Consider the following 56782-nt stretch of genomic DNA (forward strand, 5'->3'; position numbering starts at 1 on the left):
AAGCTCGCCTCAAGATGAGGTCTCCCACCACCTTGTGTGGGTAAGGCCCCCTAGAGATGATGGGGTTGATAGGCCGGAAGTGGAAGCGCAGTAATGTGTGGAGCTGACCGGTACTAATAGGCCGAGGACTTGACCATATTATGCTCGCGTTCACTATGTGATCTCAGAGACAGCAACCGTGTGGTTGTGTGTTTCGTGGGGTTACGGCGGTTATGGCGGTAGGGAAACACCCGGTTACATTCCGAACCCGGAAGTTAAGCCTGCCAGCGCCGATGGTACTGCACCGGGGACGGTGTGGGAGAGTAGGACGCCGCCGGACAATCTTTGGTATGTGGGAGGGTCATCCTTTGTGGGTGGCCCTTCCGCATTTCCGGGGGGTGTTTCCTTCTTCCGGCTTCCGGGGTTCCCGTGGTGGGTGTTTCGCCGGCGGGTGTGTTTGTTTTCCCCCGCGCCTGGTTGCGGGTGTGGTGGGTGGCGTGTGGAGGGGTGGTGCCCCGGTCATGGTTGGCCGGGGCTTTCGCATGTCCAGGGCCCGTTCTTTCGGGGGCCTGTCTAGGGGGCCGTTCCTTCCGGGGGCACCGTGTAGTAGTGCTTTGTTAGGTGATCAGGGTGGTCGTTGAGAGCAGGTGGGGCAGCGGCCGGTCCAGGTGGCCAGGAGCACCTGGAGTTCTTTGAGGATCGTGTAGAGGGTCAGGCTGCGGCTTTTGGGTCGTGTAAGCGCAGTTCGGTACAGAACAGGTGGGCGGCGGTGACCAGGGTGACGTGGCGGTGCCAGCCGATCCAGGAGCGGCCTTCGAAGTGGTCCAGGCCCAGGCCGGTTTTCAGCTCGCGGTAGTCGTGCTCGATCCGCCAGCGGATCTTTGCCAGGGCGACCAGCGTGGCGGGCGGGGTGTCGGCGGACAGGTTGGTCAGCCAGTACTTGATCGGCTCGGTCTCACCGGCAGGCCATTGCGCGATCAGGACACTGACCGGCAGCGATCCGTCGGCTGCGGGGCGGGGCCTGCGTCCGGCGACGCGAACGGGCAGGATGACGAACTGGGAGGCCATGGCTCCTTTGGAGCCGGTGCGCCAGGTCACCGTCAGTGCTGCCTGCCGCCCGGCGGCCAGCACGTGCTCGCGCAGACTGATCGGCCGGGTGGGGTAGCGGTGCGGGCGGGGCGGGCGGCCGCGGCCCGAATAGGTGGCCGGGTCGGGTTCGTCGGTGGCGTGGTGGGCGGTGACGGCGCCTTTGACCTGCACCACGTAGTGCAGGCCGCGTTCGGCAAGGGCCGCGCGCAGGTGAGCGTTGTCGCCGTAGGCGGCATCGGCCACCACCAGCGGGGGCGCAAGGCCCCATGCGGCCAGCTCATCGAGCATCTCCACGGCGAGCTGCCATTTGGGGCGGTGGCCCTGGTCGGCGGGGATGGCGCAGCGGGTGCGGCGCGCGGTGATCTGTTCGGCGGCGACTTCATCAGGGGCCTGCTCGACGTCCCAGGAGGGTGGCAGGAACAGGCGCCAGTTCAGGGGGCAGGAGGCGGCGTCGGTGACGGCGTGGACGCTGACGCCGATCTGGCAGTTGCCGACCTTGCCCAGGGTGCCGGAGTGCTGCCGGGCCACCCCGGGTGAGGCGATCCCGTCCTTGGGGAAGCCGGTGTCGTCGATCACCCACGCCTCAGGGGCGATGGTGTCGATCGCCCGGGTGGCCAAGTGCCGGCGCACTTGGGTGAGGTCCCAGGTGGAGGAGGTGAGGAACTGCTGCAGTCTTTGGTGGTCGATGCCCAGGCGTTCGGCCATCGGCTGCATCGACTTGCGGCGGCCGTCCAGCAGCAGGCCCCGCAGGTAGGTCAGCGCTTTGGCCCGCTGATCCCGGCGGGTCAAAGGAGCGAACATCTCAGCGGCGAAGGACTCCAGTTGCCGGCGGACATGCGCGAGGTGCTCGGGGGTCACGCCCGCATCCCACCACTACCTACAGAAACCGACCAGACACAACAGGCTGACCTAACAAAGCACTAGTAGGGGGTGCTGTGGGACGCGGGGAGGGGGTGTCCCCCCGCCTCCGTGGGTGGCATGGGCTGGTGTGGGGTTGCCTGGTCGGCTCGTCGTGTGGGCTGGCTCGTGTCATGGGGTGATGCTGTCGGCGGCGCGAGCGGTGGTGCGGGAGGAGCGGAGCGGGCGGGAGGGAGGACCGCAGCGAAGGCCCAGCGGAGCGGGCTTCGCGAGGACCGGAGCTTCCGGCCGGCGCAGTGACGTCCCAACCTCCGACCCCACCCCACCTACCGCGCCCCCAACCCCCAACCTCATCCGGCCGCCGACCCGACCGACCCCGACCGGCGGCTCAACCGCAACAACCCCGACCCGACCGATTCCCAACGCCCATCACCACGAGAGCGGACCCCGCCCTGCTACGCCTGCTCATGACACCTGCACGACGTACCACCTCATGAAGGGGTGGCCATGAGTTCCCGTACGCTGAGGGTCGTGGAATATCGAGCCGTCGAGCAAGCGATCATGGCACGGGGAGTGGAGTGGGATTTCAGCCCCACTCTTGATCGGATCACCGCACTGATGGAGATCCTCGGCGACCCCCAGAATTCGTACAAGGTCGTTCATGTCGCGGGCACCAACGGGAAGACGAGCACCGCGCGCATGGTCGAGGCGCTGCTGCGCGAGCGTAACCTGCGGGTGGGCCGCTACACGAGCCCTCATCTGCACTCGATGCGTGAGCGCATCTCGATCGACGGCGAGCCCCTGTCGGAGGAGCGGTTCGCCGAGGTGTACCAGGACGTCGCGCCCTACCTCGAGATGATCGACGCCAGGGTGGGCAAGCTGAGTTTCTTCGAGGTGCTGACGGCGATGGCGTTCGCCGCGTTCGCGGACGCTCCCGTGGACGTCGCCGTGGTCGAGACCGGTATGGGCGGCACCTGGGACGCGACGAACGTGGCCGACGGGACGGTCGCCGTCATCACGCCCGTCTCGCTGGATCACACGGACTACCTCGGCCCGGACATCGCGACGATCGCCGGAGAGAAGGCCGGCATCATCAAGCCGAAGGCGACGACGGTGCTGGCGCAGCAGGCGCTGCCTGCCGCCGAGGTGCTGATGCGGCGGGCGGCCGAGGTCGGTGCGGTGGTCGCCCGCGAGGGGTTGGAGTTCGGCGTGCTGCATCGCGAGCTCGCGATGGGCGGTCAGATGCTCCAGCTCAGGGGCTTGAAAGGCGTGTACGAGGACGTGTTCCTGCCCTTGTACGGCGCGCACCAGGCGGGCAACGCCGCAGGCGCCCTGGCCGCGGTGGAGGCGCTGACGGCCGGCGACGACCCGCTGGGCGATGAGGTCGTACGGCAGGCCTTCGCGCAGGTGAGCAGCCCCGGCCGGCTGGAGATGGTGCGGCGGGGCCCGACCGTCCTGGTCGACGCGGCGCACAACCCGGCGGGCATGGAGGCCACGGTCGAGGCCCTGACCGAGGCGTTCGGGTTCACCCGGCTCGTCGCCGTGGTGGCCGTGATGGCGGACAAGGACGTGGACACGATTTTGGACCTGCTGGAACCGGTGGTCGAGGAGATCGTGGTCACCCGCAACTCCTCTCCTCGCTCGCTCAGCCCGGACGATCTCGCGACGCGTGCGGAGGCCGTGTTCGGCGAGGGGCGTGTCCACATCGAGGACCGGCTCGACGACGCCATCGACAGGGGCATCGCGCTGGCCGACCAGGGCGACGAGATCGGCTCGGGCGTCCTCATCACCGGTTCGGTCGTGACCGCGGGCGAGGCGCGCATCCTCCTCAAGGCCGCCAAATGAGCAGCGCCGTGTTCGAGGTGACCCCCGGCATGCGCCGGCTCTGTGCGACCGTCCTCGGGATGCAGGCGATCGTCGTCGCGCTCATCATCCCGGTGGCGATCACCATCAACGGCGTGTCCACTCCGATCGCGCTGACGGTCGGGCTCGGTCTGGCCGTCCTGTGCGTGGTGGTCGCCGGCATGCTGAAACGCCCGTACGCCTATATCGCAGGCACTGTGCTGGAAGTCCTGACAATCGCCACAGGATTCCTGGTCCCGGTCATGTTCTTCCTCGGGGTGATCTTTGCCGCCCTGTGGATAACGGCCATCTTCGTCGCTCGCCGTGTCGAGGGGACGACGAAGCGCTAAAGTCGGCAAGCATGGCCGTCCCTCCCGTACCGCAGGCTCGGGCCGCCGTGCCGGTCCGAGCCGTGCGCGTCCCTCTGCTGGTCGACGTCGTCATCGGGCTGCTCACCCTGGTGGCCCTTCCTCTCGCGCTCGTCGCCATCCCGAACACGATCTCCGTTGTGGCGGCGCTGCTGCCGCCCGGCGTGTCGCAGGTCGACATGATCCGCGCGCACGGCCTGGCGCTGCCCGCCATGCTGGTGACCGTGCCGCTCGCCGCGGTCGCGGTACGCAGGTTCCGCGCGGCGCCGATCCTCGTGGCGGGGCTCACGCTGCTCGCGCTCGCCGACGTCGCGGGGGGCTACACCGACACCGTCGCGCTCGTCGGCGTGCTGCGCGTGCTCCACGGGATCGGCGCGGGCATGCTCGTTCCGGCGACTCTGGTCGCGGTCGCCGAGCGTCCCCGGCACCGGGTGCTGCTGCCGATCTGGGCGGGCGCGCTCGCCGCCTCGTTGCTGTCGGCCCAGGCTCTCGCCCTGTGGGCGATCCGGGACGTGTCCTCCTGGCAGGTCACCCTTCAGCCGTACCCGCTGCTCACCGGGGTGGCGCTGGCCCTCGCCGCGGCATACCTGGTGCTCTGGATGATCTCCGGCGACGGCGTCTCGCGGGCCGAGGGGGAGATCCTGCCCGCGGGCCGGCCGACGTCGGTGGAGCGCGGGCGGCTCGCGCTCGCCATCGTGCCCGCCGCGGCCATCGCGGTGCTGGGCGTCGGGATCACCTTCGACTGGCCGCCGCGCCTGGTCGTCGTCGCCGCGGCCGTCGTGGTGGTGGCGATGCTGGCCCTCGCGGCACTCGGCACGTTCGAGGGGCCCGGCGGCCGTACGCTCGCCTTCGTCAACGTCGCGGTGGGCCTGGTGGTGTTGCCGACCGCGGCGCAGATGACCTACATCGAGCTCGGCGGCCCGCTGGGCGGTCCCGGCCTCAAGGGTCTGTGGGTGCCGTTCCTGGTGGCCGCGGCGACCGCCCTCGTGGGCGCCGTCCTCGCGGGCCGGGCGCCCGAGGCGTTCGCGGCTCGGATGACGGTCCTCGGTCTCGCGGCCGTCGTCGTGGGGCTGGCCGCGATCAGGCTGCTGGTCCCGGCGCCGTCGGGCACGCCACTGGTGGTGCCGTTCGTCCTGCTGGCCGCGGGGTCGGCGGTGGCGCTGGTCGGCGCGTTCCGCACGGCGGGTCTCGGGTCGGCGATGCTGGGCCTGTCGCTGTGCTTCCCGGCCGTGCTCGCGGGCTTCCTGCTCGGCACCGGCATCCAGGTGAACCGGCTGCGCGACGCCGCGGAGACCGCGCAGGGTGACGGAAACGCCCTGGTCAACGGGTTTATCGACGCGCTGCACATGTGGGCGCTTGTCGGTGGGTTCGTCGTGGTCGGAGTGATCGTGCTCGCCTCCGTCCTGGCCCGGCGGGCCGCCGCCGCGTCGGCGGATGGTGACGTGGTGATCCCGTTGCCGACCCCGTCTCCGGAGGAGGACGACGACGTCTCCGGGAACGCCGGCCCCGCGCACTGACACGGCACACGCAGGAAGACCCGCCGTCCGCACGCGGCCACGCCCGAGATGCTCCGCCGCTCCGCCCCAGACCCGCCGGAACCGGACCCGCCGGGACCGGCCTCGTCCGATCGGAGCGGCGTTCCCGGACCGGTAAGCTGCCGTTGCGTCGGAGCTTCCGAGCCGGAGCTCCCCAGACGCTTGACGGGTGGGCCCGCGATCCGCCGGGTCACCGTGTTTGGCGAGTCAAACGACTTTAGGAGAAGAGACCGTGTCCGAGCGTACGCTTGTCCTGATCAAGCCCGACGGGGTCCGTCGCGGCCTCATCGGGGACGTCATCGGCCGCATCGAGCGCAAGGGCCTCAAGATCGTGGCGATGGACCTGCGCACGCTCGACGCCGAGACGGCAAAGGCCCACTACGCCGAGCACTCCGAGCGTCCGTTCTTCGGCGAGCTGGTGGAGTTCATCACCGGCGGCCCGCTGGTCGCGATGGTGCTCGAGGGTCCGCGGGCCGTCGAGGCGTTCCGCGCGCTGGCCGGCCTGACCGATCCGGTGAAGTCCGCGCCCGGCACCATCCGCGGCGACCACGCCCTGGAGATCGGCGAGAACGTCGTGCACGGCTCCGATTCTCCGGAGTCCGCGGCCCGGGAAATCAAGATTTTCTTTCCCGACCGTTTCTAGTCCTTGCCACACGAGAGGCCCCGGTTTAAACCGGGGCCTCTCGTGTTTTTCCAGGTGGTGACCGAGCTTAGGCAGGGGGACATCGGTTTTTCCGGGGGCTTGAGAGCTCGATGTGCCCAGTGATGAGCACATGCCGTTACGATTCGAATGCGATGCGTCATCCCGCACTCCCGCTGAACCCGGTAACCGCTAACCACCTGAAGGAAGGCTTCCTTCCGCATGGGCAGCAAGCTGACATTCCTGGGCCGTGACATGGCTGTCGACCTTGGCACGGCGAACACTCTCGTCTACGTCCGAGGGCGCGGCATCGTCCTGAACGAGCCGTCCGTCGTCGCCATCAACGTCACGACAGGCAAGATCGTGGCAGTTGGGATAGAAGCGAAGCGGATGATCGGGCGGACGCCCGGAAACATCGTCGCGATTCGTCCCCTGAGGGACGGTGTCATCGCGGATTTCGATGTGACCGAGCGAATGCTGCGGTACTTCATCCAGAAGATCCACAAACGGCGGCATTTCGTGCGGCCGCGCATCATCGTGGCCGTGCCGAGTGGCATCACCGCGGTGGAGCAACGCGCCGTGAAGGAAGCCGGCTACCAGGCCGGGGCCCGCCGTGTGTACATCATCGAGGAACCGATGGCGGCCGCGATCGGAGCGGGCCTGCCGGTCCACGAGCCGACCGGGAACATGGTCGTCGACATCGGCGGCGGCACCACCGAGGTGGCCATCATCTCGATGGGCGGCATCGTGACCAGCCAGTCGATCCGCGTCGGGGGCGACGAACTCGACCAGGCGGTCATCGCCTTCGCCAAGAAGGAGTACTCGCTGATGCTGGGCGAGCGCACGGCGGAGGAGGTCAAGATCGCCGTCGGGTCCGCCTGCGTCACGGGCGAGGACTTCCACGCCGAGGTGCGCGGCCGCGACCTGGTCAGCGGCCTGCCGAAGACGGTCGTCATCAGCGCCGAGGAGATCCGCCGGTCGATCGCCGAGCCGGTCAACGCGATCGTCGACGCGGTGAAGTCGACGCTGGACAAGTGCCCGCCGGAGCTCTCCGGCGACCTGATGGACCGGGGAATCGCCGTGACCGGCGGCGGCGCCCTGCTGCGCGGCATGGTCGACCGGTTGCGTGAGGAGACCGGCATGCCGGTCCACCTGGCCGAGAACGCGCTCGACTCGGTCGCGCTCGGCTCCGGGCGATGCGTGGAGGACTTTGAAGCCCTCCAGCAGGTGCTCGTGCCGGAGCCCCGCAACTAAGGAGCGTCATGAGAGACACCCGCCGCGCCCGTCTCATGCTCGGACTCCTCCTCGCCGTGGCGCTGATCCTCATCACGGTGGATCGCCGGGCCGGGAACGACCACGTCCTCGGCCCGGTGCGCGACTTCGCGGGCGCCGTGTTCGGGAAGGCCGAGCGCGTCGGCGCCGCCGTCACCAGGCCGATCACCGGATTCGTCGGCATGCTGCGCGACGCGCCCTCCGCGCGGCGCGCCATCGCCGACCTGCGCAAGGAGAACGCGCGGCTGCGGGACGAGGTGTCGGCGCAGCGGCTCGACACGGCGCGGGCCGACAAGCTGGACCGCATGCTCGGGCTGGCGGGGCTCGGCCGCTACCGCATCGTGCCGGCCCAGGTCGTCGCGCGGCGTACGGTGGCCGGTTTCGAGGACACTGTCGAGATCGACGCCGGCACCGGTGACGGCATCCGGCCCGACATGACGGTGCTCAGCGATGCCGGGCTGGTCGGCCGCGTCGTCCAGGCGGGCCCGGCCGGCTCGACGGTGGCCCTGCTGACCGACCCGGCCCTGTCGGCCGGGGCCAGGCTGGAGGGCGGCAACGAGCTCGGCGTCGTGAGCGGCCTCGGCGAGGCGGGCGGCGGCGGCAACCTCATCAGGTTCCGCCTGCTCGACTCCACCGTGCCGATCGGCGTGGGCCGCCGGATCGTCTCGTTCGGTTCCCAGCAGAGCAAGCCGTACGTGCCGGGGGTGCCGATCGGCGTGGTCGAGCGGGTGGACAACACGCCGGGCGAGGTGACCAGGACGGCCTACGCGCGGCCCTTCGCCGACTTCTCCGCGCTGGACGTCGTCGGCGTGGTGGTCGCGACGCCGAAGCGTGATCCGCGTGACGCGGTGCTGCCGCCGAAGCCGCCGCCGCCGAAGCCGCCGCGTGAGGACAAGCGGCATGGCGACGACAGCCGCGGGCAGGGGCGCGCCTCGCTGGAGGCCGAGTGGGGGCTCGGCGACGGGGGCCGCGGGGCGGGCGACGAGTCGCGGGCCACGGCCGAACGGCAGATGCCCGAGGCCGCGCGGGAGCGGCGCGGCCGGCACGGCACGCAGGCCGTGGACGGGGAGCAGCGCGCCCAAGAGCGGTACGCCCAGGAACAGCAGGGGCACGAGCAGCAAGGACACGAACAGCAGGGGCACGAGCCGCCCGCCGCGCACGAACCGCCCGCCGCCGCCGAGCCGCGCGACGCGCCCCGGCAGCACGATGGCCGCGGTGAGAGGGACTGACCCATGGCCCGCAACATCCTCGCCGCGCTGCTGCTCTTCGTCGCTCTGGTGCTTCAGGCCAGCGTGGTCAACCGGCTGCTGTTCTCCTGGGCGCCCGACCTGGTGCTGTTGACGGTGGCCGCACTCGCGACCAGGCGCGGGGCCGTGCCGGGTGCGGTGATCGGCTTCTGCGGCGGGCTCGCCTACGACCTGCTGCCTCCCTCCAACCACACGCTGGGCCAGTACGCGCTGGTGCTGTGCGCCCTCGGCTACGCGGCCGGGCGGTTGGGAGACCGGGTGCCGCTGCTCGCGGTGGCGGTGTGCGGCGTGGTCGCGCCCGGCATGCTGGCGGGTCTGGGCGCGTTGATCGGCGCGCCGGGGGTCACCTGGGCGGTGCTCGCGACAGCATGGCCCCGGGCCGCGGTCTGCAATCTCGTGGCCGCTCCGCTGGTGCTCTGGGCGGTCAAGGTCACGCACGGCGGCCATCGCAGGCGCGCAGGCGGTGGCGAGCTCGTGCCGAGCTGGAGACGGGGGACGGCATGACACGTTTGCGCGGACGCCTGATCGTCCTTCAGGTAATGGTCATCGCCATGATCGTGGTGCTTGTCGTCCGGCTGTGGCAGGTCCAGGTGGTGCAGGGGTCGCGGTTCGTCACGGTCGCGACGGAGACGCGCACCCGCGAGGTGCGGGTGCCCGCCCTGCGCGGGGCGATCCTCGACGCCTCCGGCCGCCCGCTCGTGCGCAACCGTACGACGCTGGTGGTCTCCGTGGACCGTGGCCGGCTGGAGCGGATGCCGGACGGCGGCGACGCTGTCCTGCGGCGGCTGTCCGCCGTGCTGAAGGTGCCGCTGTCGAAGCTGAAGCAGGAGATCCGGGCGTGCGGCCCCGGGATCAGCCGCCCGTGCTGGCCCGGCTCGCCGTACACGCCGATCCCGGTCGCCGACAACGTCAACCCCCGGGCGGCGCTGCAGATCCTGGAACGCCAGGAGGACTTCCCCGGCGTCACGGCCGACATCCAGGCGATGCGCGACTATCCCAACGGCAAGGACGCCGCACAGCTCCTCGGCTACCTGCAGCCGGTGACCCAGAGCGAGCTGGAAAAGCGCGAGGGTCTCAAGGCCAACTACTCGGGCGTCGACCTCACCGGCCGCGACGGGCTCGAGCGCACCTATGACTCCGCCCTGCGCGGCACGCCCGGACTGCGCAACGTCCAGGTCGACCGCATGGGCAAGGTCATCACGGTCAACCAGCAGTCCGACCCGGTCCCCGGCGACATCCTGGTGACCAGCATCGACGCCAAGGTGCAGCGCATCGTCGAGAAGTCCCTGGACCAGGCCATGCAGGAGGTGCCCAGCTCGGACGGCGCCGCCGGTGTGGTGCTCGACATCAAGACCGGCCGGGTGATCGCGATGGCCAGCCGGCCGACGTACGACCCCAAGGTCTGGACGGGCGGCATCGCGGAGAAGGACTACCGGCGGCTGCTGTCGGACAAGTCGGGCAAGCCGTTGGTGTCGCGGGCGATCGCCGGCGAGTACGCGCCGGGTTCGACCTTCAAGATCAGCTCCGTGTCGGCGATGATCGCCGACGGCGAGCCCCTGCACGGCACCTACCAGTGCCCGGGTTCCTACAACGTCGAGGGCCGGTCGTACCCGAACGCGGGCGGCATGAGCCTGGGCGCGATCTCGCTGCACGAGGCGCTGGTCAAGTCGTGCGACACCGTGTTCTACAAGGCGGGGTACGAGGAGTGGCTGCGCGACGGCGGCAAGACGCCCAAGGCCAAGGTCAAGGAGCCGATGCCGAATATGGCCAAGGCCTACGGCTTCGGCAAGCGCACCGGCATCGACCTGCCCGGCGAGTCCGCCGGCCGCATCCCGACCCGCGCGTGGAAGCTCGACCTGTACAACACCACGAAGTCGGAGATGTGCAAGCGGGCCAAGATCGGCTATCCGGAGATGAAGGACCAGAGCCGGGCCGCGTTCGCCAAGCGGCTGGCCAACGAGAACTGCCTGGAGGGCATGATCTTCCACGCCTACGAGGCGGTCAACCTCTCGATCGGCCAGGGCGACGTCCTGGTCACCCCTCTTCAGCTCGCGCGGGCGTACGCGGCGCTGCTGGGCGACGGCAACGTGCGCAGCCCGCGTGTCGGCTGGGCGCTGATGCGTCCGGACGGCACCCTTAAGCAGGAGATCCCGGTCCCGGTCGTGGCGCACCTGCCGGTCAACGACGAGACCCGCACCTACATCCGCAAGGCGCTCAGCGAGGTGCCCTCGGACGGCACGGCCGCGGCGGTGTTCCGCGGGTTCCCGTTGAACATCGTCAAGATCGGCGGCAAGACCGGTACGGCGGAGGTCTACGGCAAGGAGGACACGTCGTGGTTCGCGTCCTTCGCGCCTGCGGACAATCCGCGGCTGGTCACCGTGGTCATGGTGGCGCAGGGCGGCTTCGGCGCCTCGACCGCCGCGCCCGCGGTGCGGCGCATCTGGGAGGGGATCTACGGCCTCGGCAAGGGGGACGACGGCAAGCCGCTCAAGCCGGCGCTTCCGGACGGCAAACCGGTGACGCGGCTGCCGGCCATCAGCCGCGAAACGCAGTGAGGCGGATCTGCCATGACTGAAGCCATCGGGGTACGGCGGAGGTCGCTCGCGAGCCGCGTCGTCGGCCGGGGATCGGTCGTCTGGCGGATGGACTGGCTGCTGTTCGGCGCGGTGGTCGCGCTCAGCGCGGTCGGCACGCTGCTGGTCTGGTCGGCCACCCGGACGTGGTCGTCGATCGAGCCGACGGGCATGGCCAAGAAGCACGTGCTCAACCTGCTCATCGGCCTGGCCCTCTACAGCGCGGTCGCGGTGAGCGACTACCGCTGGCTGCGCACGTACGCGCCGGTCCTGTACGGCATCGCCGTCGTCGGGCTGATCCTGGTCATCAGTCCGATGGGTTCGACGATCAACGGCCACCACTCGTGGATCCTGCTCGGAGGGGGCTTCGCCCTGCAGCCCGCCGAGCTGATGAAGCCGGCGCTGGTGGTGATACTGGCGCGGCTGCTGGCCCCGACGTCCGAGAAGGGGAAGATCAAGGACCGGCCGAGGGCCTCCGGTCTCGCGCTGTCCCTGGCGGCGGCGGGCGCGGCGGCGGCGCTGGTCATGCTGCAGCCCGACCTCGGCACCACGATGGTGCTGATGGCGACGACCGGCGCGATCATCGTCTTCGCCGGGATACGCAAGCGCTGGGTGCTGGCCGGGGTGCTGCTCGCGGCTCTCGCGGGGCTGGCGGTGTGGTCGCTGGGGCTGCTCAAGCCCTACCAGGTGGCGCGCTTCACCGCGCTCATCGACCCGTCGAGCGACCCGCGCGGCGTGGGCTACAACAGCACGCAGGCGCTGGTGGCGATCGGGTCCGGCGAGGTCTTCGGCAAGGGCCTGTTCCACGGAGGCCAGACCACGGGACGCTTCGTGCCCGAGCAGCACACCGACTTCATCTTCACCGTCGCGGGCGAGGAACTCGGCTTCGTCGGGTCGGTCACCGTGGTCGCCCTGCTCGGCGTGGTGCTGCTGCGCGGCGTGCGGATCGCCCGGATGTGCGGCGACCGGTTCAGCGCGCTCGTCTCCGCCGGCATCGTCGCGTGGCTGGCCTTCCAGACCCTCGTCAACGTCGGCATGACGATCGGCATCATGCCGATCACCGGCGTGCCGCTGCCGTTCGTCTCCTACGGCGGCACGGCGACGTTCGCGAACATGACGGCGGTGGCCATCTTGCAGGCCATCCATCTCAGGTCGCGGCCCATGTGACCCGCGCCGTCCGCATGAGAGCCGTCCGCAGGGTGGCGGACCCCGGCTCTCACTGGTGCCCGAACCACGCGGCGAACATCATGAGAACGGAACAGGTTCGGGGGCTGAACGGACCATTACGGAGGAACGGTGACTCCGGACGACGAGACGCGGGAACGTCAGCGCGCCCTTGACCTGCTGCGCACGGCATTCCCCGACTACCGGATCGTGTACAGCGCCGGGAGGTGGGCCGCCGCGGCCGCGGGAGACCCGCCCACGGTGTGGTTCGCCGAGACGCCGGCGAGCCTGTGCGGCCAGCTCTTCACGGCCCAGCTGCGCAGCGGCGGCACCATCACTCCTCTTCACTCGGTGGAGAGGGACTCGCAGTGCGCGAGGTGACCGGTTCGTGACACGTACGGCGTTAGCGTGCGGGTGTCACCACTGGGAGAGCCGATGACGACACCCTCACGCGGCGGGGACCGATCCGCCATCCAGATCGCCGGCGGCATTCGCGAGCGCACCCTCGCCGCGCTCGGGGGGCCGCCGACGACCGCGGTCCTCCATCAGATCGCCGACGAGATCCACCTGTGCTGCCCGCGGCTGACCCGCTTCAAGTGCCTGCGCCTGGCGTACGGGTGGACGGTGGAGGAGGCGATCGAGCGCTTCCACGCGATGTGCGACCGCGAGCAGGTCAAGCGCAGGGGACTGAGCGAGCGGTCCTGGCGGGAGTGGGAGGCCGGGGCGCGGCCCGACCGCGACTACACCGACCTGCTGTGCCGCCTGCTCGAGACGGGCCCGGTGCAGCTCGGGTTCGCCAAGGACTACACGCCGCCGGAGATGCGGCCCCCCGACGTCTGGCGGCGGCGTACCGCGCCCGACCTGATCAGCGCCGCCGCGCGGGAGGCGAGCGAGCACGCCGAGCGGGTGGAGACGAGCGAGATCGGCGACAGCACGCTGGAACGGCTGCGCACGCAGGTGATCTGGCTGTCCCGCCGGTACGTCTGGGAGGCGCCGCTGCCGCTGTTCGTGGAGATGCGGGCGCTGCAGGAGCAGACCCGCCGGGCGCTGGAGCGACGCGTCCACCCGGCCCAGGCCGGTGAACTGTTCTTCCTGGCCGGGACGCTGTGCGGGCTGATGGCCAACGCGAGCATGGACATGGGCCGCCGGGTACCCGCCGACACCCTCGCCCGCGCGGCGTGGACGTACGGCAGGATCTCCGGCCACCGGTCGCTCATGGGCTGGGCGCGTGGCATGCAGGCGTCGGTCGCGCTGTGGGACCGGCGGTACGAGGACGCGGTGGGATACGCCGAGGACGGCCTCACCACCCTGCACCGGGGCCAGGGCGCCGCGCGGCTGCACCTGCTGCGGGCGCGGGCGGGCGCGATGCTCGGCCGGACCCGCGAGGCGGAGGACGACCTGCTCAAGGCGGCGGACGCCCGCGAGGCGGGCACCGGGGACGAGCTGCACGACGGGTTCGCCGGGGAGTTCGCCTTCCGGCCCGCCAAGCACGCCTACTACGCGGCGGTCACGCACCTGCACCTCGGACAGGCGGGCCGGGCGATCGAGCAGGCCCGCACCGCGCTCGGCCTGTACGCGCGGGAGGACCGCCAGAACCGGTCGTATGGCTGCGAGGCGATGGCCGGGGCGCACCTGGCCGTCGCCCTCCTGCTGGAGGACGACCCCGGTGCGGCAGAGCGGGCCCTGACGCCGCTGCTGGACCTGCCGCCGGAGCGCAGGATCGACAGCCTGGCAGAGACCCTGCAATCCACGGTGCTGACCTGCACGCCGATGGTGCGGGGAGAGCTCGCCGGGCGGCTGGAGGCGTTCTGCGCGACCGGGCTGCCCCAGTCGGCCGCCCGGGCGCTGCCCGAGGCTCCGTCCGAGGCGCTGGGAGGCGAGGGGGATCCGCGATGAGCGTCTCCACCGTCGCCGGCACCCCGCCCGCGCTCACGGAGGCGTGCCGTCAGGCGGGGCTGAGCGCCGACGGCGCACGGTTGCTGCGCAGTTTCGCCAACGTGGTGTACCACCTGCCGGGCGAGGGGGTCGTCGTCCGCCTGGCGGAGGCCGGCACGCCCGGCAAGTACGACAGACTGGCCACCTCGCTCAAGGTCACGCGCTGGCTGCACGAGCAGGGCTTCCCCGTCACGCTGCCGCTCGACGTGCGCCAGCCGCTGGCCGTCCAGGGCTGCCTGGCGACCTTCTGGCACTACGAGGACGGCGCGGACGACGGCGACCCGGTCCCGCTCGGCCTGCTGCTGCGGTGGCTGCACTCCCTGCCGCCGGTCCCGTTCGCGCTGCCGACCTACGATCCCTTCGGCCGCGTACGGCGGGCCGTGCGGGCGAGCCTCGTCTTGGACGGCGAGGAGCGGGAGTGGCTGCTGGACCGGTGCGCGGCGCTGGAGGAGGCCTGCTACGAGCGCGTCGAGTTCGCCCTGCCGTACGGGCTGGTCCACGGCGACGCGCACCGGGGCAACCTGATCCGCACCGCGGACCGGATCCTGCTGTGCGACTGGGATTCGGCCAGCGCCGGGCCGCGCGAGGTCGACCTGGTGCCCACCCTGCAGGGTGCCCGGTTCGGCCTGTCCGACGCCCAGCGCGACGGCTTCGCCCGCGCGTACGGGTGCGACGTCAGGGACTGGCCGGGCTATCCGGTGCTGCGTGACATCCGGGAGCTCCAGACGCTGACGGCCGTGCTGCGCCTCGGGCACCGCGACGACCGCGCGCACGCGGAGCTGCGCCATCGCCTGGCCTCGCTGCGCGCGGGCGACGACCGGATCTGGCACCCCTTCTGAGGACGGAAGATCCGCAGGGGCCACTCGCCGGAGCCGATACCCTGGAGGCATGTCTGTCGAGTCGTTGTTTCCCCGCCTGGAGCCGCTGCTGCCCAAGGTGCAGAAGCCGATCCAGTATGTCGGGGGCGAGCTGAACTCGACGGTCAAGGACTGGGACGAGGCGACCGTCCGGTGGGCCCTGATGTATCCGGACGCCTACGAGGTCGGTCTGCCCAACCAGGGGGTGCAGATCCTCTACGAGATCCTCAACGAGCTGCCCGAGACGCTGGCGGAGCGCACCTACGCGGTGTGGCCCGACCTCGAGGCGCTCATGCGGTCCGAGGGTGTCCCGCAGTTCACCGTGGACGGGCACCGGCCGGTTCGCGCGTTCGACGTCCTCGGGGTGTCGTTCGCCACCGAACTCGGCTACACCAACCTCCTCACCGCGCTCGACCTGGCGGGGATCCCGCTGGAGGCGGCGGACCGCACCGACGAGGACCCGATCGTGCTGGCGGGCGGTCACGCCGCGTTCAACCCGGAGCCCATCGCCGACTTCCTCGACGCCGCCGTGCTCGGCGACGGCGAGCAGATCGCGATCGCGATCTCCGAGGTGCTGCGCGAGTGGAAGGCCGAGGGCTCGCCCGGCGGCCGCGACGAGCTGCTGATGCGCCTCGCCTCCACCGGCGGGGTGTACGTCCCGAAGTTCTATGACGTCGAGTACCACCCGGACGGCCGCATCATGCGCGTCGTCCCCAACCGCGACGGCGTGCCGACGCGCGTTTTCAAGCACACGGTCATGGACCTCGACGAGTGGCCGTACCCGAAGAAACCGCTGGTCCCGCTCGCCGAGACCGTGCACGAGCGGTTCAGTGTCGAGATCTTCCGGGGCTGCACCCGGGGCTGCCGTTTCTGCCAGGCGGGGATGATCACCCGTCCGGTGCGGGAGCGGTCGATCACCACGATCGGCGACATGGTCGAGGCGGGGATCAAGGAGTCCGGCTTCAGCGAGGTCGGGCTGCTGTCGCTGTCCAGCGCGGACCACTCCGAGATCGCCGACGTCACCAGGGGTCTCGCCGACCGTTACGAGGGCAGCCAGGTCGGCCTGTCCCTGCCCTCCACCCGGGTCGACGCGTTCAACATCGACCTGGCGAACGAGCTGTCCCGCAACGGCCGCCGTTCCGGGCTCACGTTCGCGCCTGAGGGCGGGTCCGAGCGGATGCGCAAGGTGATCAACAAGATGGTCACCGAGGAGGACCTCATCCGCACGGTCACCACCGCCTACTCCAACGGCTGGCGGCAGGTGAAGCTCTACTTCATGTGCGGGCTCCCGACGGAGGAGGACGTGGACGTCCTCGGCATCGCCGACCTGGCCAAGAAGGTCATCAAGGCCGGCCGCGAGGCGACCGGCTCACGTGACATCCGCTGCACGGTCTCCATCGGCGGGTTCGTGCCCAAGCCGCACACGCCGTTCCAGTGGGCCGCCCAGGGTGACCACGAGACGGTGGACCGCCGGCTGCGCGCGCTGCGCGACGCCCTGCGCTCCGACAAGGAGTACGGCAGGGCCATCGGCTACCGCTACCACGACGGCAAGCCGTCGATCGTGGAGGGGCTGCTGTCGCGGGGCGACCGCCGGGTGGGCCGGGTCATCCGGGCCGTCTGGGAGGACGGCGGCCGGTTCGACGGCTGGAGCGAGCACTTCTCGTTCGAGCGGTGGATGGCCGCGGCCGAGCGCGCCCTCGCCGACGTGCCGGTCGACGTGGACTGGTACACGACGCGCGAGCGAGACGAGCACGAGGTGCTTCCCTGGGATCACCTCGACGCCGGTCTCGACCGCGAGTGGCTGTGGCAGGACTGGCAGGACGCGGTCAACAACGTCGAGGTCGAGGACTGCCGCTGGACGCCCTGCTACGACTGCGGCGTCTGCCCCACGATGGGGACGGAGATCCAGATCGGCCCCACGGGCAGAAAACTGCTGCCACTCACCGTGATCTGACGCTCACGGCCTATCCTGAAAGACGATCGACCGAAAGCGGAAGGACGACGGAACTCTGAAACCCGTTCCCGACGGGCCCGCGCCCGAACCCACCGTGCAGCGCCTCCGCGTGCGCTACGCCAAGCGGGGCCGCCTGCGTTTCACCAGTCACCGCGACATCTCCCGCGCCGTCGAAAGGGCGGTGCGGCGAGCCGGCATCCCGGTTGCCTACAGCGCCGGCTTCAGCCCGCACCCGAAGATCTCCTATGCCGGCGCCGCCCCCACCGGAGTGGCGAGCGAGGCCGAGTACCTCGAGATCGGGGTGAACCGGCCGTGCGACCCACGGCAGGTTCGCGACGACCTCGACGCCTCGCTGCCGCCGGGGCTGGACGTGCTCGACGTGGTGGAGGCGCGGGACGGGAACCTCGCCGATCGGCTGGAGGGCTCGGTGTGGGAGCTGCGGCTCCCCGGGGCCGATCCGGGCGAGGCGGAGCGGGCGGTGAAGGAGTTCCTCTCGGCCGACCTGGTGGAGGTCGAACGCCTGACCAAGAAGGGAATGCGGCGGTTCGACGCCCGCCAGGCGGTGCGTTCGCTGGCCGTCGTGGGGGAGCCGGGAATTACGGCAGGTCAGGAGACCGTTCAACCGTGTGTCATACTTCGTATGGTTGTTCGGCACGAAACACCTGCCGTCCGGCCCGATGACGTGCTCATGGGTCTGCGTCTCGTGGCAGGCTTCGCGCCGCCGTCACCCGCTGCGGTGACCAGGCTGGCGCAGGGGCCGCTCGACGCGATGACCGGTGAGCCCGCCGACCCGTTCGCCTTCGACCGGGCAGGCGGAGACCGATAAGACTTGCCGCCGAGGCGCCGACAGGAAGCCCGGCGGACCGCGAGAGACGAGAGCCTTCGCGCGGCGCGGCAACGTGCCCGGAGGCTGACGGGAGAGCGCCCGCATGCTCGACAACGAGCCCACTGACGGGGCTGTGAGCCTTGACGGTGACACGACAACAGAAGAACGCGGCCAGGCCGGGGGAGACGCGGTTTCCTCCGGTCCGTCAGGCGTGTCCACGACCCGGCGCCGCCGGTCGGCGAGCCGCCCGGCCGGGCCGCCGCCCGAGCCCGACGACCTGCCGCCACCGGTGACCACCGTGGCGGCGGCAGCGATGCCGAAGGCCGCGGAAACCACGGAACCGGAGGCCGCGCAGACCACGGCGGCCGAGCCCGGCGAGGCCCCCGCGCAGGAGGAGCCGGTCGCGAAGGAACGGCCCAAGCGGGCCACCCGCCGCCGCACCAAGGCCGCCGAGGAGCCGGTCGCCGAGGAGCCGCCGGCACCGGCCGTCGCGGAGACGGCGCCGTCCGCCACGGAGACCGCATCGGACGCCGCGTCGGCCGTCACGGTGACGGCACCGGCCGCGCAGGACGAGCCGGCCGCGCCCACCCGGCGTCGCCGGAGCCGCAAGCGGACCGACGAGACCGAGCCGTCCCAGCAGCCGGAGCAGGCGGAAACGGTGCAGGCCGAGGAGCCGTCGCGGGACGTGCGGGCCGAGGAGCCCGCCGCGCCGAGGCGCCGCCGCCGGGCCCGTGCGGAAGAGCCGGAGCCGGAACGATCCAGGGCGATGAGCGCCGCTGAGGCGGAGGTCGACGCCGCGCTGCGGCTCAACCTGCCCGACGAGGAGCCGCTGGACGACGAGCCGCTCGACATCGAGGACGTCGACATGGAAGACGTCGACGCCGATGAGGACGGCGGGCGGCCGGACGTGGTGGCCGACCCCTTCGGCCTGTCCGCGCAGCAGCCGTCCGTGCCCTCGGTGACCTTCCAGGCGCCGTCGGCGCTGTTCCAGCCGCTCTTCCAGGCCCCCGACCCGTTCGCGGTGCCGGTGCAGAGGGCCGCGTCGCCCGCGCCCGCACCCGTGGCCGAGCCGGTGGAGGACGAGGAGGCGGAGTCCGAGGAGCCGGAGGAGACCGCCGAGTCCGGCGAGGACGAGTCCGAGGGCGGCGCCCGCAGGCGGCGCCGCCGCAGGGGCGGACGCGGACGCGGTGCCCGCACCAGGGACGGCGAGGACGGCGAGGAGCAGGAAGGCGAGGGCGAGGAGCCGCAGGCCGCGTCGGCCGAGGAGGACGACCGCGAGCAGGCGGAGGACGACTCCGAGGGCCAGGCCGGCACCCGGCGCCGTCGCCGTCGCCGCCGCAGGGGCACGGAGGAGGCCGATCTGGCCCCCGACGACCCGCCGAACACCGTCGTCCGCATCCGGGCGCCCCGCGCGACCAGGTCCACCTCCGTTGACGAGGTCCAGGGCGTACGGGGATCGACCCGGCTGGAGGCCAAGAAGCAGCGCCGCCGTGAGGGCCGCGAGCTGGGCCGGCGCCGTCCCCCGATCATCACCGAGTCGGAGTTCCTGGCCCGGCGCGAGTCGGTCGAGCGACTCATGGTCGTGCGCCGCCAGGGCGGCCGCACCCAGATCGCGGTGCTCGAGGACGGCGTCCTCGTCGAGCACTACGTCGACCGGGAGTCCAGCCAGTCGTACGTCGGCAACGTCTACCTCGGCAAGGTCCAGAACGTGCTGCCCTCGATGGAGGCGGCGTTCGTGGACATCGGCAAGGGCCGCAACGCCGTGCTGTACGCCGGCGAGGTGAACTTCGACACCGCTGGGCTGGAGGGCCAGCCCAAGCGGATCGAGGCGGCGCTGAAGTCCGGGCAGTCGGTGCTCGTCCAGGTCACCAAGGACCCGATCGGCCACAAGGGCGCCCGGCTGACCTCGCAGATCAGCCTCCCCGGCCGCTACCTGGTCTACGTGCCGGACGGCTCGATGACCGGGATCAGCCGCAAGCTGCCCGACAAGGAACGGGCCCGGCTCAAGCAGATCCTGCGCAAGGTCATGCCGGAGAACGCGGGCGTCATCGTGCGCACCGCCGCGGAGGGCGCCTCGGAGGAGGAGCTCAGCCGCGACGTCGCCCGGCTGTCGGCCCAGTGGGAGAACATCCAGCGCAAGGCCAAGTCGGCCAGCCCGCCGGAGTTGCTGTCCGGCGAGCCCGACCTGACCGTCAGGGTGGTCCGCGACGTCTTCAACGAGGACTTCAGCTCCCTGGTCGTCGAGGGCGACGAGGCGTGGACGACGGTGGACGAGTACGTCCGCTACGTCGCCCCGCACCTCGCCGAGCGGCTGTCGAAGTGGGAGGAGGAGACCGACGCGTTCTCCGCCTACCGCATCGACGAGCAGATCGCCAAGGCGATGGAGCGCAAGGTGTGGCTGCCGTCCGGCGGTTCGCTGGTGATCGACAGGACCGAGGCGATGACGGTCGTCGACGTCAACACCGGCAAGTTCACCGGGCAGGGCGGCAACCTCGAGGAGACCGTCACCCGCAACAACCTGGAGGCGGCCGAGGAGATCGTCCGCCAGCTCAGGCTGCGGGACATCGGCGGCATCATCGTGATCGACTTCATCGACATGGTTTTGGAGAGCAATCGCGACCTGGTGCTCCGGCGGCTGCTGGAGTGCCTGGCGCGGGACCGGACCAAGCACCAGGTGGCGGAGGTCACCTCGCTGGGTCTGGTGCAGATGACGCGCAAGCGGGTCGGCCAGGGCCTGCTGGAGGCGTTCTCCACGCCGTGCGACTGCTGCCACGGGCGCGGGATCATCGTGTCGACCGAACCGGTCGAGGCGAAGCCCGAGCCGCGCGGCACGCAGGGCAAGATGGCCATCGAGAAGGCGGTGGCCGAGAAGGTGGCGGCGAGCGAAGGCTCCGTCGCCGCGGCGGCGGGCTCGGTGCGTGAGAGCGTCACCGACGCCATCGACGCCGATTCCACCGACTCAGACGGGGGCGACGGCTCCGCCTCGTCTTCCCGGGGACGGCGACGTTCCCGCAGGAAGACGGCGGAGTAACGACTTCGTCACCCGGCGGTCCGCTCGGTTCGACCTGGGTGCCGGATATCCGGTACCCTGGTCAACCGGTGCGCCTGGTGTCGGCGTGCCTGGCTTCGCGCGCCTGCCCGGATCGCCGGTCGTGTTATCGACAGCAGCTGGATGCGGGGCGCGGCATCTCAGCATTTAGCCAGTAGAAGGGTTCCGCGGTGTACGCGATCGTTCGTTGCGGCGGCAGGCAGCAGAAGGTCTCCGTCGGGGACGTCCTCGAGGTGGACAAGGTCGCCGGAGAGGTTGGCTCCTCGGTGTCGCTGCCGGCGGTGCTCGTCGTCAACGACGGCGATGTCACCACCGACGCCGCCACGCTTTCCCGGTTCCAGGTGACCGCCGAGATCCTCGGCGAGACGAAGGGGCCGAAGATCCGGATTCTGAAGTACAAGAACAAGACCGGATACAAGAAGCGCCAGGGTCACCGCCAGCGGTACACCCAGGTCAAGGTCACCGGCATCAACCCCGGACAGTAGTTTCCCGGGGGACGACCCCCGCTTACCCCCGAAAGGGAGTGAATCATGGCACACAAGAAGGGCGCCTCGTCCACCCGGAACGGCCGTGACTCGAACGCTCAGCGCCTTGGTGTGAAGCGTTTCGGCGGTCAGCTGGTGAACGCGGGCGAGATCATCGTCCGTCAGCGCGGCACGCACTTCCACCCCGGCGACAACGTCGGCCGTGGTGGTGACGACACGCTGTTCGCCCTGGCCACCGGCCGGGTGCAGTTCGGCACCAAGCGCGGTCGCCGCGCGGTGAGCATCGTCCCGGCCGCGGAGTAGATCCGCCCCGGACACCAACAAGCAGCGCGATGAGGCGGATCGAGCATTCGGTCCGCCTCATTCGTTTTTTCATACGGCAGTAAGGGGGAGCGGCTGATGGCCGACTTCGTGGACCACGTCGTCCTGCACATCAAGGCGGGTGACGGGGGCAACGGCTGCGCCTCCATCCACCGGGAGAAGTTCAAGCCGCTCGGCGGGCCCGACGGCGGCAACGGCGGACGCGGCGGCGACGTCATCCTGGAGGTGGATCCCAACACCTCCACCCTGCTGGAGTACCACCACCGGCCGCACCGCCGCGGGGGCAACGGCAAGCAGGGCATGGGCTCCAACCGGGACGGCGCCAACGGCGAGGACGTCGTCCTGCCGGTGCCCAACGGCACGGTCGTGAAGGACGCCGGGACCGGCGAGGTGCTGGTCGACCTGGTCGGCGCCGGCACCCGCTACGTCGCCGCGCAGGGCGGCTTCGGCGGCCTCGGCAACGCCGCGCTGGCCAACGCCAAGCGCAAGGCCCCGGGGTTCGCGCTGCTGGGCGAGCCGGGTGACGAGGCCGAGATCGTGCTCGAACTCAAGACCGTCGCCGACGTGGCGCTGGTCGGGTTCCCCAACGCGGGCAAGTCGTCGCTGATCGCATCGCTCTCCGCGGCCCGCCCCAAGATCGCCGACTATCCTTTCACGACGCTCATCCCCAACCTCGGCGTGGTGACGGCGGGCGAGACGGTCTTCACGGTCGCCGACGTGCCGGGGCTCATCCCGGGGGCGTCCGAGGGCCGGGGCCTCGGTCACGAGTTCCTGCGGCACGTCGAGCGCTGCTCGACGATCGTGCACGTGCTCGACTGCGCGACGATCGAGCCGGGGCGCGACCCGGTCACCGACTTCGAGGTGATCGAGGCCGAGCTCGCGGCGTACGGCTCGCTGCAGGACCGGCCGCGGCTCGTCGCGCTCAACAAGGTGGACGTCCCCGATGGCCGGGACCTGGCCGACATCGTCACGCCCATGCTGGAGGAGCGCGGACTGCGGGTCTTCGAGATCTCCGCGGCCAGCCACGAGGGCCTGCGGCCCCTGGCGTACGCGATGGCGGAGATGGTGGCCGCGGCCCGGGCCCAGGCCCCGGTGGAGGAGCCCACCCGGCTGGTCATCCGGCCCAGGCAGCTCGGCGAGACCGGGTTCGCCGTACGCAGGATCGACGAGAACCGCTTCCAGGTGACCGGCGAGAAGCCCGAGCGGTGGATCCGCCAGACCGACTTCTCCAACGACGAGGCCGTCGGCTACCTGGCCGACCGGCTCGAACGGCTCGGCGTCGAGGAGCAGCTGATCAAGGCCGGCGCGACGGCCGGCGCCGAAGTGATCATCGGTCCGATGGAGGGCGGCTACGTCTTCGACTGGCAGCCGTCGCAGGGCACGGAGGCGACCATGGGACCGCGGGGCAGCGACGCGAGGCTCGGCTGACCGGCGGGCCGGAGTGGGAGACGGCGTGACAGGCAGGGAACGGATCCGCGAGGCCGCGCGGCTGGTGGTCAAGGTCGGGTCGTCGTCGCTGACGACGCCCCGGGGCACGATCGACGTCGACCGGGTGGACGCGCTGGTCGACGTGCTGGCGGCCCGGCGCACGGCCGGCACGCAGATCGTGCTCGTGTCGTCCGGCGCGATCGCCGCCGGGCTCGGGCCGTTAGGACTGCGCGCCCGGCCCAAGGACCTGGCCACCCAGCAGGCGGCCGCCTCGGTCGGGCAGGGCGTGCTGGTCGCCCGCTACACCTCGTCCTTCGCCAGGTACGGCCTGCGCGTGGGGCAGGTGCTGCTGACGGCCGACGACATGATGCGCCGCATCCACCACCGCAACGCCCAGCGGGCGCTGGCCCGGCTGCTGGAGCTCGGCATCGTGCCCGTCGTGAACGAGAACGACACCGTGGCCACCGACGAGATCCGGTTCGGGGACAACGACCGGCTCGCCGCACTGGTGGCCCACCTCACCCACGCCGACGGGCTGGTGCTGCTGTCGGACGTCGACGCGTTGTACGACGGCGACCCGCGCAAGGACGGCGCCCAGCGGATCGCCGAGGTCCGGGGGCCCGAGGACCTGGAGGGCGTCGAGCTGGGCACCTCAGGCCGGGTCGGCACCGGTGGCATGATCACCAAGGTGGAGGCGGCCCGCATCGCCACCGGGGCGGGCGTCCCTGTCGTGCTCACGGCGGCGGCGCACGCGGCGCAGGCGCTCGCAGGTGCCGACATCGGCACCTGCTTCCACCCGGGCGGCCGGCACCCCGGCACCCGGCTGCTGTGGCTCGCCCACGCGACGACCGGCCGGGGACGCCTGCACCTGGACGCGGGCGCGGTCGAGGCCGTGGTCGATCGGCGCAAGTCGCTGCTGCCCGCGGGCGTCCTGAAGGTCGAGGGTGACTTCGCCGCGGGCGATCCGGTCGACCTGTGCGCGCCGTCGGGCGCCCTCGTCGCCCGCGGACTGGTCAACTATGACGCGGGGGAGGTCCCCGACCTGCTCGGCCGCTCCACCCGGGAGCTGGCCAGCACACTCGGCCCGGAGTACGAGCGCGAGCTGATCCACCGGGACGACATCGTGATATTGGAGCCTGTTCACCACCACAAGTGACGGAGCGCGAGACAATGTCTGAGGCAGAGGAATTTCTGAAGGTCGCGCGGGCGGCGAGGGACGCCGCAACGCTGCTCGCGCCGATGCCGCGCGCGCCGAAGGACGCGGCGCTGCGTGCCGTGGCCGACGCCCTGGAGGCGGCCACGGAAGAGATCGTCGCGGCCAACGCCGTGGACGTGGACCGGGCCAGGGAGAGCGGCACCTCCGAGGCGATGATCGACCGGCTGCGGCTCGACGCGGGCCGGATCGCCAAGATCGCGGAGGCCGTCCGCCAGGTGGCCGACCTGCCCGACCCGGTCGGTGAGGTCGTGCGCGGCAGCACGCTGCCCAACGGCCTGGAGCTGCGTCAGGTGCGGGTGCCCCTCGGCGTCATCGGCATCATCTACGAGGGCCGGCCCAATGTGACCGTGGACGCGGCCGCGCTCTGCCTCAAGAGCGGCAACGGCGTGCTGCTGCGCGGGTCGTCCAGCGCGTACTCCTCCAACACCGCGCTGGTGCGGGTCATGCAGGAGGCGCTGGCGGCGACCGAGGTGCCGGCGGACGCCGTGCAGCTCGTGCCGGGCCAGACCCGCGAGTCGGTCAAGCACCTGATGCGCGCCCGCGGGCTGGTGGACGTGCTGATCCCGCGCGGCGGCGCCTCGCTGATCAACAGCGTGGTCGAGGAGTCGACCGTGCCGGTGATCGAGACGGGGGTGGGCAACTGCCACGTGTACGTGGACGCCGACGCCGACATCGACACCGCCCTGAAGATCCTGGTGAACGCCAAGGCGCAGCGGCCCTCGGTGTGCAACGCGGCCGAGACGGTGCTCGTGCACGCCGCCATCGCCGACGCGTTCGTGCCCAGGGCCCTGACGGCGCTGAAGGACGCGGGCGTGACCGTCCACGGGGACGAGCGGGTGCGGGCCTACGGCGCCGACGTCGTGGCGGCCACCGAGGAGGACTTCACCACGGAGTACCTCTCGCTCGACATCGCCGCCGCCGTCGTCGACTCGCTGGACGACGCGGTCGCGCACATCCGCAGGTATGGCTCGGCCCACACCGACGCCATCGTGACCCGCTCCCAGCAGGCGGCCCGCAGGTTCGTGGCGACGGTGGACTCGGCGGCGGTCGCCGTGAACGCCTCGACCCGGTTCACCGACGGCGGCGAGTTCGGCTTCGGGGCGGAGATCGGCATCTCCACCCAGAAGCTGCACGCCCGGGGCCCGATGGGGCTGCCGGAGCTCACCTCCACCAAGTGGATCTACACCGGCGAGGGCCACGTACGGGGGTGACCGCCGGACGCGGGGGAGCCCAGGGACGCGAGCCGAGGCCCGCGTCCCCGGCCCCGCGTCCCGGCCCCGCGGGGCCGCGTCCACCCGGCCGGGCGCGGCACCCGTACGGCATCGGCTCATCCGCGATCGGACCGGCGCGCCTCCGCCTATTCGGACGGCCGGGCCGCTATGGTTGGCGCTCCTATGGCTGGACGTCTCGGGCGGGTCGGCCCCTACGCGCTGCTGGAGCGGCTGGGCCGGGGTGGCATGGGTGAGGTGTACCTCGCCGTCGGCCGCCGGGCCGACCGCGTCGCGGTGAAGATGCTGCGCGACCCCATCGAGAACGATGCCGACGCCCGATTACGGCTCGAACGCGAGGTGCGGGCGCTGCGCCGGGTCGAGAGCCCGTACGTCGCCCAGGTGCTCGACGCCGACCTGTCGGGCGACCGGCCGTACCTCGTCATGGAGTACATCGAGGGGGAGAACCTCCTCGACGCCGTACGGCGGCGCGGGCCGCTGCCCGAGTCCCGGCTCATCACGCTGGCGCAGGGCCTCGCGGCGGCTCTGGCGATCATCCACGCGGGTGGAATCGTGCATCGCGACGTCAAGCCGGCCAACATCCTGCTGGGCGAGGACGGGCCGGTGCTGATCGACTTCGGCATCGCCCAGGTGCTCGACGCGACGCGGGTCACGATAACCGGCACGTTCCTCGGCACGCCCGGCTACTGCGCCCCCGAGGTGTTCGCCGACGAGACCGTGGGTGAGCCCGCCGACGTGCACGGCTGGGCCGCCACGGTGGCGTTCGCCGCCACCGGACGGCCGACCTTCGGCCGGGGCACCGCCGAGTCGCAGATGTACGCGGTGCTGAACGGCAAGGCCGACCTGGTGGGTGTGCCGGCCGCCCTGCTGCCGCTCGTCCGCGCCGCCCTGCATCGCGACCCTTCCCGCCGCCCGACCGCCGCGCTGCTGGCCGACCGGCTGTCCCGCCTCGCGCGGGCCGCGGGGGAGCCCTCCCGCGCGCCCGGTGAGCCGTCCGCCGCCGAGACCCCCACGCGTACGCCCGCGGAGGCGGCCCGGGCGCGTGCCGCCTCCGACGCGAAGCCGGTGGCGAAAACGGTCGCGAAACCGGTCGCTAAGCCGGTGGCGAGGAAGACGGCCAAGACGGAGGACAAGCCGGTCAGGAAGGGCGCCGAGACCCCGGCGCGGGAGCCGGCGACGGCGGCCGAGCGGGCCGCCCGGCGCGGCGGCTCCGGCTCCGCGGCCCGCCCCCGGAAAGCGAGGGCGGCCACGGCCCTCGCCGCAGCGCCGGAGGGCGCGCCGGAAGGGGCGCTCGGCATCCCGACCGGGAACGCGGCCCTGGTCCTGGTCGCGCTGCTCGCCGTTCCGTGCGTGGTGGCGTCGGTGGTCTACCCGCTCGCGACCTTCGCGATCACGGCGGCCCTCGCGGTGGTGATCAGGGCCGTGTGGACCAGTCACTGGCTCGTGCGCAGCCGCAAACCCGGCCGGGCCCGCGCCTGCCTGCGCGCGCTGGCGTTCCCGCTCACGCTGGCGGGTTCGCTGCTGTCCGCCGTCGCGTGGCCGGGGCTGCCCGCGGTCGCGGCGGCGTTCGCGGCGCTGTGGGTGGGCTCCGGCGGACGCCTGGAGCCCGAGTGGTGGTCCCAGCCGGTTCCGGTGACGGTCGCCGGCATCGCGTTCGGCGTCGTCAGCGGCGCGATCATCGGCCGGGAGATCGAGCGTGCGGGCGCGGCGATCCCCGGCCTGCGGAGGGAGGGCCTGCGGGCGCTCGCCGTCCTGGGCGGCTTCGTCGCGCTGTGCGCCGCCGCCGTCCGCGCCGTGGCCTTCTTCTTCTGACGGGTGTGGAAAGCCCGCCGCGGCGCACGTGCGGCTGGTGCGGGCGGGCCTACCCGGTGCCCGATCGTGCGGCTCAGTTCTCGCGGCGGGCGAAACGGTTGAAGATGCGCTCGCCGGCGTTGACCGCGCCCTCGGCGACGTCGCGCAGCACGCCGATGAACGGGTCCTGTGACTGCGCCCACGACTCGCGGTAGGAGTTGGCCGCCGCCTTGATCTCCTCGGTGATGCTGGCGTTGCCGTCGTCCTCGCGTCGCGGGTAGGTGCCGGCGATGATCCGGTCGTACTCCCCGCTGCGACGCCAGCGGTCGAGTTCGGCGACGCGGGTCACCGCGAACGGGTGGGTCGTGCCGAGCATGTTGAGGACCTTGAGCAGGCCGTCGCGCACGTCGCCCGCGGTGTCGTACTCCCTGGCCTGGTCGAGGAACGCCTCGATGTTCATCTCGTGCAGGCGGGAGCCGCCGGCGAGCTTCATGAGCGCCCGCAGCGCGGCGTCGGGGTCCTGCCCGGCGAGCAGGCCGCCGCGGTCGGCGGACATCTCCGCCTTGCGCTGCCACTCCTCCAGCGCGGCGACGATGACCCGCAGGCCGATGTAGCCGAGCGGGATCCAGGCCACCCGGGTGGCCAGGCGGGTCAGGATCGTGAGCATCGTGCCGTAGACCGCGTGGCCCGAGAGGATGTGCGAGGTCTCGTGGCCGATGACGAAGCGCAGCTCCTCCTCGTCCATGAGGTCGAGCAGCCCTGTCGAGACGATGATGAACGGCTCGTCGAAGCCGATCGCCATCGCGTACGCCTTCGGGTCCTGCTGCACGTAGATCTCGGGAATCCGGTGCAGGTCGAGGATGTAGGCGCTGTCGCGGCCCATGTCGTGCAGGGCCCGGAACTGGGTGTCGGTCGTGCGCACCGCGGAGGCCAGGAACATGAGGCGGAGCCGGCGCTCGCTGAACAGGCCGGACGTGCGCTTGAGCACCGCGTCGAATCCGGACAGCGATCGCATCGCGACGAGCGCGGAACGATCGGCGGGGTGTTCGTAGGCTCGCGAGCTGATGCCCGGCAGCTGCACGCGATTGCGATCGGGAGTGGTCATGTTCCGCATGCTATGTCTCAGGGGCCGGACGCGCGCGGGCCCCGTGGGGAGCCCGGGCCGTCACGGGAGGGCCGGTTTCCGGTGTGGTCCGATAGGGGCGTTATCGTCCGTTCCATGCGTAACGGGACGGCGATCCGGCGACTGGGCGTGATGGGCGGGACCTTCGACCCGATCCACCACGGCCACCTGGTGGCGGCCAGCGAGGTGGCCCACCACTTCGACCTGGACGAGGTGGTGTTCGTCCCGACGGGGCGGCCCTGGCAGAAGGCCGAGCAGAACGTGTCCTCGTCCGAGGACCGCTACCTCATGACGGTGATCGCCACCGCGTCGAACCCGCGCTTCTCGGTCAGCCGGGTGGACATCGACCGGCCCGGCCCCACGTACACGATCGACACGCTCCGTGACATCGGCGCGGCGTACGGGCCGGACGTGGAGCTGTACTTCATCACCGGCGCCGACGCGCTCGCGCAGATCCTGAGCTGGCGCGACGTCGACGAGCTGTTCACCATCGCGCACTTCGTCGGCTGCACCCGGCCCGGCCACACGCTCCAGGATCCCGGCCTGCCTGCGGGCAAGGTCAGCCTGGTCGAGATCCCGGCGCTGGCCATCTCCTCCTCCGAGTGCCGCGACCGGGTGGCCGCCGGGGAGCCCATCTGGTATCTGGTCCCCGACGGCATCGTGCAGTACATCAACAAGCGGCACTTGTATCGCGATCCGGAGTCCTGACGGCCCGTCGCGAATCCCGCAGGCCGTACGCCGCGGCGAGCGCGCCGGCGAACGCCGCCGCGTACAGCACCGGACGGTAGGAGGTCAGCGCGAGGAGCCCGGCGCCGAGCGCCATCCCCACAGCGGTCGGGACGAACAAGACGGTGTTGGCGGTCGCGGACACGGTGGCCAGCAGGTCGCGGGGCGCGATCCGCTGTACGGCGGTGAAGGCGGCGACGAGCACCCAGGGCAGCCCCAGTCCCGACAGCAGGCTCGCCGCCGTCACGACGGGCGTCCAGGGGACGGCGCGCAGCGCCACCGAGGCGGCGAAGAGAAGCCCTCCCACGGCGGACAGCCGCGCCTCGTCGGCCCGGCGCAGCAACGGCCCCGCGATCAGGCCGCCGAGGACCGTGCCGCCGCCCTGGACCGCGGACAGCACGCCGGTGAAGCCGGGCTCCCGATGCAGACCGTGGTCGACCACGGCGAAGACGACCGCCCCGTTGACGCCGGAGACCAGCATCAGGGCCGCCCCGGACAGCATGAGGCGGCGCAGGAGCGGGTCGCGGAACAGGAAGCGCGCCCCCTCCGTTGTGCGGGCCGCCCAGCCGCGCATCACACGGGCGCGCCGTGCGGAGGCGGCCGGAAGGCGCAGCGTGCCCAGCAGCCACGCGCCGGCCGCGAAGGTGGCCGCGTCGAGCGCGACCACCGCGTCGCCGCCCGCGACGGCGAACAGCCCGGCGCCCAGCAGGGGCGCGGCGAGGCGGGTGCCCTCCGACGCGCTCATGCGCATCCCGTTGACCTCGGCCAGCAGCGCCTCCGGCACGGCCGCGGGCAGGACGGCCGCCTCCGCCGCGTCGAGCACGACGAAGCTCACGCCGTACAGCAGGAGCACCGCGAACAGCAGCCAGACCTGCGCGGGGGAGCGGACCAGGAAGAGCAGGCAGAGCGCGGCGCCCATCACGACGTTCGTCCAGACGAGGACGGGCCGCGCGCCGAGGACGTCGACCACCGCGCCGAGCGCGGGCCCGGCCGCCGTCGGCGCCCAGAAGCAGAACGACGTGAGGGCGGCGAGGCTGTCCGAGCCGGTCAGCGACTTCACCCAGATGCCCGCGACCAGGGACATCGCCATGGTGCCGAACCCGGAGACCACGACGGCGCTCAGGTAACGACGGGCGTTGCGATCGGCGAGGGCGGCTTTCATGCCGGCGATCATCGCCGCGAACCGACCCCCAAGTCAATGCTTGGGGGTCGTGATGGTGTTTACTTTCCGCCATGGCGGAGGGGGATCCCAGGCTCAGGGCGCTTGCGCATCCGGTGCGGCTGCGCATGCTCTCGCTGATGTGGGGCGCGCCCATGTCGGCGGCCGAGCTGTCCCGGGAGCTGGGCATCTCGCACGCCCTCGCCAGCCACCACCTGCGCTGCCTGGACGACGCGGGGCTGGCCGAGCTGGCCGACGTACGGGTCCGGCGCGGCGGCCGGGAGCGCCGCTACCGGGCGGCGGGAGGCACGCCGCTGACCGAGCAGCGGGACGGCTTCCCGCTGCTCGCCGAGGCGCTGGCGCGGTCGCTGCGCGAGCGGGCCGGGCGGCGCCGCGCGGGCGAGGAGGGGGTCACGGCCGACGCCGAGCTGTGGGTCGAGCCTGAGCTGTGGCATGACGTCCGCGGTAGGATCCTCGCCGCGATCGTGGACCTGCACGAGGGCGCTGCGGCCCCGCGTACGCCGGGGACGATCCGGGTCGGCGCGACCGTCGCCGCCTTTCCTCTGACGGAATCCACGGGCCCGGAAGGTCGTTGAACCCCTGATCCCGGGCATAACACCGGTATCGACAGGGTGTGCCGGTAGGGTCTCCCCGGGAAAGCCGGTTGTACGGGACACGCGGACTGTGCACCCTGGAAAGAGCCCGTCAACGGAGGACAGAACCGAATCGTGACAGCATCCGAGAGATCGATCCAGCTCGTGCGGGTGGCGGCCGAGGCCGCCGCCGAGAAGCTGGCCGACGACATCATCGCCTACGACGTGAGCGACCAGCTCGTCATCACCGACGCCTTCCTTCTCTGCTCCGCGTCCAACGACCGGCAGGTTCGCGCGGTCGTCGACGAGATCGAGGAGCGCCTGCGCGTGGAGGCCGACGCCAAGCCCGTGCGCCGTGAGGGCGAGCGGGAGGGTCGCTGGGTCCTGCTCGACTACCTCGACATCGTGGTGCACGTGCAGCACGAGGAGGACCGCAACTTCTACGCGCTGGAGCGCCTGTGGAAGGACTGCCCGTCCATCGAGCTGCCGGAGAGCGTCAAGCGGGTCGCCGAGCAGCGCGGGCACGGAGCGGCCCGGTGACGAACGCCATCATTGGGGCGGCGCGATGAGCCGTCGCGTCGTCTGCCTGCGGCATGGGCAGACGCTGTGGAACGTCGAGAAGCGCTTCCAAGGACACACCGACATCGCGTTGGACGAGACCGGCGTCGCGCAGGCGGCCCGGGCGGCGTCCCTGCTCGCGGCCCTGCGGCCGACCATGGTCGTCGCCTCGGACCTTCGGCGTGCGTACGACACCGCCTCGGCCCTCGGCCGGCTCACCGGCCTCGACGTGGCGGTGGACAAGGACCTGCGCGAGCGCGGCGGCGGCGAGTGGGAGGGCCTGACCCGCGACGAGATCAGGGCGGGCTGGCCGGTCGAGTACGAGGCGTGGGAGGCCCCGGGCGGCGAGGACGTGGCGCACGTCGCCGACCGGGTCGCCGACGCGATCGGGCGCTGGGCGGCCCGCCTGGACGAGGACGGCCTGCTGGTCGTCGCCTCGCACGGCGCCGCGCTGCGGCTGGGCATCTGCCGGCTGCTCGGGCTGCCGCAGGAGCTCTGGTCGGCGCTGGGCGGCCTCGGCAACTGCTCGTGGTCGGTGCTGGAGGAGGGCCGCCGCGGGTGGCGCCTGCTGGAGCACAACGCCGGCACGCTGCCCGAGCCGGTCAGCAGCGACGACAGCCCCGCCGCCACCGCGGACGCCTGAGACTCGGGTGACCTGGGTGACGATTAGGTAAACGGACGGGCATACCTATATGCTCTCCGAGCGCCGCGCCGGGAACACCCGGAGCGGTGGCAAGGGGCTATAGCGCAGCTGGTAGCGCACTTCCATGGCATGGAAGGGGTCTGGGGTTCGAATCCCCATAGCTCCACCCTTCAGGGCCGGCGTTTCTCCGTTTCCATCTCTCACCTGGCCTGCGGTCCCGGCGAGGCGTCAACCGGCGAGGAGCGGGCCGCGACGAGCACGGCGCGTCGAGGCCAGCCCTCCCACCAGGCCGCTCACGGCGCAGACCAGGACCAGAGCCAGATACTGCGGCACGGAGAACGCGAACCACAACTCGCCCACGGCGGCCTCGCCCAGCGCCGCCAGCGAGGCGGCGGCGATCGACGTGCCGAGCAGCGCACCCGCGCCCGTCACCACCAGCGACTCCCAGCAGACCATCCGGGTGAGCTGGCCCGGCCGGGTTCCCACCGAGCGCAGCAGCCTGATCTCCTCCGCCCGCTCCGCCATGGACATGGCCGTGGCGTTCAGCACCGCGACGACGGTGAACAGGACCGCCGATCCCACCAGGAGGGGAGCGGCCCACGCGTCCGGCCCCGTGCGCGTCACACCCGCCACGGCGTCGGAGGTCGACACGGCGAACAGGAAGGTGCAGGCGAGCGCCACGGTCAGCATCACCGTGGGAGGCCGCCGACATCGCCCGGCGCGGCTGTGTGACCAGCGCCGACCTGGCGAGCATCCCGGCGCCCGGGTCGAGCCAGGCCACAGGTGTCGCGAGGGCCCAGCCCGCCGCCTTCAGCGCGACGGGACCCAGCGCCGACGCGCCGACACACAGGGCCATCGTCGCCGCCAGCCCGGTCGCGCGCACGGCCGACCCGATCACCCCCGCGTACGGCACGGCCAGCGCGCAACCGGCCCCGCTCGCCAGCACGGCCACCACCAGCGCCTCCGCCGTGATCAACCGGCGCAGCTGCCGGGGCGTCATCCCGGCCGAGCGGAGCAGGCCCCACGTTCTGCGTCGCCGCAGCACGTGCAGGCTCAATGTGCCCGCGACCACGAACATCGACACGAAGATCGACACCAGGCCGGACAGGACCAGCAGCCCCATGACACCGCCCAGTTCGTCGCGACCGCCGGCGCCGGCGATCAGCAGGCCGCTGCCGCTCACCAGCGTCACCGCCATGAGCACCGCGGTGAACGATCCGGCGACTCCGGCCGGGTCGGTCCGCACGTTGTTCCAGGCGAGCACCAGCGTCATCGCCGGCCCCCCAACCGCAGGCTGATCTGCTCCGCCGACGGCCGGTCCAGCACGTCCACGATCCGTCCGTGGGTGAGGAAGAGCACCGAATCGGCCCGGGCCGCCGCCTCGGGGTCGTGGGTGACCATCACGACCGTCCGGCCGAACTCGTCGACCGCCTCCCGGAGCAGATCCAGCACCTCATGCCCGGTGCCGCGGTCCAGCGCGCCGGTCGGCTCGTCGGCGAACAGGATCTCCGGCCCGCCGAACAACGCCCGGGCGACGGCCACCCGCTGCTGCTGACCCCCGACAACTGTGCCGGGCGATGTCCCTCCCGTCCCGCCAGCCCGACCCGATGCAACAGCTCACGCACACGCGCCGGATCGGGCCGTCGCCGGGCGAGTCTGCTGGGCAGGATGACGTTCTGCCAGGCGGTCAGCGACGGCACGAGGTTGAACGCCTGGAAGATCACCCCGACTCGGTCGCGCCGGAGCACCGCCAGCTCCTGTTCGCTCATCTTCGTGATGTCCTGCCCTGCGATGCGTACGGCGCCCGACTGCGGGCGGTCCAGACCGGAGGCGCACTGCAGCAGGGTGCTCTTGCCCGAGCCGGACGGGCCCATCACCGCGGTGAAAGCGCCGCTCCGGAACGCGACGCTGACCAGGCGCAGGGCGACCGATTCCGTGCTGCCCCTGCCGTATGTCTTGGACACCTTCTCGAGGACGACAGCGTGATCGCCATGACCTCGAGTCTGCATCGCCCGGGCGGGGTCAGAGGCTCTTGAGATAGGCGAGCGACGGCATGAAGAAGTACTCGCCGCCCTTCATGGTCACGGTCTGGGGGACCTGGCGCTGGGGGGCGCTGAGCTTCGTGCTGTCCCACGCCTTCGGGTAGCGCACCTTGGCGTCCCGCTTGCCCTGGCCGATCACGGGGTCGTGGCCGGTGCCCTCGGCCGGGAAGTCGGGGTTGTCGGCCCAAGTCTGCTGGGTGAACTCGAACTGACTCTGCAGGCTGGCGTTGAACGCCATGAACAGCAGGCCCACCCCGCCGGTCGGCCGGGTCGCCGCAGGCGCGTCGTCCCACGGCCTGTCGGTGCGGCCGCCGTAGGTCTGGCCGCGCCGGGCCATCATGACGCCGAGCGCGCGCTCCAGGCCGCCGTCCCGCGAGTCACGGGGGTTGGCCTTGCGGATGTGCGCGCCGACCGGGCACTTGGCGCCGGGGTCGTCGCGGTAGCTGAAGTCGTTCTGCACGGGGTGGCCCTCGGAGCTCGGCTTGCCGTGCAGCCGCAGCGGCGTGCCGTTGCGGAACCGGCCCACCAGCATCGCGCCCGCGAGCGGCCGGTCGTCTCCCTTCAGGCCGAGCGCGTCGGCGAGGGCCTCCTCGGCCTCGCGGAACGCGCGGACGTTCTGCTCCAGCTTGCGCAGGACGAGGTAACTGCCGAAGTGCCGGGCCGGGTGGGGAGCGAGGGGGTCGGAGACGAGCACGTGGCTCAGCGGGAAGAAGGGGTTCCAGTTGGTGCCGGACTCGGCGGCCACCTGGTCGGCGAGGAACAGCGGCTGGCTGCGGCCGTCCACGTAGCCGAAGTGCTCGATGCCCCGGCCCTGCGCGTCGCGCAGGCCCTCGCCCTTCTCCTCGCCGACGATCTTCGCGGTCTTCGGCAGCAGCGCGAGGACGCGTGCGCGGGTGGCGGCGACCGGCTCGGGCGTGGCGTCGCCGATCAGCACGATCGCGTGGATCTCCTCCTGGTAGTGCTTCTCCCAGGCGCTCACCGCCGGGTCGCTCAACGTGTCCTTTCGCCGCTTCATCCCCGACTTGAACGCGTTGTCGGTGAACCGGGTGGTCGAATGGCCCAGTTTCAGATAGCCGATTTTGCTGATGCCGACGCCCACGTACGGCGTGCCCGATTTCTTCGTGCGGTTGAAGTCGCGGACCTCTTCCAGATGCTTCCTGGCCGATTTCATGAGCGGGACGAGGGAGCGCAGGAAGCGCCTGCCGTCCGGGCCGTCGCCGAAGTGCACGAGGAGCAGGGACATGCTCTCCCGTACGTGCGCCTGCAGGATGTTCGGCTGCAGGTTGTCGAGCATGGCCGTGGTGTCGGCGTCGAGTTTCGCCGAATCCCAGGCGAGCGGTTTGCCGTTGGACAGGTCGACCGGCATGTCGAATCCTTCCCCGTAGTGGAAATGTCGGGCCCCCACCCGATAAGAGCCATCATTCACGGAAAAGGTTCGGCGTACAGAGGGAATTCGGCGGCGATGCCGGGCGCCTCCCGACCGGGGATCGTGCCCCGGCGCCGATCCATGCGTGATCGGCCAGGTCACGCCTATTCCGCACCACCGGGGTAGTGATCGGTCATGACGAAGAAACGGCCTGTCGGCGTTGAAGAGGAGTTCCTTGTCGTCGATCTCGAGACCCGGCGGCTGACGCCGCTGGCGGAGTCGATGCTGGAGCGGCTGCCGGACGAGGGGTTCGCGGCCGAACTGCAGCGCTCGGTGGTGGAGACCAACAGCACCCCGATGGAGGACCTGGGCGACGTGCGGGCCGAGATCGTGCGGCTGCGCCAGGCGCTCGTGTCCGCAGGCGAGCCGCTGGGGGTGGGTGTGATCGCCTCCGGCACCACCCCGGTCACCGGCATCGAGGGCTACACGTTCACCCCCGGAGAGCGCTACGAGTACCTGTCGGAGTCCTACCGGTTCCTCGCCCAGGAGCAGCTCATCTGCGGGGCGCAGGTGCATGTGGAGATCGACGACAGGGACGTGGCGGTGCTCGCCGCCCAGCGCGTGGAGCCGTGGCTCCCCCCGCTGCTCGCGCTCAGCGCCAGTTCGCCCTACTGGATGGACGAGGACAGCGGATATGCCAGCAGCCGCGCGCTGACCTGGCAGCGCTGGCCGACCGCGGGCCCGCTCGGCCCGTTCGCGGACGCCGCCGAATATGACAGGACGGCCGAGGACCTGGTGGCCTCCGGCGTCATCGAGGACCGCGGCATGGTCTACTTCGACCTGCGGCTCAGCGCCCACGTGCCGACGGTGGAGATGCGCATCTGCGACTCCTGCCCGCTCGCGGACGACGTGGTGCTGCTCGCCGGTCTATTCCGCGCCCTCATGACGAGGGAGATGGAGGCCGTGGAGCGGGGCGAGCCGCCGGCCGGCGAGCAGCGCCTGGCGCTGCTGCGGGCGGCCAACTGGCGGGCGGCCCGCGACGGGCTGGAGGGCGACCTGCTGTCGCCCGTGACGAGCAGGCCGGAACCGGCCCCGCGGCTCATCACCTGGATGCTGGAGGAACTGCGGCCGACCCTGGAGAAGCTGGGCGACTGGGAGATCGTCTCGGAGCTCGCCGACGCTGCGCTGCGCCGGGGCAGCTCGGCCTCGCGTCAGCGGGGGGCGCACGCGGTCAGCGGGAAGCCGGAGGACGCGGTCGACCTGCTCCTCGCCGAGACCCGGCAGCGCTAGCGGCGCGGGCAGGCCGTGCGGCAGGGCGGGTGTGCGGGCCGATACTCTACTGGCCATGTCTGCGATCCCCGCCCTGTGCGCGGCATGAACGGCGCCTACTCGGGCTGGCTGATCGGCGCCGCCCTGCTGCTGGCGCTCGTCGGCGTCGTCACCGCCGTACGGGACCGGCCGATGGGGCCGGTGCTGCTGGCCGGGCTGGGACTGCTTGAGCTCGCCGTGCTCGCGCAGGCGGGCTTCGCGCTCGCCGGTCTCGGCCACGTGGCGGAGAAGGCGACCTTCATCGGCTACCTCGCGGGCACCGTGGTGATCCCGCCCGCCGCCATCTGGTGGGGCCGGGCGGAGCGCACGCGCTGGGGCTCCGGGGTCATCGCCGTGGCCGCCTTCACCGTGGCCGTCATGACCGGGCGGCTGCTGCAGCTCTGGAACGCGGGCGCATGAGCGAGCGTAGCGAGCGAATCAATAGACACAGCGCGATTCGCTCATGCGGCTCCGAGCCGCAAGGCGAGGAGGTGGCATGAGCGAGCGTAGCGAGCGAATCAATAGACACAGCGCGATTCGCTCATGCGTCTCCGAGCCGCAAGGCGAGGAGGTGGCATGAGCGCTCCTTCCGGGCAGGACCGGCGCGGCGAGGCCGTACGCTCCGGGCCGGGACGCGTGCTCGTGGCCGTGTACGGGATCTTCGCGCTGGCCGCGACCTCCCGCGCCGCCGTGCAGATCGCCACGAGATTCGCCGAGGCGCCGCTGGCGTACGTGCTGTCGGCGTTCGCCGGAGTCGTCTACATCGTGCTCACGGTGGCGCTGGCCCGCGGCGCACGACGCGTCGCGGTCGCCGCCTGCCTGGTCGAGCTGGCCGGAGTGCTGGTCGTCGGCACGCTGAGCCTGGCGGACCCCGCCGCGTTTCCGCAGGCCACCGTGTGGTCGGGGTACGGCAGCGGCTACCTCTTCGTGCCGCTCGCGCTGCCCGTGATCGGCCTCCTGTGGCTGCTGCGCGGCGTACGACGTTCGTAGCGAGTTCTCCGAAGCTGGAACAAATGAGAGAGATGAGGGCTTTGGTATGGTGTCAATCGTAGGATGACCCGATGAGGGGAGATGTTGCGGCGATGAGTGCCGTCGTGACGCGGAGGGCCGTGCTCGGGGCACCGTGGAGGGCACACGGCGGATCGATGGCGTGGCTGATCGCCGGGGGCATCGCCCTCGCCGCGTTGAACCTGCGTACCGCGGTGACCAGCGTGGGCACCGTTCTCGACCAGGTGAGCGCGGGGCTGGGCCTGTCGGCGGCGATGACGGGGCTTCTCACCACGCTGCCGGTGATGAGCTTCGCCCTGTTCGGCGCGCTGACACCGGCCATGTCCCGCAGGATGGGGGAGCACCGGCTGCTGCTGGGCGCGATCGTCCTGCTCGCGGCGGGGCAGGCCGTGCGCTCCCTCGTCGACTCCGCCGTGCCGTTCATGGCGGCCAGCGCGGTCGCGCTGGCGGGCGGCGCGGTCGGCAACGTCGTCATCCCCGCCCTGATCAAGAGGCACTTCCCCCGGCGGGCGGGTGCGATGACCACCGTCTACTCGACGGCCCTCGCGGCCGGGACGATGGTCGCCGCCGCGGCGACCGTTCCCGTGCAGCAGGCCGCGGGAGGCAACTGGCACGTGGCACTCGGGGTGTGGGCGGCTCTGGCCGCCGTGGCCGCGATTCCGTGGCTCGCGCTCAGGCGCGGTGAGCCGGAGCGGCGCGACACACCCGCGAGGGCCGGTGCAGACGGCCTCCTGCGCAGCAGGCTCGCCTGGGCCGTGGCCGGATACTTCGGCTCGCAGTCGATCATCGCGTACGTGATGTTCGGCTGGCTGCCGCTGCTGCTCCGGGACAACGGCTACACCGCCGGTCAGGCCGGGCTGGTCCTCGCCGTGTTCACCGGGCTCGGGATCCCCGTCTCGATGGCGGTGCCCGCCCTGGCGTCCCGGCTGTCCGGCCAGCGTCCGCTGGTGATCGCCTTCGCGGCCCTGTACGCGGTCGGCTTCGCGGGCCTGCTCACCGGGCAGGCGCTGTGGGCGTGGTCGATCCTCGTGGCCGTCGGCGGGGGCACCTTCCCGCTCGCGCTCGCGATGCTGGCCATGCGGACCCGCACGGCGGCGGGCACCGCCGCGCTGTCGGCCTTCGGGCAGAGCGCCGGATATCTCATCGCGGGCGCCGGGCCGATCACGTTCGGCCTGCTTCACCAGGTGAGCGGCGGGTGGGCGCTGCCGTTCGGGCTGCTGTTCGCCGCGCTCGCCGTCCAGGTGGTGACCGGGTGGTACGCGGCGGCCGACCGCACGCTGGAGGACGAGACGTCGTCCGCGCCCACCGGGCGCCGGCACGACCACGTCTCGCGGGGCGTGCGCGACCTCGTCGTGGGACGGGGGCGCCGGTCGGCCGAGAAGGCGCGGCGCGCGCGGGCGGCCGACGGGGGCAGCGCGGCCCGGCCGCGCCTGGCCCGCCCGGCCGGGCGGCGCGGCGGACACCACAAGTCGGCCTCCCGCTGACGTCGCGTACCTGGGTTTACGTCCATCTCTCAGGGCAGGCGTAGTGCAGAAACCCACGAGAGAAGGAGAAGGCATGAGCTCGATCGAGCAGTCTGTCGACGTGAATGTCCCGATCCGCACCGCGTACAACCAGTGGACGCAGTTCGAGAGCTTCCCGGAGTTCATGGAGGGCGTGGAGTCGGTCAAGCAGATCGGCGACACGCGCACCGACTGGGTCGTCGAGATCGCGGGCGTCCGTCGCGAGTTCGAGGCGGAGATCACCGAGCAGCACCCGGACGAGAGGGTCGCCTGGCGCTCGGTGGACACGCCGCGGCAGGCCGGCGTCGTCACCTTCCACCGGATCGACGACAACACGACCCGCGTCACGCTGCAGATGGAGTACGACCCCGAGGGCTTCCTGGAGAAGGCGGCGGACGCCTTGCAGATCGTCCGCATGCGCGTCAAGGGCGACCTGGAGCGTTTCAAGACGTTCATCGAGTCGCGCGGCGGCGAGACCGGCGGCTGGCGGGGTGAGGTTCCCGGTGCGCACCAGCAGGGTGGCACGGGCACCGGCGGCTCCGGCACGGGTTACGACATCGGCGAGCCGATGCCGCCCCAGACCGTCAACCCCGAGTATCCGCGCGAGACGCCGCTGCCGCCGCCCGGCACCGGCCCGATCCCGCCCGCTCCCGGCACGGGTCCCGTCCCCGGCCCCGGCCCGGTGCCGCCGCGGGACACGCCCGGTCCGGTGATCTGATCCGAGCATTCAGCCCGAGCATTCAGGCCCGTCTCCCGAAAGGAGATGGGCCTGTTGTTTTTCGGATATCGATAATTTATTTCGTGCTGATATGATGTGAAATTCGTAATATAGCCTCACGGGCGTACCCGCCGACCTCACCGAAAGGCCTATCGCCCGTGTGTTACGAGCCCGACGCCGTGCCGCCCGTTCACGGCTCTCCGATCACGACCGTCACGTCCGAGCGCCTCGTGCTGACCTCGGCCGACGGTGCGAACTTCGCGGCCTTTCTGTCCCGCCCCGGCCGGGCGTCCGGTCCCGCGGTGCTCGTCCTGCCGGACAACCGGGGCTTGTCGGGATTCTACGAGCGCCTTACCGAACGGCTCGCCGAGCAGGGGCACACCGCGCTCGCCGTCGACTATTTCGGCCGTACGGCCGGGACCGGCCCGCGGCCCGACGACTTCCCCTTCATGGAGCACCTGGGCAAGGCGCACAAGGACGGGCTGTTCGCCGACATCGCCGCCGGCGCCGCACACCTGCGGGCCGAAGGGTGCGCGGACATCGTCTCTCTCGGCTTCTGCTTCGGCGGGAGGCTCGCGTTCATGACGGCGAAGCCGGCCTTCGGGCTCGCCGGAGTCATCGGCCTGTACGGCTATCCGGACGTGCTGTTCGGCAACCCCGGCCCCACCCAGATGGCGGGCGAGCTGCGCGGCCCCATCCTGGGACTGTTCGGCGGCGCGGACGAGGGCATCTCCCCCGAGGTGGTGAGCGCGTTCGGCGAGGCGTTGGAAGGCGCCGGGGTGGCGCACGAGTTCGTCACCTATCCGGGAGCACCGCACAGCTTCTTCGAGCTGGGCCGCCCGGAACTCGCCGAGGCCTGTGCGGACGCCTGGTCGCGCATTGCCGGCTTCCTGAAGCGGACAGCCCGAGGCGACCTGACCTCGCCTCGGGCTGCCACGATGCAAGACTAAGCCTTCTGCCTCCCGCCGCGCGCACCGGCACCCCCGAAAGTGCCCAAATGGTGATGCGGCCGACCGTGCGGACACGTTACGGTGCCCGCGTGACATTGATCGTCTCTCCGCCGCCCGCCCGCTAGCGGGCGGCGCCATCCGGTGAGCCGGGCCAGGGCGGCCCGGCCGGTGGCCCCTGCCCGCCTGCGGGAATCGGGCCCACCTCACTGGAGAGACATCGATGAACCATGCTCCAGCCCTGTCCGTACGGCAGGGCCTCGTCTACGTGTCCACCGCCGCGGTCGCCTGGGGAACCGGGGGAGCGGCGGGGGCGGTGCTGCACGGTGCGGGACAGCTGAGTCCCGTCGCCGTGTCGTTCTGGCGCTTCGCCTGCGGCGCGGCGCTTCTGCTCGCCGTCGCCCGCAGCCGGCCCTCCTGGCGGGCGGTGCTGCTCGTCGGCCCGGCGATGGCGGTCTGCCAGGCGGCCTACTTCGCGGCCATCGCCGAGGCCGGCGTCGCGGTCGCCACGATGATCACGATGGGCGCCACCCCGCTCCTGGTGGCGGCCGGCGGCCGGCTCTTCCTGGGCGAACCGCTGGGCCGCACCGGCCTCGGGTGCGCCGCGCTCGCCGTCGCGGGCCTGGCCATGCTCACGGGAGGCGCGCAGACGGTCACCCCGGCGGGCGCCGGCTACTCGCTGCTGTCGGCGGCGGCCTACTCCCTCGTCACCCTCACCACCCGCCGGATGCCCGCCGAAGGCGTGGCCGTGTGGGGGTTCGCCGGAGGCGCGGCCTGCCTGCTCCCGATCGCCGCGGCCGGAGGGCTGCTGCCCGCCGGGCACACCGTGACCAACGTGCTGCTGCTCGGCTATCTGGCGGCCGTGCCGACGGCGCTCGCGTACGGGCTGTTCTTCGCCGGGCTGCGCGTCGTCGGCGGCACCACGGCCGCGGTCCTGTCCCTGCTCGAACCTCTCGTCGCCGCCGTCATCGGCGTCGTGCTGCTGGGGGAGCGGATGACGGCCGTGCAGGTGGGCGGGGCGATGACGCTCCTGTGCGCTCTCGCCTGGCTCGCGAGGGGCGAACTTCGCGACGCCCCACGCTAACGCAGGGGGGCGAGGATCTGTTAGCGATACCATGAGCTGGGGCCACTGCGCGTACGCGGCCACTCGAGGGAACGTTCCCCGCCGGGCACGTGACGCGCAGTGATCATCGTAGTGGTGGTACGGCTTGCTGTTATGGCAAACACTCAGGAAACCTGACCGGAATGAGCGGGGCGCGGCGGATGACGAAGGTCCGGCCTGGAGAGAGCCCGACCGAACGCCCGAAGGCGGCGGTCATGGAGGACGTCGCGGTGCTGGCAGGGGTGTCGGCGATGACGGTGTCGAGAGTGCTGAACGCTCCGGAGAAGGTGCGCCCGGAGACCAGGGCGCGCGTACTCGCGGCGGTCCGCGAGCTCGACTACCGGCCCAACTCGGCGGCGCGTGTCCTGGTGACCGGCCGCTCGGGGGTGCTGGGGGTCGTCTGCTTCGACACCACCCTGTACGGCCCGGCCTCCACGTTGTTCGGCATCGAGCAGGCGGCCAGGGACAGCGACTACCTGGTCAGCATCGCCAGCCTGCCCGCGCTCAACCGCAGCTGGATCACCAGGGGGATCGACCGCCTGCGGTCCCAGTCGGTGGACGGCGTCATCGTCGTCGCGCCGCACGAGTCGGCCGCCGAGGGGCTCCGCCACCTTCCCCAGGGGCTCCCGGTGGTCGACGTCGGCGGGGGAACGGACCTGCTGGTGCCGGTCGCGGCGGTGGACCAGCGCGCCGGCGCCGCCCGCGCCACCCGCCACCTGCTCAGTCTCGGTCACCGCACCGTCTGGCACCTGTCGGGCCCGCCCAACTGGATCGACTCGAGCGGCCGGGTGGCCGGCTGGCGGTCGGCGCTGGAGGCGGAGGGCAGGGAGGTGCCCGAGCCGCTGGTCGGCGACTGGACCGCCCACTCCGGCTACGAGATCGGCAAGCGGCTCGCCCGTGAGCCCGACGTGACGGCGGTCTTCGTGGCCAACGACCACATGGCGATGGGCGTGCTGCGGGCCCTGCGGGAGGCGGGCCGGCGGGTCCCCGAGGACGTGAGCGTCGTCGGGTTCGACGACGTCCCCGAGGCGGCCTACTTCTGGCCGCCCCTGACCACGGTGCGGCAGAACTTCGGCGAGGTCGGCCGGCAGGCGTTCCAGCTCCTGCTGGACCGCATCGCCGGGGTTGACGGCAAGGCGAGGCGCATGGTGGAGCCCGAGCTCGTGGTGAGGGAGAGCACCGGCGTCAGCTCCTGACGGAGTCGCCGCCCGGCACGCTCCCGCCATCGGGCACCTGTGGGAACGGCCGCAGGCGCAGACGCGCCCGCCGCCGCCCGGAAGGAGCCGTCCGGCTTCACCTGCGCGCGCGACGCGTGGGCGGTGCCGGCGGTGCCGGCCCGGGTGTCCCTGCCGAGGCGGATGAACGTCACCGAGTGGGCGGGGAAGTCGTAGGTGAAGGCGGAGGAGGATCCGCTCATCTCCCTTTCGACCGGGGAGATCTTCGCGGGCTCGTCGAGTGAGTTCACCGCGGCACCGGGTCACCGGTCAGCGAGGTGACGAGGGCCTTCGGCGCGATCGCGGCGTCGCCCGGGCCGACCGCGCTGCGCACGGCGGTGTCCTGGACGTGGAGGGCCTTGATCACCGTGTCGTAGAGCGGCTCGACGGAGGCGTTGTCGGTGAAGTCGTTGATCTTCTGGCCGTCGAGCCAGGTGGTGATGCGGGCCGCTCGCCATGTCACTCGCCGCGCCACTCGCCATGCCACTCAACAGGGCCGCCGACAAGGCCGGTGATCAGGCCTTTCTGCTCATGCGGGCGGCTCCTCCGAGCTCTGTTAGCGCTAACGTCACGGGATGGTCGCAAAGTGAGCGTTAACAAGGTGGATTCGGCCACCAGTTAATGGCTATGCGGCATGTCCGTCAATAGGACGTTAATGCGATGTTTCGGTGTGACCGGACCGTAATCGGCCACCACCTTGACGGGGGGTCGTGTTAACGCTCACAGTCTTCCCAAGCAGTGGAGAGGAGCGCCAGTGGGACCCAACGTCGAGCGTCGCCCGCCCGTCATGGCCGACGTGGCCAGGCTGGCCGGAGTGTCGCATCAGACGGTCTCGCGGGTGCTCAACGACCATCCGAACGTCCGCGCCGAGACCCGCACCCGGGTCATGCGGGCCATCGACCAGCTCGGTTACCGCCGAAACCTCGTCGCCCGGGCCCTGGTCACCAAGCACTCGCGCACGCTGGGCGTGGTCAGCTTCGACACGACGCTGTACGGCCCGGCGAGCACGGTATACGGAATCGAGCAGGCGGCGCGGGACGCGGGCTACTTCGTGAGCATCGTGAGCCTGCGGACCATCGACAGGGCCGGCGTGAACGACGCGATCGGCTACCTCGCCGAGCAGGGCGTGGACGGCATCGTCGTCGTCGCCCCGCAGCGATCGGCGGCCCGGGCGCTCGACGACCTGCCGGCGGGCATGCCCGCCGTGGCCGTCGAGGGCTGGCATCAGGGCGAGGTCTCCGTGGTGAGCGTCGATCAGGTCGAGGGCGCCAGGCTGGCGACCTCGCACCTGCTCGACCTCGGGCACGAGACCGTCTGGCATGTCAGTGGCCCGGCGGACTGGCTGGAGGCCGAGGGCCGGATCGAGGGCTGGCGCGCGGTGCTGACCGCCGCGGGGCGGCCCATTCCCGGCACGCTGACCGGTGACTGGAGCCCGCGTTCGGGTTACCGGGCCGGCAAGGAGCTCGCCGCGATGGCCGGCGACGTCACCGCGGTGTTCGTCGCCAACGACCAGATGGCGCTCGGCCTTCTGCGCGCGTTCACGGAGGAGGGAGTGAAGGTCCCCGAGCAGATCAGCATCGTGGGCTTCGACGACATCCCTGAGTCGGAGTTCTTCTCCCCGCCGCTCACCACCATCAGACAGGACTTCGGGGCCGTCGGCAGGCGCAGCATCGACGTGCTGCTCCGGCAGATCGAGTCGGGCGAGGCGCTGCCTCACGAGCGTCTCGTAGTGCCTCCCCAGTTCGTGTTCAGGGGAAGCACAGCCGCGCGCTAGCCGCACGGAAACACATCGGATAACCCAGCGCTGTGCCTTAGGTGTTAGCGCTAACAGTTAGAAAGGATCCCCCCAGTGTTGAAGAGGATCTCGGCACTGATCCTGGCCGGTGCCACGGCTCTGACGATGGCCGGTTGCGGCAGCAGCGACAGCGGCAGCGGCGGCAGCGGCGATTCGTCCGGCGGTGGCGCCAAGGACGGCAAGATCGTGATGGGCTTCGCCCAGGTCGGCGCGGAGAGTGGCTGGCGCACCGCCAACACCAAGGACATTCAGGAGACCGCCAAGGAGGCGGGCATCGACCTGAAGTTCTCCGACGCGCAGCAGAAGCAGGAGAACCAGATCAAGGCGATCCGCTCCTACATCCAGCAGAAGGTCGACGTCATCGCCTTCTCGCCGGTGGTGGAGTCGGGCTGGGACACCGTCCTCAAGGAGGCCCAGAACGCGAAGATCCCGGTCATCCTCACCGACCGGGCCGTGGACTCCCAGGACACCAGCCTGTACAAGACCTTCCTCGGCTCCGACTTCATCGAGGAGGGCAAGAAGGCCGGTCAGTGGCTGGTCGACCAGTACAAGGACAGCAAGGACGACGTGAACATCGTCCAGCTGGAGGGCACCACCGGGTCCGCGCCCGCCAACGACCGCAAGTCGGGCTTCGAAGAGGTCGTCAAGGCCGACCCGAAGTTCCACATCATCGCCTCGCAGAGCGGCGACTTCACCCGGGCCAAGGGCAAGGAGGTCATGGAGGCCTTCCTCAAGTCCAACCCTGACATCGACGTGCTCTGGGCGCACAACGACGACATGGGCCTCGGCGCCATCGAGGCGATCGAGGGCGCGGGCAAGGTCCCGGGCAAGGACATCAAGATCATCACCGCCGACGCGACCCACGACGGCATGCAGGCGCTCGCCGACGGCAAGATCAACTTCATCGTCGAGTGCAACCCGCTGATGGGCAAGCAGCTCATGGAGCTCGCCAAGAAGGTCGTCAACGGTGAGCAGGTTCCCCAGCGGGTGGTCACCGAGGAGACCACCTTCACCCAGGAGCAGGCGAAGGAAGTCCTGCCCAGCCGCAAGTACTGACCGGAAACCGGGCCGCCCCCACCGCGGGGGCGGCCCGGCCCCGCTGGTGAGTGGATAACACCGAGCGATCCGATGGTGAGCGGGAAACACGGAAACACGGGAGAGGGGCACCGCATGGCCGCACCCGCGCCGATCCTGCGGATGAGCGGGATCGGCAAGCAGTTCCCCGGCGTGAAGGCGCTGGACGGCGTGGACTTCCGGCTGCTGCCGGGGGAGGTCCACGCGTTGATGGGAGAGAACGGCGCCGGAAAGTCGACCTTGATCAAGGTGCTGACCGGGGTCTACGACATCGACGCCGGAGAGATCGAGCTGGAGGGCAGGCGGGTCGCCTTCTCCAGCCCGCTCGCCGCGCAGCAGGCGGGCATCAGCACCGTCTACCAGGAGGTCAACCTCTGCGCCAACCTGTCAGTGGCGGAGAACATCTTCATCGGACGTGAGCCGCGCCGCTTCGGCCGGATCCAGTGGCAGACGATGCGCCGCCGGGCCACGGAGATCCTCTCCCGTCTCGACCTCGACCTCGACGTGTCGGCTCCGCTGACGTCGTACTCGCTGGCCATCCAGCAGATGGTGGCGATCGCGCGGGCCGTGGACATCGACGCGAAGGTGCTGATCCTCGACGAGCCCACCTCCAGCCTCGACGCGGACGAGGTCGCGCAGCTGTTCCGGGTGATGCGCAGGCTGAAGGAACAGGGCATCGCGATCCTGTTCGTCTCGCATTTCCTCGACCAGATCTACGAGATCTCCGACCGGATGACGATCCTGCGCAACGGCACCCTCGTGGGGGAGTACCTCACCAGTGAGCTGAGCCAGGTCGACCTGGTCGGCAAGATGATCGGCCGCGAGCTGGCCGACCTGGAGAAGCTGGAGGCCCGCCCGCCCGCACGCGAGGCCGCGCCGCTGGTCGAGGCCGACCATCTGGGGCGCTCCGGGGCGATCGAGCCGTTCACGCTCACCATCCACGAGGGCGAGGTCGTCGGCCTGGCCGGGCTGCTCGGCTCGGGCCGTACGGAGGTCGCCCGGCTGCTGTTCGGGGCCGACCACGCGGGCACGGGCTCCTTGAAGATCGGCGGCGAGCAGGTCAACCTGCGCACGCCGCGCTCCGCGGTCTCCAGGAAGCTGGCCTTCTGCTCGGAGAATCGGCGGGCCGAGGGGCTCATCCCCGACCTCACCGTCCGCGAGAACATCATCCTCGCCCTGCAGGCCGCGCGCGGCTGGAGCCGGCCGATCCCGCGGCGCAAGCAGGACGAGCTGGTCGACAAGTACATCGCCGCGCTGAACATCCGCCCGGCCAACCCCGACCAGCTCATCAGGAACCTCAGTGGCGGCAACCAGCAGAAGGTGCTGCTGGCCCGCTGGCTCATCCTGGAGCCTCGCCTGCTCATCCTGGACGAGCCCACCCGGGGCATCGACGTCGGCGCCAAGGCCGAGATCCAGCGCCTGGTCGCCGAGCTGTCGGACGGCGGGATGGCCGTGCTGTTCATCTCCGCCGAGCTGGAGGAGGTGCTGCGGCTCAGTCACAAGGTCGGCGTGCTGCGCGACCGCCGGCTCGTCGCCGAGCTGGACAACGACGAGGGCCTGACCACCGACACACTGACGGAGACGATCGCGAGCGGAGCCCGATCATGAGCCGGATCCTGAAGCACCGCCTGTTCTGGCCCGTGGTCGTCCTGGTCGCGCTGCTGCTGCTCAACCTCGTCTTCACCGACGGCTTCTTCAGGATCGAGATGAAGGAGGGCCACCTCTACGGCAGCCTCATCGACATCTTCCGGTTCGGCGCGCCGCTGATCCTCGTCGCGACCGGCATGACGCTGGTCATCGCCACGAGCGGCATCGACCTGTCGGTCGGGTCGGTCGTGGCGATCGCCGGAGCGCTGGCCTGCATGCGCATCAGCGACCTGAGCGACCAGAACTCGGTGGCCGGCGTGCTGTCGGCCGTGGGCATCGCGCTGGTGCTGTCGGTGGTCCTCGGCCTGTGGAACGGCTTCCTCGTCGCGGGCATCGGGATCCAGCCGATCATCGCGACGCTGATCCTGATGGTGGCCGGGCGCGGCCTGGCCCAGCTCATCACCGACGGCCAGATCACCACGGTCCAGAGCTCGTCGTACAAGCTGATCGGCGGCGGCTACTGGCTCACGCTGCCGTTCGGGATCATCATCGTGGCGGTCGTGCTCGCGCTCACCGCGTTCCTCACCCGGCGCCTGGCGCTCGGCCTGCTCATCGAGTCGGTCGGCGGCAACGCCGAGGCGAGCCGCCTGGCCGGCATCAGCGCCCGCGGCGTGCTCATCATGGTGTACGCGTTCTGCGGGCTGTGCGCCGGCATCGCGGGCCTGATGATCAGCTCGAACGTCTCCAGCGCCGACGGCAACAACGCGGGCCTGTGGATCGAGCTGGACGCGATCCTCGCCGTCGTCATCGGCGGCACCCCGCTGTCCGGCGGCCGGTTCTCGCTGAGCGGCACGGTGCTGGGCGCCCTCATCATCCAGACGCTGACCACCACCATCTACTCCATCGGCGTCCCCCCGGAGACGACGCTGCTGTTCAAGGCGCTCGTGGTGACGATCGTCTGCCTGATCCAGTCCCCGGCCTTCCGTGCGAAGGTGTTCCACCGCCGCAGGCGCCCGGTCCCGGCGTCCACGGCGCCCGAAGAGAAGGTGAGGGTCTCGGCGTGACGGGTATCACCGGTCTGCTGGACCGCCGCCGTACGGTTCCACAGAAGTACATCCCGGTCCTGGTGACCGCGGGCCTGTTCGTGGCCATGTTCGTGGCGGGCGGCATCCGCTACGAGAACTTCGCGACCGGGCAGATCATCCTCAACGTCTTCATCGACAACGCGTTCCTGCTGGTCGTCGCGGTCGGAATGACGTTCGTGATCCTCACCGGCGGCATCGACCTGTCGGTCGGTTCGGTGGTCGCGCTGGCCACGATGCTGAGCGCCAGCCTGCTGAAGGACGGCTGGCCCGCGTTCGCGGTCATGGCCCTGGTGCTGGTGATCGGCGCGGTGCTGGGCCTGGCGATGGGCGCCATCATCCACTACTTCGAGATCCAGCCGTTCATCGTCACGCTGGCCGGCATGTTCCTCGCCCGCGGCCTGTGCTACACGATCAGCACCGAGTCGATCCCGATCGACAACCCGACGTTCACCGATATCGCGCAGACGCGGATCAACTTCGGCGGCGACCTGTCGGTCACCCCGAGCGCGCTGATCGCGGTGGCCGTCGTGCTGATCGCGGCGTACGTGCTGCATTACACGCGGCTCGGTCGCAACGTCTACGCGACCGGCGGCAGCGAGCAGTCGGCCCTGCTCATGGGCCTGCCGGTGGCCCGTACGAAGATCGCGGTCTACACGATCAGCGGGTTCTGCTCGGCCCTCGGCGGCCTGCTGTTCGCCTTCTACTCGCTGTCCGGCTACGGGCTGAGCGCCGTGGGCATGGAGCTGGACGCCATCGCCGCGGTCGTCATCGGCGGCACGCTGCTGACCGGCGGGAGCGGCTTCCTGCTCGGCACCGTGCTCGGCGTGCTCGTGCTGGGCCTGATCCAGACGATCATCAGCTTCGAGGGGACGCTGAGCTCCTGGTGGACCAAGATTTTCATCGGTCTGCTGCTCTTCGTCTTCATCCTCCTGCAGCGCGTATTCTCAGGTGGCTCACGCCGCAGAGCTCCCTGATGTGCGGAAAGTCCTATCCTTCTACCGGCCGCACACCGGTGTGCGGCGACCCCCAAGGAGATGTACATGAGGTTGCTACGAATCGGGGGCGCGGTGTCCGCCATCGCGCTCGCCGTGACCATGACCGCCTGCGGCTCCAGCCAGAAGACGGTGGACACGGAGGCGTCCGCGTCCTCCGGAGCCGGCGCCGCCGGGGCCCTGGTCGGCGTCACCATGCCCACCAAGTCGTCGGAGCGCTGGATCCACGACGGCGACAACGTCAAGCAGCAGCTTGAGGCCCTCGGCTACCAGGTGGACCTCCAGTACGCCGAGAACGACATCCCCACCCAGGTCAACCAGATCGAGAACCAGATCACCAAGGGCGCGAAGCTCCTGATCATCGCCTCGATCGACGGCACCGCGCTCACCTCGCAGCTGCAGGAGGCCGCGGACAACAAGATCCCGGTCATCGCCTACGACCGGCTCATCCGCAACAGCCCGAACGTCGACTACTACGCGACCTTCGACAACTTCAAGGTCGGCGTGCAGCAGGCGACCTCGCTGCTGAAGGGCCTCGGCGTCGACGGCGGCAAGAAGGGCCCGTTCAACGTCGAGCTGTTCGGCGGCTCGCCCGACGACAACAACGCCACCTTCTTCTGGAACGGCGCGATGTCGGTGCTCCAGCCGAAGATCGACGACGGCACGCTGAAGGTCAAGAGCGGCCAGACCGACTTCAAGCAGGCCGCCATCCTGCGGTGGGACCCCGCCACGGCGCAGAAGCGCATGGAGGACATCCTCACCAAGACCTACACCGGCGACGCCAAGGTCGACGGCGTGCTCTCGCCGTACGACGGACTGTCCATCGGCATCCTGTCGGCGCTCAAGAGCTCCGGCTACGGCACCAGCGGCCAGCCCTACCCGGTCGTGACCGGCCAGGACGCCGAGCTCGCCTCGGTCAAGTCGATCATCGCCGGTGAGCAGTACTCCACCATCTTCAAGGACACCCGCAAGCTCGCGGAGCAGACCGTGAAGATGGCCGACGCGGTGCTGAAGGGCCAGAAGCCCGAGGTGAACAACACCACGGACTACAACAACGGCAACAAGGTCGTTCCGTCTTACCTGCTGGACCCTGTGGTCGTCGACAAGGACAACTACAAGGACGTCATCGTCGGCAGCGGCTACTACACCGAGGACCAGCTCAAGTAGGGATCCGGGCCCGGGGAGCAGTCCCCGGGCCCTCCCTGAGCGGGGGGCACATGACCGAGCACATCTTGCGGATGAGCGGGATCACCAAGACATTCCCCGGGGTGAAGGCGCTACAGGACGTCAACCTGGCGGTCCGGCGGGGTGAGATCCACGCGATCTGCGGCGAGAACGGCGCCGGCAAGTCGACGCTGATGAAGGTGCTGTCCGGGGTCTATCCCCACGGCCAGTACGACGGCGAGATCACCTTCGAGGGCAGACGCTGCGAGTTCGGCGGCATCCGCGACAGCGAGCACGCCGGCATCGTCATCATCCACCAGGAGCTGGCGCTGTGCCCGCAGCTGTCGATCGCCGAGAACATCTACCTCGGCAACGAGCGGGCAGCGCGCGGCGTCATCGACTGGAACCGCACCAACTACGAGGCCGGCGAGCTGCTGAAGCGGGTCGGCCTGCGGGAGAACCCCACGACGACGGTCTCCGACATCGGCGTGGGCAAGCAGCAACTCGTGGAGATCGCCAAGGCGCTGTCGAAGGAGGTCAAGCTCCTCATCCTCGACGAGCCGACCGCGGCACTCAACGACGAGGACTCGGCCCACCTGCTCGACCTGCTGCGCGGGCTGAGGGACGAGGGGATCACCTGTGTGATCATCTCACACAAGCTCAACGAGGTGATCGCGATCGCGGACTCCGTCACGATCCTCAGGGACGGGCAGACGATCGAGACTCTCGACATGGCCGTCGACGGCGTGACCGAGGACCGCATCATCTCCGGCATGGTCGGCCGCGCCCTCGACAACCGCTTCCCGCCGCGCACGCCGGCGATCGGCGAGGAGGCGTTCCGTATCGAGGACTGGACGGTCTACAGCCCCAGCCAGCCTGGCCGGAAGGTGGTCGACGGGGCCTCGCTGACGCTGCGGCGTGGTGAGATCGTGGGCCTGGCCGGGCTGATGGGCGCCGGCCGCACCGAGCTGGCGATGAGCGTGTTCGGGCGGACGTACGGGGTGCACATCTCCGGCAGCATCTTCAAGGACGGCAGGCCGATCGAGATCCGCACCGTGCAGGACGCGATCAAACACGGCGTCGCCTACGCCACCGAAGACCGCAAGAGGTACGGCCTCAACCTCATCGAGGACATCAAGCGCAACATCAGCGCGGCATGGCTCAAGGGCCTGTCGAGGCGTGGCTGGGTCAACGAGTACGAGGAATACCGCGTCGCCCAGCAGTTCCGCGCGAGCATGAACATCAAGGCGCCGAGTGTCGACAGCGTCGTCGGCAAGCTGAGCGGCGGCAACCAGCAGAAGGTCGTGCTCTCCAAGTGGATCCTGACCGAGCCGGACGTGCTGATTCTCGACGAGCCGACCCGGGGCATCGACGTCGGCGCCAAGTACGAGATATACACGATCATCAACCGTCTGGCGGAGCAGGGCAAGGCCGTGCTGGTGATCTCGTCCGAGCTGCCCGAGTTGCTCGGTCTCTGCGACCGCATCTACACGCTCTCGGAGGGGCGCGTCACCGGTGAGGTGCCGCGCGAGGAGGCCACGCAGGAACGCCTCATGTATTTCATGACCAAGGGACAGGAGTAGCCGGCATGAGCAGCATCACGCCCGCCGACGTGGAGGTCGGCGCCAAGGGCGGCGGGGGAGCGCCGGGGCGGCCGGGCCGGGTGTCGCTCGGCGGGCTGTCGCTCAACCTGCGCTCCAGCGGCATCTACATCGCGTTCGCGCTGATCATCGTATTGTTCTCGGTGCTGACCGACGGCGCACTGCTGCAGCCGCAGAACATCTCCAACATCATCGTCCAGAACTCCTACATCCTGATCCTCGCGATCGGGATGATCCTGATCATCATCGCGGGGCACATCGACCTGTCGGTCGGCTCGGTGGTCGCGGTCACCGGCGGGCTCTCCGCGGTGCTCATGGTGAACATGGGCATGCCATGGCCGGTGGCCCTGCTGATCACGATCGCGGCCGGCGCGCTGATCGGGGCCTGGCAGGGGTACTGGATCGCGTACTTCGGCATCCCCGCGTTCATCGTCACGCTGGCGGGCATGCTGCTCTTCCGGGCGCTGACCCTCACCGTCCTGGGCAACCAGGGCATCGGTCCGTTCCCCGACCAGGTCCGCACGCTGGCCAACGGCTTCACCGACGGCTGGCTGGGCAACATCGGCCTCGGCCCGCTCGGGGGCGCCGACCTGTTCAGCCTGCTGGTCGGCATCGTCGCGATCGCCGGCATGGTCCTCGCGCAGTGGCGCAGCCGCAGCGCGCGCAAGGGGTACGGCCAGGCGGTCGACCCCCTGGCGCTGTTCGTGCTGAAGATGGCGGCCGGAGCCGCGCTGATCCTCTTCCTCGTCGTGCAGCTCGCCCGCTTCAAGAACCTGCCGTGGGTGCTCGTGCTGCTTGCGGTGCTCGTGCTGGCGTACTCGCTGATGGCCAACCGCACCGTGTTCGGGCGGCAGGTCTACGCGATCGGCGGAAACCTGCACGCGGCGGTGATGTCCGGCGTCAAGGTCAAGTCGGTCGTCTTCTGGATCTTCGTCAACATGGGGGTCCTGTCCGCGATCGCCGGCGTCATCTTCGCCGGCCGGCTCAACCAGGCCGGCCCCACCGCGGGCAACAGCTTCGAGCTGGACGCCATCGCCGCGGCCTTCATCGGTGGCGCGGCCGTCCAGGGCGGCGTGGGCAAGGTGGTCGGCGCGATCACCGGTGGTCTCATCATGGCGGTGATCAACAACGGCATGTCGCTGATCGGCTCGCCCAGCGAGCGCGTCATGCTCGTCAAGGGCGCCGTGCTGCTCGCCGCGGTGGCGTTCGACGTGTGGACCAAGCGCAGGGCCGGCACCGCCCGCTGACGGCCGCAGAGATCGACAGGAAACCGGGTCGCCGGCCTCATCGCCGGCCGGCGACCCCCGCCCCAGCCGGCACGAGAGCTTGTGGAGGTTGAGTGTGAGCGTTAACAATGAGCGTTATGTGGTCGGTGTGGATTACGGCACGTTGTCCGGCCGCGCCGTGGTGGTGCGCGTGAGCGACGGCGCGGAGCTGGGGAGCGCCGTGCACGAGTACGCCCACCGCGTGATCGAGGACGTGCTGCCCGGCTCGGGGGCCCGCCTCGGACCCGACTGGGCCCTGCAGTCGCCGGCCGACTGGATCGACGTGCTGCGCAACGCCGTGCCGAAGGCCCTGGCCGACGCGCAGGTCTCCGCGGAGCAGGTCGTCGGCATCGGCACGGACTTCACGGCCTGCACGATCCTGCCCGCCACGGCCGACGGCCACCCGCTGTGCGAGGAGTTCCCCGAGCGGCCGCACGCCTGGCCGAAGCTCTGGAAGCACCACGCGGCGCAGCCGCACGCCGACCGGATCAACGCGCTGGCCGCCGAGCGCGGCGAGGCGTGGCTGCCGCGGTACGGCGGCAAGATCTCCTCCGAGTGGGCCTTCGCCAAGGGCCTGCAACTGCTGGAGGAGGACCGGGAGATGTACGACCGGGCCGACCGCTGGATCGAGGCCGCCGACTGGATCATCTGGCAGCTCACCGGGGTGGAGACCCGCAACGTCTGCACCGCCGGATACAAGGCCGTATACCAGGACGGCGCCTACCCGTCCGAGGACTTCCTGGCCGCGCTGAACCCCGCCTTCTCCGGGTTCACCCGGAAGCTCGGCCAGGATCTCGCTCCGCTGGGCGGCCTCGCCGGGCACCTGACCCCGCGGGCCGCCGAGTGGACCGGGCTGCCCGAGGGGATCGCGGTCGCGGTCGGCAACGTCGACGCCCACGTCACCGCGGCCGCGGCCGACGCCGTACGGCCCGGCCAGATGGTCGCCATCATGGGCACCTCCACCTGCCACGTCATGTGCTCCGACCAGCTCGCCGAGGTCCCCGGCATGTGCGGCGTGGTGCGCGACGGCATCGTCCCCGGGCTGTGGGGCTACGAGGCCGGCCAGTCCGCCGTCGGCGACATCTTCGGCTGGTACGTGGACAACTGCGTGCCCGCGTCGTACGCCGAGCGGGCAGCGGAGGCGGGAGTCGGCCTGCACGAGCACCTGACCTCGCTCGCGGCCGAGCAGAAGGTCGGGCAGCACGGGCTGGTCGCGCTCGACTGGCACGGCGGCAACCGCTCTGTCCTGGTCGACCACACCCTGTCCGGCGTCATCGTCGGGCAGACGCTCGCCACCCGCCCCGAGGACGTCTACCGCGCGCTCATCGAGGCCACCGCGTTCGGCGCCCGCACGATCGTGGAGACGTTCGAGGCGGCCGGGGTGCCGGTCGAGGAGTTCGTGGTCGCCGGCGGCCTGCTCAAGAACCGCTTCCTCATGCAGACGTACGCCGACGTGCTGCGCCGCCCGCTGTCGGTGATCGGCTCCGACCAGGGGCCGGCCCTCGGCTCGGCCATCCACGCCGCCGTCGCCGCGGGCGCCTACCCCGACATCACGGCCGCCGCGGCGGCGATGGGCAAGCGCGAGGCGGCGGCGTACGTGCCCGACGCCGAGCGGGCCGACGCCTACGACCGGCTCTACGCCGAATATCGCAGGCTGCACGACCACTTCGCGGACGGCGAGATGCTCCACCGGCTCCGCGCGATCAGGAACGAGGCCAGCGCATGATCGATGAACTCCGCAGGGAAGTCTGCCGGCTCCACGCCGAACTGGTTCGATACAACCTCGTCGTCTGGACGGCCGGCAACGTGTCGGGCCGGGTGCCGGGCGAGGACCTGTTCGTCATCAAGCCCAGCGGGGTGTCGTACGACGACCTGACCCCCGAGTCGATCGTGGTCTGCGACCTCGACGGCAACCTCGTCGAGGGTGACCTGTCCCCGTCCAGCGACACGGCCGCGCACGCCTACGTGTACCGGAACATGCCCGAGGTCAACGGGGTCGTGCACACCCACTCCACGTACGCCTCGGCCTGGGCGGCCCGCGGTGAGGCGATCCCGTGCGTGCTCACCGCGATGGCGGACGAGTTCGGCGGCGAGATCCCCCTCGGGCCGTTCGCGCTCATCGGCAACGACGACATCGGCAAGGGGATCGTCGCGACCCTGACCGGGCACCGTTCCCCCGCCGTGCTGATGCAGAACCATGGCGTGTTCACCATCGGCGAGTCGCCGAAGGCGGCGGTCAAGGCCGCCGTGATGTGCGAGGACGTCGCCCGCACCGTGCACGTTTCCCGGCAGCTCGGTGAGCCGCTGCCGATCGCACAGGGTGACATCGACCGCTTGTACGACCGGTATCAGAACGTCTATGGACAGAGGAGTCACCTGTGAAGCTATGGTTCCTGACCGGTAGCCAGGGCCTGTACGGCGAGGACACGCTGCGGCAGGTGGCCGAGCAGTCCCAGCGCATCGCCGAGCAGCTGGGCGAGGCGTTGCCGTTCGAGCTCGAATGGCGGCCCGTGCTCACCGACGCGGCGGCCATCCGCCGCGTGTGCCTTGAG

Annotated in this window: 52 protein-coding genes, 1 tRNA gene, 2 rRNA genes and 2 pseudogenes (1 of these 57 cut by a window edge); 48 read left to right on the top strand and 9 right to left on the bottom strand. The window is 70.9% G+C overall.

What is annotated here, in order from left to right; genetic code table 11:
- Window positions 1-137: ribosomal RNA gene (locus BXA11_RS10410) — 23S ribosomal RNA — on the top strand; the annotation flags it as partial.
- A 65-nt stretch (window positions 138-202) separates the two neighbouring features.
- Window positions 203-319: ribosomal RNA gene (rrf, locus tag BXA11_RS10415) — 5S ribosomal RNA — on the top strand.
- Window positions 320-690: 371 nt separating this feature from the next.
- On the opposite strand, the gene BXA11_RS10420 is transcribed toward rrf, so the two are convergent.
- Window positions 691-1926 carry an IS701 family transposase gene (locus tag BXA11_RS10420; RefSeq protein ID WP_373320549.1) on the bottom strand — a complete coding sequence of 412 codons (1236 nt, stop codon included), beginning with the start codon at window positions 1924-1926 and terminating at the stop codon, window positions 691-693.
- A gap of 507 nt (window positions 1927-2433) precedes the next feature.
- On the opposite strand from BXA11_RS10420, the gene BXA11_RS10425 reads away from it, so the two are divergent.
- The 21 genes from BXA11_RS10425 (at window position 2434) to BXA11_RS10525 (ending at window position 27679) form a co-directional block, all read left to right on the top strand.
- Window positions 2434-3771, top strand: a complete 1338-nt coding sequence (locus BXA11_RS10425; protein WP_076434347.1) for a bifunctional folylpolyglutamate synthase/dihydrofolate synthase — start codon at window positions 2434-2436, stop codon at window positions 3769-3771.
- An 8-nt stretch (window positions 3772-3779) separates the two neighbouring features.
- Window positions 3780-4118 carry a DUF4233 domain-containing protein gene (locus BXA11_RS10430; protein ID WP_143734187.1) on the top strand — a complete coding sequence of 113 codons (339 nt, stop codon included), beginning with the start codon at window positions 3780-3782 and terminating at the stop codon, window positions 4116-4118.
- Window positions 4119-4129: 11 nt separating this feature from the next.
- Window positions 4130-5653 carry a hypothetical protein gene (locus BXA11_RS10435; RefSeq protein WP_076434348.1) on the top strand — a complete coding sequence of 508 codons (1524 nt, stop codon included), beginning with the start codon at window positions 4130-4132 and terminating at the stop codon, window positions 5651-5653.
- Window positions 5654-5903: 250 nt separating this feature from the next.
- Entirely contained in the window at window positions 5904-6314 is a 411-nt protein-coding gene (ndk, locus tag BXA11_RS10440; protein WP_030505860.1) for a nucleoside-diphosphate kinase, read from the top strand.
- Window positions 6315-6533: 219 nt separating this feature from the next.
- Window positions 6534-7565, top strand: a complete 1032-nt coding sequence (locus tag BXA11_RS10445) for a rod shape-determining protein (RefSeq protein WP_076434349.1) — start codon at window positions 6534-6536, stop codon at window positions 7563-7565.
- Window positions 7566-7573: 8 nt separating this feature from the next.
- A complete protein-coding gene (gene mreC, locus BXA11_RS10450; RefSeq protein ID WP_083744127.1) occupies window positions 7574-8812 on the top strand; it encodes a rod shape-determining protein MreC in 1239 nt (412 codons plus the stop codon).
- A gap of 3 nt (window positions 8813-8815) precedes the next feature.
- Entirely contained in the window at window positions 8816-9334 is a 519-nt protein-coding gene (gene mreD, locus BXA11_RS10455; protein WP_051761220.1) for a rod shape-determining protein MreD, read from the top strand.
- Complete coding sequence (mrdA, locus tag BXA11_RS10460; protein WP_030505856.1) at window positions 9331-11385, top strand: penicillin-binding protein 2; 2055 nt, start codon at window positions 9331-9333, stop codon at window positions 11383-11385. The genes mreD and mrdA overlap by 4 nt, the downstream gene beginning before the upstream one ends.
- 12 nt (window positions 11386-11397) lie before the next feature.
- Entirely contained in the window at window positions 11398-12570 is a 1173-nt protein-coding gene (gene rodA, locus BXA11_RS10465) for a rod shape-determining protein RodA (RefSeq protein ID WP_030505855.1), read from the top strand.
- Between the two features lie 129 nt (window positions 12571-12699).
- Window positions 12700-12948, top strand: a complete 249-nt coding sequence (locus BXA11_RS10470; protein ID WP_030505854.1) for a hypothetical protein — start codon at window positions 12700-12702, stop codon at window positions 12946-12948.
- A 54-nt stretch (window positions 12949-13002) separates the two neighbouring features.
- Window positions 13003-14463 carry an NsdA family TPR-like regulatory protein gene (locus BXA11_RS10475; protein WP_076434351.1) on the top strand — a complete coding sequence of 487 codons (1461 nt, stop codon included), beginning with the start codon at window positions 13003-13005 and terminating at the stop codon, window positions 14461-14463.
- Complete coding sequence (locus tag BXA11_RS10480) at window positions 14460-15341, top strand: phosphotransferase enzyme family protein (protein WP_051761218.1); 882 nt, start codon at window positions 14460-14462, stop codon at window positions 15339-15341. The genes BXA11_RS10475 and BXA11_RS10480 overlap by 4 nt, the downstream gene beginning before the upstream one ends.
- A 49-nt stretch (window positions 15342-15390) precedes the next feature.
- A complete protein-coding gene (locus tag BXA11_RS10485; protein ID WP_030505851.1) occupies window positions 15391-17313 on the top strand; it encodes a TIGR03960 family B12-binding radical SAM protein in 1923 nt (640 codons plus the stop codon).
- 94 nt (window positions 17314-17407) lie between these two features.
- On the top strand, window positions 17408-18139 hold the full coding sequence (locus tag BXA11_RS10490; protein WP_076434352.1) for a TIGR03936 family radical SAM-associated protein: 732 nt from the start codon (window positions 17408-17410) through the stop codon (window positions 18137-18139).
- Window positions 18140-18905: 766 nt separating this feature from the next.
- Window positions 18906-21170 (top strand): Rne/Rng family ribonuclease, encoded by a 2265-nt coding sequence (locus tag BXA11_RS10495; protein WP_373320550.1) that lies wholly within the window; start codon window positions 18906-18908, stop codon window positions 21168-21170.
- A 188-nt stretch (window positions 21171-21358) separates the two neighbouring features.
- Window positions 21359-21673 (top strand): 50S ribosomal protein L21, encoded by a 315-nt coding sequence (rplU, locus tag BXA11_RS10500; RefSeq protein WP_030505848.1) that lies wholly within the window; start codon window positions 21359-21361, stop codon window positions 21671-21673.
- Window positions 21674-21718: 45 nt separating this feature from the next.
- Window positions 21719-21976 (top strand): 50S ribosomal protein L27, encoded by a 258-nt coding sequence (gene rpmA, locus BXA11_RS10505; RefSeq protein ID WP_030505847.1) that lies wholly within the window; start codon window positions 21719-21721, stop codon window positions 21974-21976.
- A 96-nt stretch (window positions 21977-22072) separates the two neighbouring features.
- Window positions 22073-23422, top strand: a complete 1350-nt coding sequence (obgE, locus tag BXA11_RS10510) for a GTPase ObgE (protein ID WP_030505846.1) — start codon at window positions 22073-22075, stop codon at window positions 23420-23422.
- A 25-nt stretch (window positions 23423-23447) separates the two neighbouring features.
- The gene (gene proB / locus BXA11_RS10515; RefSeq protein ID WP_231513723.1) at window positions 23448-24578 is read left to right on the top strand and encodes a glutamate 5-kinase; all 1131 of its coding nucleotides are present in this window, start codon (window positions 23448-23450) and stop codon (window positions 24576-24578) included.
- Between the two features lie 14 nt (window positions 24579-24592).
- Window positions 24593-25849, top strand: coding sequence for a glutamate-5-semialdehyde dehydrogenase (locus BXA11_RS10520; RefSeq protein ID WP_076434354.1), 1257 nt, complete (start codon window positions 24593-24595; stop codon window positions 25847-25849).
- Between the two features lie 183 nt (window positions 25850-26032).
- On the top strand, window positions 26033-27679 hold the full coding sequence (locus tag BXA11_RS10525) for a serine/threonine-protein kinase (protein ID WP_076434355.1): 1647 nt from the start codon (window positions 26033-26035) through the stop codon (window positions 27677-27679).
- A 73-nt stretch (window positions 27680-27752) separates the two neighbouring features.
- Here the strand turns inward: BXA11_RS10525 and BXA11_RS10530 are convergent, their stop codons facing one another.
- Entirely contained in the window at window positions 27753-28763 is a 1011-nt protein-coding gene (locus BXA11_RS10530; RefSeq protein WP_036405025.1) for a M48 family metallopeptidase, read from the bottom strand.
- Between the two features lie 114 nt (window positions 28764-28877).
- Here BXA11_RS10530 and nadD point away from each other — a divergent pair, with 114 nt between their 5' ends.
- Window positions 28878-29489 carry a nicotinate-nucleotide adenylyltransferase gene (nadD, locus tag BXA11_RS10535; protein ID WP_051761217.1) on the top strand — a complete coding sequence of 204 codons (612 nt, stop codon included), beginning with the start codon at window positions 28878-28880 and terminating at the stop codon, window positions 29487-29489.
- Here the strand turns inward: nadD and BXA11_RS10540 are convergent.
- A complete protein-coding gene (locus BXA11_RS10540) occupies window positions 29452-30669 on the bottom strand; it encodes an MFS transporter (protein WP_083744165.1) in 1218 nt (405 codons plus the stop codon). The genes nadD and BXA11_RS10540 overlap by 38 nt on opposite strands.
- A 71-nt stretch (window positions 30670-30740) precedes the next feature.
- On the opposite strand from BXA11_RS10540, the gene BXA11_RS10545 reads away from it, so the two are divergent.
- The 4 genes from BXA11_RS10545 to BXA11_RS10560 all read left to right on the top strand — a co-directional run bounded on the left by BXA11_RS10545 (window position 30741) and on the right by BXA11_RS10560 (window position 32626).
- Window positions 30741-31262 (top strand): winged helix-turn-helix domain-containing protein, encoded by a 522-nt coding sequence (locus BXA11_RS10545; protein ID WP_030505839.1) that lies wholly within the window; start codon window positions 30741-30743, stop codon window positions 31260-31262.
- 132 nt (window positions 31263-31394) lie between these two features.
- The gene (gene rsfS / locus BXA11_RS10550; protein ID WP_030505838.1) at window positions 31395-31799 is read left to right on the top strand and encodes a ribosome silencing factor; all 405 of its coding nucleotides are present in this window, start codon (window positions 31395-31397) and stop codon (window positions 31797-31799) included.
- Window positions 31800-31824: 25 nt separating this feature from the next.
- On the top strand, window positions 31825-32460 hold the full coding sequence (locus BXA11_RS10555) for a histidine phosphatase family protein (RefSeq protein ID WP_076434357.1): 636 nt from the start codon (window positions 31825-31827) through the stop codon (window positions 32458-32460).
- A 93-nt stretch (window positions 32461-32553) separates the two neighbouring features.
- Window positions 32554-32626: transfer RNA gene (locus BXA11_RS10560), tRNA-Ala, on the top strand.
- A gap of 62 nt (window positions 32627-32688) precedes the next feature.
- Here BXA11_RS10560 and BXA11_RS10565 read toward each other — a convergent pair.
- From BXA11_RS10565 to BXA11_RS10580, 5 genes and pseudogenes are all read right to left on the bottom strand, one after another.
- Entirely contained in the window at window positions 32689-33150 is a 462-nt protein-coding gene (locus BXA11_RS10565; protein WP_076434358.1) for an FtsX-like permease family protein, read from the bottom strand.
- Between the two features lie 193 nt (window positions 33151-33343).
- Window positions 33344-33733: pseudogene (locus BXA11_RS45725) on the bottom strand (FtsX-like permease family protein); the annotation flags it as partial.
- Window positions 33730-34002, bottom strand: a complete 273-nt coding sequence (locus tag BXA11_RS45635) for a hypothetical protein (protein WP_239104941.1) — start codon at window positions 34000-34002, stop codon at window positions 33730-33732. The gene BXA11_RS45635 and the pseudogene BXA11_RS45725, both read right to left, overlap by 4 nt.
- Window positions 34003-34469: pseudogene (locus BXA11_RS45640) on the bottom strand (ABC transporter ATP-binding protein); the annotation flags it as partial. It lies immediately after the preceding gene.
- Window positions 34470-34482: 13 nt separating this feature from the next.
- Window positions 34483-35868, bottom strand: coding sequence for a Dyp-type peroxidase (locus BXA11_RS10580; protein WP_076434359.1), 1386 nt, complete (start codon window positions 35866-35868; stop codon window positions 34483-34485).
- Window positions 35869-36063: 195 nt separating this feature from the next.
- Here BXA11_RS10580 and BXA11_RS10585 point away from each other — a divergent pair, with 195 nt between their 5' ends.
- The 9 genes from BXA11_RS10585 (at window position 36064) to BXA11_RS43045 (ending at window position 43844) form a co-directional block, all read left to right on the top strand.
- Window positions 36064-37158: a carboxylate-amine ligase gene (locus tag BXA11_RS10585; RefSeq protein WP_076434360.1), complete on the top strand. Its 1095-nt coding sequence runs from the start codon at window positions 36064-36066 to the stop codon at window positions 37156-37158.
- An 84-nt stretch (window positions 37159-37242) separates the two neighbouring features.
- On the top strand, window positions 37243-37596 hold the full coding sequence (locus BXA11_RS10590) for a hypothetical protein (RefSeq protein ID WP_030505832.1): 354 nt from the start codon (window positions 37243-37245) through the stop codon (window positions 37594-37596).
- A 156-nt stretch (window positions 37597-37752) separates the two neighbouring features.
- A complete protein-coding gene (locus BXA11_RS10595; protein ID WP_076434361.1) occupies window positions 37753-38166 on the top strand; it encodes a hypothetical protein in 414 nt (137 codons plus the stop codon).
- A gap of 71 nt (window positions 38167-38237) precedes the next feature.
- Window positions 38238-39668, top strand: coding sequence for a CynX/NimT family MFS transporter (locus BXA11_RS10600; protein ID WP_239104937.1), 1431 nt, complete (start codon window positions 38238-38240; stop codon window positions 39666-39668).
- A gap of 73 nt (window positions 39669-39741) precedes the next feature.
- Window positions 39742-40404 (top strand): SRPBCC family protein, encoded by a 663-nt coding sequence (locus tag BXA11_RS10605; RefSeq protein WP_076434363.1) that lies wholly within the window; start codon window positions 39742-39744, stop codon window positions 40402-40404.
- Window positions 40405-40562: 158 nt separating this feature from the next.
- Window positions 40563-41354, top strand: coding sequence for a dienelactone hydrolase family protein (locus BXA11_RS10610; protein ID WP_051761216.1), 792 nt, complete (start codon window positions 40563-40565; stop codon window positions 41352-41354).
- Between the two features lie 220 nt (window positions 41355-41574).
- Window positions 41575-42435 (top strand): DMT family transporter, encoded by an 861-nt coding sequence (locus tag BXA11_RS10615; RefSeq protein WP_030505827.1) that lies wholly within the window; start codon window positions 41575-41577, stop codon window positions 42433-42435.
- A 161-nt stretch (window positions 42436-42596) separates the two neighbouring features.
- Window positions 42597-43649 carry a LacI family DNA-binding transcriptional regulator gene (locus BXA11_RS10620; protein WP_373320548.1) on the top strand — a complete coding sequence of 351 codons (1053 nt, stop codon included), beginning with the start codon at window positions 42597-42599 and terminating at the stop codon, window positions 43647-43649.
- A gap of 39 nt (window positions 43650-43688) precedes the next feature.
- The gene (locus BXA11_RS43045; RefSeq protein ID WP_159454757.1) at window positions 43689-43844 is read left to right on the top strand and encodes a hypothetical protein; all 156 of its coding nucleotides are present in this window, start codon (window positions 43689-43691) and stop codon (window positions 43842-43844) included.
- Window positions 43845-43914: 70 nt separating this feature from the next.
- Here the strand turns inward: BXA11_RS43045 and BXA11_RS10625 are convergent, their stop codons facing one another.
- Window positions 43915-44130 (bottom strand): hypothetical protein, encoded by a 216-nt coding sequence (locus BXA11_RS10625; protein WP_076434365.1) that lies wholly within the window; start codon window positions 44128-44130, stop codon window positions 43915-43917.
- Between the two features lie 324 nt (window positions 44131-44454).
- On the opposite strand from BXA11_RS10625, the gene BXA11_RS10630 reads away from it, so the two are divergent.
- The 11 genes from BXA11_RS10630 to araA form a co-directional block, all read left to right on the top strand.
- A complete protein-coding gene (locus tag BXA11_RS10630) occupies window positions 44455-45441 on the top strand; it encodes a LacI family DNA-binding transcriptional regulator (protein ID WP_076434544.1) in 987 nt (328 codons plus the stop codon).
- 75 nt (window positions 45442-45516) lie between these two features.
- Window positions 45517-46518, top strand: a complete 1002-nt coding sequence (locus BXA11_RS10635) for an ABC transporter substrate-binding protein (protein ID WP_076434366.1) — start codon at window positions 45517-45519, stop codon at window positions 46516-46518.
- Window positions 46519-46632: 114 nt separating this feature from the next.
- On the top strand, window positions 46633-48144 hold the full coding sequence (locus BXA11_RS10640; protein WP_030505822.1) for a sugar ABC transporter ATP-binding protein: 1512 nt from the start codon (window positions 46633-46635) through the stop codon (window positions 48142-48144).
- Window positions 48141-49187 (top strand): ABC transporter permease, encoded by a 1047-nt coding sequence (locus tag BXA11_RS10645; protein ID WP_030505821.1) that lies wholly within the window; start codon window positions 48141-48143, stop codon window positions 49185-49187. The genes BXA11_RS10640 and BXA11_RS10645 overlap by 4 nt, the downstream gene beginning before the upstream one ends.
- Window positions 49184-50182, top strand: a complete 999-nt coding sequence (gene yjfF, locus BXA11_RS10650) for a galactofuranose ABC transporter, permease protein YjfF (RefSeq protein ID WP_231513722.1) — start codon at window positions 49184-49186, stop codon at window positions 50180-50182. Before BXA11_RS10645 ends, yjfF begins: the two co-directional genes overlap by 4 nt.
- 66 nt (window positions 50183-50248) lie before the next feature.
- Complete coding sequence (gene chvE, locus BXA11_RS10655) at window positions 50249-51367, top strand: multiple monosaccharide ABC transporter substrate-binding protein (RefSeq protein WP_030505819.1); 1119 nt, start codon at window positions 50249-50251, stop codon at window positions 51365-51367.
- 50 nt (window positions 51368-51417) lie between these two features.
- Window positions 51418-52947, top strand: a complete 1530-nt coding sequence (gene mmsA / locus BXA11_RS10660) for a multiple monosaccharide ABC transporter ATP-binding protein (RefSeq protein ID WP_076434367.1) — start codon at window positions 51418-51420, stop codon at window positions 52945-52947.
- 5 nt (window positions 52948-52952) lie between these two features.
- Window positions 52953-54212: a multiple monosaccharide ABC transporter permease gene (mmsB, locus tag BXA11_RS10665; protein WP_030505817.1), complete on the top strand. Its 1260-nt coding sequence runs from the start codon at window positions 52953-52955 to the stop codon at window positions 54210-54212.
- Window positions 54213-54306: 94 nt separating this feature from the next.
- Window positions 54307-55956: a ribulokinase gene (gene araB / locus BXA11_RS10670; protein WP_076434368.1), complete on the top strand. Its 1650-nt coding sequence runs from the start codon at window positions 54307-54309 to the stop codon at window positions 55954-55956.
- The gene (locus BXA11_RS10675; protein ID WP_076434369.1) at window positions 55953-56612 is read left to right on the top strand and encodes an L-ribulose-5-phosphate 4-epimerase; all 660 of its coding nucleotides are present in this window, start codon (window positions 55953-55955) and stop codon (window positions 56610-56612) included. Before araB ends, BXA11_RS10675 begins: the two co-directional genes overlap by 4 nt.
- Window positions 56609-56782 carry the 5' portion of an L-arabinose isomerase gene (araA, locus tag BXA11_RS10680; RefSeq protein ID WP_076434370.1) on the top strand. Its footprint extends 1308 nt past the window's final position, so 174 of the gene's 1482 nt are visible here — the first part of the coding sequence; its start codon is at window positions 56609-56611; the stop codon falls past the right edge of the window. The genes BXA11_RS10675 and araA overlap by 4 nt, the downstream gene beginning before the upstream one ends.

The organism is Microbispora rosea (genome assembly GCF_900156315.1).
In the GTDB taxonomy this organism is placed as follows: Bacteria; Actinomycetota; Actinomycetes; order Streptosporangiales; family Streptosporangiaceae; genus Microbispora; species Microbispora rosea.

Bases quoted from the DNA above. Each gene is read 5' to 3' on its own strand.
- BXA11_RS10425 (WP_076434347.1), top strand. From the start codon at position 2,434: ATGAGTTCCCGTACGCTGAGGGTCGTGGAATATCGAGCCGTCGAGCAA.
- BXA11_RS10435 (WP_076434348.1), top strand. From the start codon at position 4,130: ATGGCCGTCCCTCCCGTACCGCAGGCTCGGGCCGCCGTGCCGGTCCGA.
- BXA11_RS10445 (WP_076434349.1), top strand. From the start codon at position 6,534: ATGGGCAGCAAGCTGACATTCCTGGGCCGTGACATGGCTGTCGACCTT.
- mreC (WP_083744127.1), top strand. From the start codon at position 7,574: ATGAGAGACACCCGCCGCGCCCGTCTCATGCTCGGACTCCTCCTCGCC.
- mreD (WP_051761220.1), top strand. From the start codon at position 8,816: ATGGCCCGCAACATCCTCGCCGCGCTGCTGCTCTTCGTCGCTCTGGTG.
- mrdA (WP_030505856.1), top strand. From the start codon at position 9,331: ATGACACGTTTGCGCGGACGCCTGATCGTCCTTCAGGTAATGGTCATC.
- rodA (WP_030505855.1), top strand. From the start codon at position 11,398: ATGACTGAAGCCATCGGGGTACGGCGGAGGTCGCTCGCGAGCCGCGTC.
- BXA11_RS10475 (WP_076434351.1), top strand. From the start codon at position 13,003: ATGACGACACCCTCACGCGGCGGGGACCGATCCGCCATCCAGATCGCC.
- BXA11_RS10480 (WP_051761218.1), top strand. From the start codon at position 14,460: ATGAGCGTCTCCACCGTCGCCGGCACCCCGCCCGCGCTCACGGAGGCG.
- BXA11_RS10485 (WP_030505851.1), top strand. From the start codon at position 15,391: ATGTCTGTCGAGTCGTTGTTTCCCCGCCTGGAGCCGCTGCTGCCCAAG.
- BXA11_RS10495 (WP_373320550.1), top strand. From the start codon at position 18,906: ATGAGCGCCGCTGAGGCGGAGGTCGACGCCGCGCTGCGGCTCAACCTG.
- rpmA (WP_030505847.1), top strand. From the start codon at position 21,719: ATGGCACACAAGAAGGGCGCCTCGTCCACCCGGAACGGCCGTGACTCG.
- obgE (WP_030505846.1), top strand. From the start codon at position 22,073: ATGGCCGACTTCGTGGACCACGTCGTCCTGCACATCAAGGCGGGTGAC.
- BXA11_RS10520 (WP_076434354.1), top strand. From the start codon at position 24,593: ATGTCTGAGGCAGAGGAATTTCTGAAGGTCGCGCGGGCGGCGAGGGAC.
- BXA11_RS10525 (WP_076434355.1), top strand. From the start codon at position 26,033: ATGGCTGGACGTCTCGGGCGGGTCGGCCCCTACGCGCTGCTGGAGCGG.
- BXA11_RS10530 (WP_036405025.1), bottom strand. From the start codon at position 28,763: ATGACCACTCCCGATCGCAATCGCGTGCAGCTGCCGGGCATCAGCTCG.
- nadD (WP_051761217.1), top strand. From the start codon at position 28,878: ATGCGTAACGGGACGGCGATCCGGCGACTGGGCGTGATGGGCGGGACC.
- BXA11_RS10540 (WP_083744165.1), bottom strand. From the start codon at position 30,669: ATGAAAGCCGCCCTCGCCGATCGCAACGCCCGTCGTTACCTGAGCGCC.
- BXA11_RS10545 (WP_030505839.1), top strand. From the start codon at position 30,741: ATGGCGGAGGGGGATCCCAGGCTCAGGGCGCTTGCGCATCCGGTGCGG.
- BXA11_RS10555 (WP_076434357.1), top strand. From the start codon at position 31,825: ATGAGCCGTCGCGTCGTCTGCCTGCGGCATGGGCAGACGCTGTGGAAC.
- BXA11_RS10565 (WP_076434358.1), bottom strand. From the start codon at position 33,150: ATGCTGACCGTGGCGCTCGCCTGCACCTTCCTGTTCGCCGTGTCGACC.
- BXA11_RS10580 (WP_076434359.1), bottom strand. From the start codon at position 35,868: ATGCCGGTCGACCTGTCCAACGGCAAACCGCTCGCCTGGGATTCGGCG.
- BXA11_RS10585 (WP_076434360.1), top strand. From the start codon at position 36,064: ATGACGAAGAAACGGCCTGTCGGCGTTGAAGAGGAGTTCCTTGTCGTC.
- BXA11_RS10590 (WP_030505832.1), top strand. From the start codon at position 37,243: ATGAACGGCGCCTACTCGGGCTGGCTGATCGGCGCCGCCCTGCTGCTG.
- BXA11_RS10595 (WP_076434361.1), top strand. From the start codon at position 37,753: ATGAGCGCTCCTTCCGGGCAGGACCGGCGCGGCGAGGCCGTACGCTCC.
- BXA11_RS10600 (WP_239104937.1), top strand. From the start codon at position 38,238: ATGAGGGGAGATGTTGCGGCGATGAGTGCCGTCGTGACGCGGAGGGCC.
- BXA11_RS10605 (WP_076434363.1), top strand. From the start codon at position 39,742: ATGAGCTCGATCGAGCAGTCTGTCGACGTGAATGTCCCGATCCGCACC.
- BXA11_RS10615 (WP_030505827.1), top strand. From the start codon at position 41,575: ATGAACCATGCTCCAGCCCTGTCCGTACGGCAGGGCCTCGTCTACGTG.
- BXA11_RS10620 (WP_373320548.1), top strand. From the start codon at position 42,597: ATGAGCGGGGCGCGGCGGATGACGAAGGTCCGGCCTGGAGAGAGCCCG.
- BXA11_RS10630 (WP_076434544.1), top strand. From the start codon at position 44,455: ATGGCCGACGTGGCCAGGCTGGCCGGAGTGTCGCATCAGACGGTCTCG.
- BXA11_RS10640 (WP_030505822.1), top strand. From the start codon at position 46,633: ATGGCCGCACCCGCGCCGATCCTGCGGATGAGCGGGATCGGCAAGCAG.
- BXA11_RS10645 (WP_030505821.1), top strand. From the start codon at position 48,141: ATGAGCCGGATCCTGAAGCACCGCCTGTTCTGGCCCGTGGTCGTCCTG.
- chvE (WP_030505819.1), top strand. From the start codon at position 50,249: ATGAGGTTGCTACGAATCGGGGGCGCGGTGTCCGCCATCGCGCTCGCC.
- mmsA (WP_076434367.1), top strand. From the start codon at position 51,418: ATGACCGAGCACATCTTGCGGATGAGCGGGATCACCAAGACATTCCCC.
- mmsB (WP_030505817.1), top strand. From the start codon at position 52,953: ATGAGCAGCATCACGCCCGCCGACGTGGAGGTCGGCGCCAAGGGCGGC.
- BXA11_RS10675 (WP_076434369.1), top strand. From the start codon at position 55,953: ATGATCGATGAACTCCGCAGGGAAGTCTGCCGGCTCCACGCCGAACTG.